This window comes from Streptococcus mitis SK564 (genome assembly GCF_000148525.1).
GTDB classification, from domain to species: Bacteria; Bacillota; Bacilli; order Lactobacillales; family Streptococcaceae; genus Streptococcus; species Streptococcus mitis_H.
In genome coordinates, this window is sequence record NZ_AEDU01000012.1 from 1 (window position 1) to 50,391 (window position 50,391).

Below are 50,391 nucleotides of genomic sequence, written 5' to 3' on the forward strand. Positions count from 1 at the left end.
CCGCTTTTGGTGTTGTGCCTGCTACTGGTTCTTCTGCTTTTGGTGTTGTGCCTGCTGCTGGCTCTTCTGCTTTTGGTGTTGTTCCCGCTGCTGGTGCTGGTGCTTCTGCTTTTGGCGTTGTGCCTGCTGCTGGTTCTTCTGCTTTCGGCGTTGTGCCTGCTGCTGGTTCTTCCGCTTTCGGTGTTGTTCTCGCTGCTGGTTCCACAACTACTGGTGTCGTTTGTTTAACAGTAGTAGTTTGCTCTCCAGTTACAGTATCTGTCTTTGTTTCAACTTCATAACTTTGACGGCTACCAGAATTATCAATCGACACTCGCTGTCTTTTTACTTCTGTATTTCCATCTTTAAGAAAAGCTTCCTCGCTAAAATACAATTTATTATTGGTAAAAATCAAATCTCTATTTGCAATACGATTTATCTCAACCAAACTATCAACAGATAGCCCTGTTGCTCCACTAATAGCACTCAGTGTATCTCCCCACTTAATTGTGTAGTGTGATAAATTGTCTATATGTTGAATATCCGCTTTTACTTCTGCAACTGTTCTGGCTACCCAAACACCATCTTGTTCGTTAGCTGAAACAGTTGGAGCTAAAAAGCCCAGACCCAATAAAATCACACCTGTCGCAACAATTGCACCAGTTCTCAATTTTCTAAAGCCACGGAGGGATAAGTTCCCTCTAACATTTGTTTGTCTCATAATGTTTATTTTTCCTCACTAATCTATATTTTCAAAGGTAGACCCTGCCTAGGTCTACTAGCCTGTGTTTGCTATATGGGCAGGCTTCTACAGATTTATCCATCTATTTTCAAGATAAGATTTCTATAGATTTTTATGCACAATTCCATATATAAATTGTGAAATTCCTTTCTAATAAATTCCATAGCTTTAGTATATCATATTTAAACACTAAAGTACAAAGAAAGAAACTGAAAGCAATGATTTTCACCACTGCTTTCGGCTCTATTTTGAATTGTTAAATAGCCATTCTCTATCCACCATTCTTGAATAGAAAAATAAGATGTAGTCTCTATTTTAGACTAATTTTTTCAAATTTATTCACTATCCAGCAAGAGCTCTTTTGGTTGTTTTCTTAGGAGATTGCTTGAAGCCAGCGCCATAACGAGAACCACTAGAACCAAGGCAAGGACAAAGACGATGATAAAGTCTGATGTCTGAATGGAAATATCTAGGCTCGACAAGGTCTTGCTAAAGCCATCTACCTCTGCACCACCACCAAGGTTAGAGGCTTGAGCAGCCTTGCTAGCTTGCTTGGCAACACCTGAAGTGACATTGGCAAGAACAGTATTTCCGATTGCACGCGCTGTGTAAGTAGCTAAGAAGTAAGCAGAAACAAGAGCAGGGATGGCAATCAAGATGGATTCAGTGATGAATTGACCCAAGATACTTGCCTGCTTGAGACCGATAGAGAGGAGAATACCCACTTCCTTGCGACGGGCATTGATCCAAAGGCTGAGCAAGAGGGCAAGGAGAAGGACCGAGAAGCTCAAGCTGCCCCAGAAGAGGAGGTTAGCCATCTTGTACATACCAGAGATGGATTGCTCAAGAGCTGGGTAGTTAGAGGAGCTCTTAACGAGTGTATAGCTCTTCCAGTTGATGCCACTGATACCATTCAACTCTTTCATAACATCATCCAAGTTCTTGTCCGCTGTTACAAAGAAGGTTGCGTCCCCATAAATAGCTGTGTCTTCTGTGTAGCCATAAAGCTTTGCAGCAGTGTGAATGTCTGTGATAGCTGTATTTTCATAGAGTTCTTGTGAGTAGGTTACTGCTGACTTATTATGACCATCAAAGAGTCCCTTGATTGTCACTTCGACTGTTTCCTTGGCTCCTTTTTCATTGTCTGCATCGTAGATATTAGAGTCTAGTTTGACCTTGTCCCCTACTTTCCAGCCGTGTTTGGCTGCCAAGTCCTTGTGCATGAGGATCTTGTCCTTGTCGTCGTTTGTTAGGTGCTCACCTTCGACCAGCTTATAAGAACCAGAGACAAACTTGTCTTCTTTAGAAGAGTCATTGACACCTGTAATCATCAAGCTACTTCCAAAATGTTTGGCACGGTCAGGTGTCAGATTTTTCTTGGTTTCTGGCGTTTCGATAAGTTCATATCCAGTCAAATCTCCGATAGCGTTGATACGTTTCACATAAGACTCAATGGCCTTGTTTTCGGTGATTTTTTTGATGTCCTCACCCTTAATATTCCCAGCACCACGTGGCGTCCCTTGATTGACGCGACGATTGATTTGCATGGAGAAACTGTTGGTGATATTTTTAAAAGTCTCCTGAGAAGCTCTGGTAGTTGCACCCTTGATTGACAAGCCGACTAAACTCAAGCTCGCCATGAGGAGAATAATCAGGAAGATGACAATCGATTTGAAAAACTTCCTTGTAACATAGGCAAATGCGTTGTGTAACATAGGTTCCCTTTCTAGATTTTGTTTTATAATTCTATCAAAACAAGCTCATCTTATTTTGTAGTATTGCGAGTTTCAGTCAGTTTCTTATCCTTCAATTCAAGTGTAATATCTGACGCTTGTGCCACTTCTTTGCTGTGGGTGACGACGATCACACATTTACCTGTTTTCTGGGCAAGTGATTTGAGCAGTTCAACAATATCTCCAGCAGTTTTAGGGTCCAGATTTCCCGTTGGCTCATCTGCAAGAATAACTGGAGCTTCTGATACCAAACTACGAGCAATGGCAACACGTTGCTGTTGACCACCTGATAACTGGAGAACATTCCGCTTGATCTGACTTTCATCCAAACCAAGCTCAAGAAGTGTATCCTTGCTTGCCTTTTTGTTGACCAAGCGGATATTTTCCAGTGGAGAAAGATAATCTATCAAGTTATAATTTTGAAAGACCAGGGAAATATGGTGCATACGATGGTAGGAATACCCCTTCTTACGAATGTCCTCTCCTTGGAAAAGAATAGAACCTTCAACAGGACTATCTAGACCAGCCAGTAGAGACAAGAGAGTGGATTTCCCTGCTCCTGACTCACCAATAATACTGTAAAATTTCCCGGGTTCAAAATTATAATTGATCTGATATAGGACTGCTTCAGCAGTATTCTTATAACGGTAGGTAACATCTTGTAATTGTAATAAAGTCATGATTTCTCCTTCTTAACTAATAGATGATAAAATTTCTTTCGGTGATTTTCTAAATAAGAATAGGAAACAAAGGGCTACAGATAAGCAACTAAGCAGAACTAGAAAAACATAGGATTCTGCAAAAGATAGGATGCTGGTTGATAAACTGCTTGCTTTGGCTAGTGTATCTTGTAAGCTTACCTGATCTCCACTTGCTAGTAGTGTTTGGAGTAGGTAAGATGTGATTGCATTTCCTGCAACAAATGCTGGAAGCAAAGCTCCGAGAGATACCAAAACTACCTCTAAACAGAATTGTAGGAAGATTGAGCTCTTGCCTTTTCCAAGTGCCAGTAAAATTCCCACTTCGTAGACCCTTTCCCTCAACCAGAGAGACAAGACCAAAATCAAAGCCCCTGCTCCAGCTATCAACATCCCATAAAGGAAGATGGTCAGAAAGGTTTGGAAGGTAGCAACTGAGTCTTTGATTTGTTCAAAAGCCTTGTTTTCCTTTTCGACTTGATAGCCTTGATTCTCCAAAGACAAGTTTTCTACCTGCTTCATGAGTTCGTCCATTTCCTTAGGATTTTCTACATAGAAGCGCGCTGCACTAACTTGAGGTTCAGTATTGCCCAAAAGGGTTTGGCTACTTTCATAGTCTGTAAAGACCTGGTTTTCACTGAAGTCGGAAGACAAGCCTGTAAATTTCTCTTGTTTTTTACCAGAGAAGATTCCGACGATTTCAAACTCGACAGTTTGTCCTTTCCCAGCTTCTGACTGACCAGCATCTAAGGCAATCTTATCATGAAGGGAAAGACCGTTCTTCTTAGCCAACTCTTCGTGGATGATGATTTTCTTTGAATCCCCTTTTTGAAGGTGTCGCCCTTCTTTTAGATTGAAAGCTGAACTGGTAAAGGTGACATCCTTGGATGAATCCTCAAGAGCTGTTAAGCTAACCAAGTTTTTGTCTGCAGCTGACAAATCATCACGCTCCACGCTCTGCTCGCCACTCACCGCTTCCTTGTCTTTTAATTTTGCGACCGTCTCGAGTTCAGGAGAAACATTTTCCAGTCCCTTAATCTTGCTCACGGATGCTAGGTCTGACAACTTGAAGGTCTGCTCATTTTCTATCTTTTTGATAGAAAAAGAAGTATTGAGTGATTTGTAAAGATTGGTTTCAACTGTTTTGTTGGACTTCATCAGAGTCAAACAGGCTGAAATTCCAGCCAATAGGACAAACAAAATCAGAAATAAAATAAAACTTCTCAGTCGTTTTCTGCTGACATAAGCCCAAGCTCTTTGGATTGGATTCATTTGTCACCTCCATATTTGTAAGACTATTATAAAATCCAAATATGAAATGTTTATGAAATACAAAAAAAGAGCAAAAATTTTTTTGCTCTACTTTAACTAGATGAAAAAAAGAGCTAGCCTCAGCTAACTCTTATCCTATGCGGAGAGAGGGACTTGAACCCTCACGACCTAAAGCGGTCACAGGATCCTTAGTCCTGCGCGTCTGCCAATTCCGCCATCCCCGCGTCGATTACTTTACTAGTATATCAACTTTTGGGATCCTTGTCAACACTTTTTTTCAAAAATTTTTCATTTCATCAACCAAATTACTCTGAAATTTCATTTAGTTTTTCATCTACCAACTTAGCTCCGAGTGTATTTTTGAAATGACCTAGGGCAAATTGATGATTTTCAGGCCAGATGGAAGCAACAGCTGGTTTAACAATCTCGATATCATATCCTAGATTATAGGCATCTATAGCTGTATGCAGGACACAAATATCCGTCAAGACTCCTGTTAAGATAACTGTAGAAATTCGACGCTCTCTCAAGCGGATATCCAGGTCAGTCCCTGAAAAAGCTGAGTAATGGCGTTTATCCATCCAAAAGACACGACTGTCTGAACCATGTTCTTGATAAAAGGTCCCCAAATCTCCGTATAAATTCCGCCCACTAGTCCCAATCAAATTGTGAGGAGGAAACAGCTTGCTTTCTGGATGAAAACAATCGTTTTCTTCGTGAGCATCAATGGTAAAAAAGATGTAATCTCCGCGTTCAAAAGCTAACCGAGTCACCTTGCTGATGGCATCCGAAATCGCCTGAGCTGGAGCACCAGCTGTCAGCTTCCCACTATCAGCAACAAAATCTTCTGTATAATCAATCGAAATCAAAGCCTTAGTCATTAGTAATCTCTTTTCTTCACTTCTTCAAAAATATCTGAAATCAATACCTTAAGATAGGTTCCCTTCATTCCAAGTGAGCGACTTTCAATAATCCCAGCAGATTCAAGTTTGCGAAGGGCATTGACAATCACAGAGCGAGTGATTCCGATACGGTCTGCAATCACAGACGCAGTCAACTGCCCTTCATTTCCATTTAATTCCCCTAAAATTGCTGAAACAGCACGGAGTTCGGAGTAAGAAAGGGTATTAACCGCCATGGTAACAGCAGTACGGCGGCGGATATTTTTCTCATCTTCTTCACGCTGGAAGTTAAGGAGTTGAATCCCAACAACGGTACTCGCAATCTCAACAAGAATCAAGTCCTCGTCTTCGAATTTTTTATCATTGCGCCAAATAATCAAAGAACCAAGGCGAATCCCTGATACATGAATCGGTGCAATGGTCGTCAAACCATCTGGAAAATCAGAACGACTTTCCACAGGGAAAATACTCAAATCATGATCAACTGTCAGATTAGCTTCTGTATCGTAGATCATGTTCGCACCTTGAATGTAGTCATCCGGGAAAATTTTAGTTTGGAAGAATTGCTCTACACGATCTGTATTGGTTTTGTAACGCATAAAATAGCCAAGGAGACGTCCCTTGCTATTAACGATACAGGCGTTACAGTCAATAATATCTGCCAATTGACGGGTAATCGCATTGTAGGGAAGTTCTTCCTGCAACTGCTCCTCTGAGCGCTTCAGGATAGAAGTAATTTTTCTAGTTTTTTCTAATAAATGTGCCATTTTTCACCTCGAATTTAATCGCTATCATTATAACATAAACAGCTTGAATTTTCAATTATTATCTGAAAATTGCTTATTTAATTGCAATTTGAAAAAACAAGAATATTTTTAATTAAATTGCTTCTTTTCTATTGACAAGCTCCCTATTTTTGTGTATTATAATATTACAATAAGATAATATATCTATTTTATTTATCTTTCTTTTTCCATTCGGTCTCCTTATATAAAAAAGCGATTCATTTTGAACCGCTTTTTCTTATTTATCGCCCTTGTTACGAATAACAAAGCCTGTTTGCTTTTCGCTTGAAGTATTGCGTGGTTTTTTATTCTCCTTACGATAGCGTTTTTCCTTATCAAAACGATCATTGCCACGACTTCCTTTTTTGAAATCATCACGACGACCACGACGGTTGTCTCCACGGCGATTATCACGACGGTCATCTCCACGACGACCTCCCTTAGCTTTACCACCGAAGCCATTACCTGATGGTTTAAATGGCAGTGGTTTTTCACGTGCAATCTCCACTTCAGGAAGACTATCTGGGTCTTGAACAGTCAGACTCAAGATATACATTGCCAATTCTTCTGGAGTAAATTCGGCAGCTAGCTTACGAGCATCCTTACCAAATTTCTCAAAGTTGGCACGGATAGTCTCATCTGCAAAATCACGTTCAATTTTCTTGAGAGCTACCTGTTTTTTAGCTTGGAAGGCTTCTTCTGCACTTGCAGGTTTGAGGCCTTTCATACGTTTCTTAGTCAAGTTTTCAATAATTTGGAGGTAGCCCATTTCATTTGGTGATACGAAAGTAATCGACTGACCTGACTTACCAGCACGACCTGTACGACCGATACGGTGAACATAACTTTCAGGATCTTGTGGAATATCGTAGTTATAGACATGGGTAACACCTGAAATATCCAAGCCACGCGCTGCAACGTCTGTCGCAACCAAAACATCAAGATTGCCATTTTTAAAGTCACGAAGGACACGAAGACGTTTGTTTTGGTCTAGGTCTCCATGAATTCCTTCTGCACGGAAGCCACGGATTTTCAAACCACGAGTCAATTCATCTACACGGCGTTTTGTACGACCAAATACGATAGCAAGCTCAGGCTGTTCCACATCCATAAGACGTGTCATGGTATCAAATTTTTCTTGTTCTTTAACTCGGATATAGTATTGGTCAACCAATTCTGTTGTCAATTCCTTAGCCGCAATCTTCACATGCTCAGGTTCTTTCATAAACTGAACACCGATACGTTTGATGGCATCTGGCATAGTTGCTGAGAAAAGCAAAGTTTGACGGTTTTCAGGGACACGAGAAATGATAGCTTCGATATCTTCAAGGAAGCCCATGTTGAGCATTTCATCCGCTTCGTCAAGGATAAGAGTTTCAATATCTTGTAATTTCAAGGCCTTGCGTTTAATCAAGTCCAAGAGGCGACCTGGAGTTCCCACCACGATATGGGCACCAGATTTAAGAGCCTTAATTTGTTTTTCAATGCTTGAACCGCCATATACTGAGCGGACTTTGACTCCCTTACTACGACCAAAGCGGAAGAGTTCTTCTTGACTTTGGACAGCGAGTTCACGAGTTGGAGCGATGACCAAGGCTTGGATGGTCGCCTCTTCTGTACGGATTTTTTCAAGGGTAGGCAAGCCAAAGGCTGCAGTTTTTCCTGTACCAGTCTGAGCTTGACCGATAACGTCCTTGCCTTCAAGGGCCAAGGGAATGGTTTGTTCTTGGATCGGACTGGCTTCTACAAAACCAGCTTTTTCAATCTCTGCTAGCAAATCAGCAGACAAGTTTAATTCATTAAATTTCACGTTATTCTTCTTTCTAAAGGTGGTGCGAAGCCACCCTATAGGGCTTAGTTTATACTTTTCTTTTTATGACGTATTTTCATATACTGGATATAAAATCGTGTTGCTTCTTTTCCACAAAAGAAAAGTACTGTTTTCTTTGCAACCTATCTAGTATAACACAAGAGAGAAGCAAAAGATAGCCTAATCCGTCGATAAAGTCATGTAAACGATTTTTTTGAGAAAGTAAGTCTATAATTTCCACTATTTCATAAACTTTTTTAAAGCGTAGCAGAATTGTGCAAAAGTTTTTTTCTTGTGCTAGAATGAAATTCGAATAGGAGGAACTCTAAATGTTAACTTATGATTTAATCGTTATCGGATTTGGTAAAGCTGGTAAAACACTAGCAGGTAAATTGGCTTCAGCTGGCAAAAAAGTTGCCCTCGTTGAACGTAGCAAAGATATGTACGGTGGAACTTGTATCAACATTGGTTGTATCCCAACTAAAACTTTGCTAGTTGCTGCTGAGAAAGACTTGTCTTTTGAAGAAGTGATTGCTACCAAAAACACTATCACTGGTCGCCTCAACGGTAAAAACTATGCTACTGTTGCTGGTACAGGCGTGGACATCTTTGATGCGGAAGCTCACTTCCTTTCAAATAAAGTCATCGAAATCCAAGCTGGTGATGAAAAGAAAGAACTGACTGCTGAAACAATCGTCATCAACACTGGTGCTGTTTCAAATGTTTTGCCAATCCCTGGACTTGCTACAAGCAAAAACGTCTTTGACTCAACAGGTATCCAAAACTTGGACAAATTGCCTGAAAACCTTGGAGTCCTTGGTGGTGGAAATATCGGTCTTGAATTTGCTGGCCTTTACAACAAACTTGGAAGCAAGGTTACAGTCCTAGATGCCTTGGATACTTTCCTTCCTCGTGCAGAACCTTCCATCGCAGCTCTTGCTAAACAATACATGGAAGAAGACGGTATTGAATTGCTTCAAAATATCCGTACTACTGAAATTAAAAATGACGGTGACCAAGTCCTTGTCGTAACTGAAAATGAAACTTACCGTTTCGACGCCCTTCTTTACGCAACTGGACGCAAACCAAATGTAGAACCACTTCAACTTGAAAATACAGATATTGAACTAACTGAACGTGGTGCTATTAAAGTAGATAAACATTGTCAAACAAACGTTCCTGGTGTCTTTGCAGTTGGAGATGTCAACGGTGGCCTTCAATTTACCTACATTTCACTTGATGACTTCCGTGTTGTTTACAGCTACCTTGCTGGAGATGGCAGCTACACACTTGAAGACCGTCTCAATGTACCAAACACCATGTTTATCACACCTGCACTTTCACAAGTTGGTTTGACTGAAAGCCAAGCAGCTGATTTGAAACTTCCATACGCAGTGAAAGAAATCCCTGTTGCAGCCATGCCTCGTGGTCACGTAAACGGAGACCTTCGCGGAGCTTTCAAAGCTGTTGTTAATACTGAAACAAAAGAAATTCTTGGAGCAAGCATCTTCTCAGAAGGTTCTCAAGAAATCATCAACATCATCACTGTTGCTATGGACAACAAGATTCCTTACACTTACTTCACAAAACAAATCTTCACTCACCCAACCTTGGCTGAAAACTTGAATGACTTGTTTGCAATTTAAGTTGAGATTTAATCGTATCAAACAGCCCTCTTCGGGCTGTTTTTGCTTCTGCGAAACACCAAATCTGTCTTTTCCCTCTTTTGTGATATAATAGAAACATGAACTTAAAAACTACTTTGGGCCTTCTTGCTGGGCGTTCTTCCCACTTCGTTTTAAGCCGTCTTGGACGTGGAAGTACGCTCCCAGGGAAAGTCGCCCTTCAATTTGATAAAGATATTTTACAAAACCTAGCTAAGAACTACGAGATTGTCGTGGTCACTGGAACTAACGGAAAAACCTTGACAACTGCTCTCACTGTCGGCATTTTAAAAGAGGTTTATGGTCAAGTTCTGACCAACCCAAGCGGTGCCAACATGATTACAGGGATTGCGACAACCTTCTTAACAGCCAAATCGTCTAAAACTGGGAAAAATATTGCCGTTCTAGAAATCGACGAGGCCAGTCTATCTCGTATCTGTGACTATATCCAACCAAGCTTATTTGTTATCACCAATATCTTCCGTGACCAGATGGACCGCTATGGTGAGATTTACACAACTTACAAGATGATTTTGGATGCTATTCGTAAGGTGCCTACGGCTACTGTTCTCCTAAATGGTGACAGTCCTCTTTTCTACAAGCCAGCTATTCCAAATCCTGTACAGTATTTTGGTTTTGACTTGGAGAAAGGTCCAGCCCAGCTGGCTCACTATAATACCGAAGGGATTCTCTGTCCTGACTGTCAAGGCATCCTCAAATACGAGCACAATACCTATGCAAATTTGGGTGCCTATATCTGTGAAGGCTGCGGATGTAAACGTCCTGATCTCGACTATCGCTTGACAGAACTAGTTGAGTTGACCAATAATCGCTCTCGCTTTATCATTGACGGACAAGAATACGGTATTCAAATCGGTGGTCTCTACAATATCTACAACGCCCTAGCTGCGGTTGCTATTGCTCGTTTCCTCGGTGCCGATTCCCAACTCATCAAGCAGGGATTTGATAAGAGCCGTGCTGTCTTTGGACGCCAAGAAACCTTCCATATCGGTGACAAGGAATGTACCCTTGTCTTAATTAAAAATCCAGTCGGTGCAACTCAAGCTATCGAAATGATTAAACTAGCACCTTATCCATTTAGCCTATCTGTCCTCCTTAACGCTAACTATGCAGACGGAATTGATACAAGCTGGATCTGGGATGCTGATTTTGAACAAATCACTGAGATGGACATCCCTGAAATCAACTCTGGCGGTGTTCGCCATTCTGAAATTGCACGTCGTCTACGAGTAACAGGCTATCCAGCTGAGAAAATCACTGAAACAAGTAGTCTGGAACAAGTTCTTAAGACCATTGAGAACCAAGACTGCAAGCATGCTTATATTCTGGCTACCTATACTGCTATGCTGGAGTTCCGCGAACTGCTGGCTAGTCGTCAGATTGTTAGAAAGGAGATGAACTAATGATTTATACCTCACTTTCCTCAAAAGCTGGCAATTACCCCTATCAGCTCAACATTGCCCACCTCTACGGAAATCTCATGAATACCTATGGGGACAATGGAAACATCCTCATGCTCAAGTATGTGGCTGAAAAACTGGGAGCCCATGTGACGGTTGACATCGTTTCTCTCCATGATAACTTTGATGAAAATCACTACGACATTGCCTTTTTCGGTGGCGGTCAAGACTTTGAACAAAGTATTATTGCAGACGACCTACCTGCTAAAAAAGAGAGCATTGACAACTACATCCAAAACGACGGTGTGGTTCTCGCTATCTGCGGTGGTTTCCAACTATTGGGGCAATATTATATTGAAGCTTCAGGCAAACGCATCGAAGGGCTAGGGGTTATGGGCCACTACACCCTCAACCAGACCAATAACCGTTTTATCGGTGACATCAAGATTCATAATGAAGATTTCGATGAAACCTACTATGGATTTGAAAACCATCAGGGCCGTACCTTCCTCTCAGATGACCAAAAACCACTGGGACAGGTTGTCTATGGAAATGGAAATAACGAAGAAAAAGTCGGCGAAGGGGTTCATTATAAGAATGTCTTTGGTTCCTACTTCCACGGACCTATCCTCTCTCGTAATGCCAATCTAGCTTATCGCCTGGTCACTACTGCCCTCAAGAAGAAATATGGTCAGGACATTCAACTCCCTGCTTATGAGGACATTCTCAGCCAAGAAATCGCTGAGGAATACAGCGACATCAAAAGCAAAGCTGACTTTTCTTAAACGAAGTGAAACTATATCAAAGAACTCCGTTATCTTGTCGGAGTTCTTTTTGTCTGTTCTTTTACCCTTCTCCCTTGCATTTTCTCTCATTTTTTGCCAAAATAGAGGAGTAGAAAGAAGGTAGCATATGTCTAAATTACAACAAATCGTAACATATCTTGAATCAGAAAAACTAGACGTCGCTGTCGTATCTGACCCCGTCACAATCAATTACCTCACTGGTTTTTACAGTGATCCCCATGAACGCCAGATGTTCCTTTTTATCCTAGCAGATCAGGAACCTCTCCTCTTTGTGCCAGCCCTTGAAGTTGAGCGTGCAAGCAGCACTGTTTCCTTCCCAGTTGTGGGCTATGTGGATTCTGAAAATCCATGGCAAAAAATGAAACATGCTCTTCCACAACTTGACTTCAAACGTGTCGCTGTTGAATTTGACAATCTTATCTTGACCAAATATCATGGCTTGAAAATAGTCTTTGAAACTGCTGAGTTTGAAAACCTCACTCCTCGTATCCAACGCATGCGCCTCATCAAATCAGCTGACGAAGTGCAAAAAATGATGGTTGCAGGTCTCTATGCGGACAAGGCTGTTAAGGTTGGTTTTGACAATATTTCTCTTGATAAGACTGAGACAGATATCATCGCCCAAATTGACTTTGCTATGAAGCGTGAAGGTTATGAAATGAGTTTTGATACCATGGTCTTGACTGGTAATAATGCTGCAAATCCACATGGTATTCCAGCAGCAAACAAAGTTGAAAATAACGCCCTTCTCCTCTTTGACCTTGGTGTTCTAGTCAACGGCTATGCGTCAGATATGACTCGTACAGTCGCAGTTGGCAAACCTGACCAATTCAAGAAAGACATTTACAACTTGACTCTTGAAGCCCAACAAGCTGCTCTTGACTTTATCAAACCAGGTGTGACTGCCCATGAAGTGGACCGTGCTGCCCGTGAGGTCATCGAAAAAGCTGGTTACGGCGAGTACTTCAACCACCGTCTTGGTCACGGTATCGGTATGGATGTCCACGAATTCCCATCTATCATGGAAGGAAACGACATGGTCATCGAAGAAGGCATGTGCTTCTCTGTTGAACCAGGTATCTATATCCCTGGTAAAGTCGGTGTCCGTATCGAAGACTGCGGTGTTGTTACCAAGGATGGCTTTGACCTCTTTACAAACACCAGCAAAGACTTGCTTTATTTTGATTAATATTCATCTAATACTCAATGAAAATCAAAGAGCAAACTAGGAAACTAGCCGCAGGTTGCTCAAAACAATGTTTTGAGGTTGCAGATAAGACTGATGAAGTCAGCTCAAAACACTGTTTTGAGGTTGTGGATAGAACTGACGAAGTCAGTAACCATATCTACGGCAAGGCGACGTTGACGCGGTTTGAAGAGATTTTCGAAGAGTATAAAATCTTACCACAATAAAACGCATAGTATCAAGTTTTCAACACCTGATACTATGCGTTTTTCTTATTTGAAAGACTTTTGACTCAGCCTCATTACTTAATCTTCTTGATACTTTGACTAAGGATAAATCCTACAATCATCCCTACCATATTTTGCATGAAATTTGGTAAAATTTCTGGTAGGGCTGCAGCCCAACCATTCATCAATGTAGAACCCAAGGCGTAACCCCCTACCATGGCAATCGTTGCTAAGATAAGGCCTAACCACTGAGTTTTTCCTTTAAATCCTGCGAAAAATCCCTGCAAGCCATGGTTGACCAAGCTAAATAACATCCACTGAGGGTAGCCTGATAAGAGGTCAATCAAGAAACCTGCTAGGCCTCCGACTACAGCTCCTTCACGACTACCAAAGTAAAAGGCCGCAAAGAAAACACCCGCATCTAAGAGAGTTAGAATTCCTGTCGGTGTTGGAATTTTTAAGAAATAGCCTAGAACCACAGAAAGGGCGGTTAATAGGGATACAAGGGTGATTTTAGTTGTTTTGGTTTGCTTCATATTGTCTTACTCCATACTGATCTGCTTGTGCAATAGAACGATAAACGAAAGCCTTAGAGCTTTCTACTGCTGGTAAAAGTTCATCACCTTTGACTAGGTGACTGGCAATGCTAGAGGCAAAGGTACAACCTGCACCAGCATTTTGGCCTTGGATGACAGGATTTTCTAGGACTGTAAATTTTTGTCCGTCATAAAAGACATCCATAGCCTTGTCTTGACTAAGGCGATTGCCTCCCTTGATAATGACTGCTGGCGCTCCTAAGTCATGCAATTTCTGTGCTGCAGTTTTCATATCTTCCAAGGTTTTGATTTCCTGACCAGCTAATAATTCTGCTTCTGGGAGGTTAGGCGTAATCACACTGACATGAGGGAAAAAGCGAATCAACTCTTGGCAGAGTTCACTAACTGCTACGTCGTGCGTTTCCTTGCAGACCAAGACAGGATCCAGAACCACAGGCACTCCTGGACGTTGTTTGATAAAGTTCAAGGCCTTCTCAGCCACACTGACAGTTGGTAAAAGACCAATCTTAATCCCTGCAAATTCCACATCACGCAAGCTATCTAATTCATGTTGAAAAATGGTATCGTCAGTTGGAAAGACTTCAAATCCTTTTTCTGTCAAGGCTGTCAAACAAGTCACTGCTACAAAGCCATGCAAGCCGTTTAAGGTATAGGTAGCCAAATCAGCGGACAAACCACCACCACTAAAAATATCATTTCCTGAAAGTGCTAAAATACGATTATTCTTCATAACGAATCTCCTTTAAATACAAACCATTAGGTGCTGCAGTGGGACCTGCAAGTTGCCTGTCCTTTTTCTCTAAGATCAGGTCAATCTGCTCTACTGGCATGCGGTTATTGCCGATTTTGAGAAGAGTCCCCACCATATTGCGAATCTGCTTATACAAGAAACCATTTCCTGAAAAGGTAAAAGTCAAAAACTGGCCTGTCTCATCAACCCTGAGACTAGCTTCTGTAATGGTGCGAACCTTATCCTCTACACTAGTCCCAGAGGCTGTAAAGCCAGTGAAATCATGGGTTCCCTCTAGCTTTTTGATTGCAATCTGCATGCGTTCCACGTCAAGCGGATAAGGAAAGTGAGTAGCATAGTGACGGCGCATAGGATTTTTGGGACGGCCCCTGTCTACGATAAACTCATATGTCTTGCTATGTTTTGCATAACGGCAATGAAAATCATCAGCCACAAGCTCAATTGAAATCACATCAATATCTTCAGGAGACTGGGTGTCCAAAGCAAAACGGAGCTTTTCCTCATCCATCTGATAAGCTAGGTCAAAATGAATCACCTGTCCCAGAGCATGAACCCCACTATCTGTCCTACCAGCACCGTGAACAGTAATTGTTTGCCCCTTATTTAACCTGGTCAAGGTTTTTTCAATTTCTTCCTGAACGCTACGCGCATGAGGCTGGCGCTGAAAACCAGCAAAGGCGTAACCATCATAGGAAATAGTTGCTTTATATCTCGTCATAACTTCTATTTTATCAAGAAATTAGTCTCGTAACAAGCTAGAAAATTTATAATTGTATGGGTACAATATTTCCAAAAAGAAAAACTTAGGAAAACAATCCTAAGCTCTCTTTTGAAGTAGGTACATGACAAAGATAGAGGTTACAATTAACCAAGATCCTAAGATAGCAAAGACCAACATCCCATTGTGAGTTAGTAAGCCAATCGCACCTAGAACGAATGGAGTCGTAAAGGCTCCGAAACTACAGCCTAATACAGCAAATGAGGTCGCTTGATTGAGTAGTTTAGCTGGAATTCTTTCAGAGACAAGTTGAAAGACCGTCGTCAAGGCTACACTGTAGGCAAAACCAGCAAGAATACTTCCTGCCACAACCACCCATAAGGATGGAGACAAGGCAATCACGATTTGCCCTAAGCCGAAGGTAATACCAGACCAGAGGAGCAGTTTCTCTTTAAAGATAGAAATCAAGAAAGAAAAACTCACACCAGCCACAATCCCGATCAACTGCATGACACTAAGAACAAAACTAGATAACTGGGCATCTCCAAGTCCTCTTTCCACCATCAAACTTGGAATACGAATAGTAATAGCCGTATTGGTACAAACTACAACTGCCGCTTCGATAGCTAGGATAAAAATCAAGCCCTTCATTTCCCGAGTTAAGCGACTGGCTTCCTTCGTTTTTTTCTTGACTTCTTTCTTTTCTTTTCCATAAGGGACAAAGAGCAGATAGAGGGTCAGCACCAAAAATCCAGCACTATAAGCTAAGAAAGTAGCTGTCCAACCAAAGGCCAACAACTGACCGACTGCCAAGGTAATGAGAGAAGCCCCAACAACCTCTGCAGAACCGCGTAACCCTAGCATCTGAATTCGCGTTTTTCCTTGATAACGTTCACTGATAATAGAAATGGCCTTGGCATTGATCATCCCAACACCCAAACCAAAAAGAATCCTTGTTCCAAAGACAAAGGGGTAGGCTTGATACCAAAATGGAGCCGTTCCACTCAGTGATAAAATCAGCAATCCCAAACTAATCTGTAATCGCTCAGGAAATATTTTTTCTAAGAAACCATTTAGTAGTAACATAATCATGATTCCAAAGGATGGCAAGCTAGCCAAGAGCTCAATTTGTTCCTTAGGATATCCTTGATAATAGTCAAACATGGCTGGCAGGGCACTCGAGATGGAAAAGGATGTAATCAAAACGAGGGAGAGAGCCAAAATACTGGCCCGTTCTAAAAATTGTTTCATGAAATCTCTTTCTATATTTCTCTTAATCTTCTACTTCTTTGATAGTTATCAAACAAGCAAGAAAAGAAGAAGCCTCTTTAGTGTATAGACTCCTTCTTAAACTCGAAAATGAATCCCTTGTGTCTTAGGATAATTTTCTCTTGATTTGCTTGATAAAGTAGAAGATAAATCCTGCCACCATATAGGCAACAAAGATAATCAGACACCACTTGAACACGACATCCCAACCCTTGTTCACATTCAAAAAGAAGTAAGGGAAGGGACTGACCTTAGAATTAGGAACATCAAGTTTCAATACCAAGCCATTAAAAAGAGCAAAAATCATATACAGCAAGGGTAAAATCGTCCACACAACTGGATCCCAGATTTTGTATTGACCCTGTTTGTCAAAAAAGAGGGTATCTGCTAAAAACCAGAGGGGAACGATATAGTGGCAAAGGAAATTTTCCAGAGTATAGAAATTAGTCGCAATGGGCGCCAAGAGGAAATGGTAAATCACACAGGTAATCATGATACTCATGGTGAGCCCACCTTTTAAGCGCAAGAGACTTGGCCTTTGCCAATTTTCACCTAAACGGCTCATAACCTTTAGGAGATAGAGCGTAAAAATCGCTACTAACAGATTTGACAGAACCGTATAATAGAGTAACATCCCAAATCCACCATGCTTGGCGATTTCAAGATAAACTCCCGTAAAAGCCGCTAGAAACAAGAAGATACGGCTATAAAATACAAGTTTATAGTGTTTTGACATGCTTAAATTTTCTTCACAAACTCTGATTTAAGTTTCATGGCACCAAAGCCATCAATTTTACAGTCGATATTGTGGTCGCCTTCTACGATGCGGATATTCTTCACGCGCGTCCCTTGTTTCAAATCTTTTGGCGCACCTTTTACTTTCAAGTCCTTGATGAGGGTAACAGTATCACCGTCAGCCAATTTATTTCCGTTGGCATCGACAGCAACAAGGCCCTCTTCTACATCTGCAACTTCAGCAGGATTCCACTCATAAGCACACTCTGGGCAAACCAGTAGGGCACCGTCTTCGTAGACATACTCTGAGTTACATTTTGGGCAATTTGGTAGGTTGTTCATGTTTTCTCCTTATCATCATTCACTATTCTTTGAAAATCAAAATTTCTCGAACAGCAACTATTATACCTTAAAATCAGTATTTTGACAAATTTAGAAAAAACCGATATCAATCTATCGGCTTTCCAACATCTACATTCTTTTTTCAGCTTCTGCTTTGATTTTTTCAACTACTTCTTGAATGTTCAAACCAGTTGTATCAAGGTAGACAGCATCCTCTGCTTGTTTAAGAGGTGAAGTCTCACGATGACTATCCTTGTAATCACGCGCAGCAATTTCCTCTTTTAGAGTTTCAAGGTCTGTTTCAATTCCCTTGGAAATATTTTCCTTGTAACGGCGCTCTGCTCTCTCATCAACAGAAGCTACTAGGAAAATTTTCAATTCTGCTTGGGGCAATACAACAGTCCCAATATCGCGACCGTCCATGACAATACCGCCTTGTTGGGCAATTTCTTGTTGGAGGGAAACTAGTTTCTCACGCACTTGAGGAATTGCCGCAATGGCTGAAACATGATTGGTCACTTCATTTTCACGGATAGGATGGGTAATATCCACATCTCCTACAAAGACAAGTTGTTCTCCAGTTTCTGAACGTCCAAAACTGATTGGATGCTGGTCCAATAAGGCTAGAAGTGCTTCAACTTCTTCTACTCCTAACTGGTTCTTGAGAGCCATATAGGTCGCCGCACGATACATAGCACCTGTATCTAGGTAGGTGTATCCAAAGTCTTTAGCAATAATCTTTGCGACCGTACTCTTACCACTTGAAGCAGGGCCGTCAATAGCAATTTGAATTGTTTTCATATCAACTCCTATTTGATTTTGACAACATCACCTGGATTAGCAAACCAAGACCCTGTAGCCATATGACTAGGATTTAAGGCTTCTAACTGAGCAATCGAAATCCCAGCGCGAGCGGCAATGGCTGCTTCTCCTTCTCCAGCTAAGACTTTTGTCGTCCCTTCTGGATCTGTAGCTTCCTCCGAGTGTTCAGAAGAAGATTCTGAACTCTGTTCAGGCTGGGAACTACTAGAAGATGAAATCTGTACTACATTTGCATCTGAATCATGAAAATCTTTCAAGGCTGCTGTGCGATTACTCCCCCCCGTTGATAGATAGATAAGAACAATAATCATCACGACTACAATCACGAAGAAAATACTAGCTAAAATCGTCAAGACACGATTGGCCACTACATCTCTGCCTTGAGTTCTCTTACGACGCTCTGCTCTTGATTCTTCTTGATCATAAATATCTTCTTGCCACGGTTCTTTTTCCATACCCTACTCCTTGTTTTTTTTTACTTTTCTTATTACAATATAAATATGAAAATCACACTTATACCTAAACGATGTATCGCCTGTGGGCTTTGCCAAACTTATTCTGATTTATTTGATTACCACGATAATGGAATCGTGCGTTTTTACGATGACCCTGACCAACTGGAAAAAGAAATTTCTCCTAGTCAGGACGTCTTAGAGGCTGTTAAAAATTGCCCAACTCGCGCCCTGATTGGAAACCAGGAAGCCTAAATCAATGGCGATAATCCACTCCCTCTAGTTTAGCACATTTCCATGTAAAATTATAGTCTTTTCACTTTATTTTTTTCTGTAAAATCAGGAAGGTCGCTTTTTTCTTTGATAAGATAAAGTGGTCTTTTTTTAGTCTCTAGATAAATCTTACTGATGTACTTGCCGAGAATCCCAATGGTCAAGAGTTGAATGCCTCCAAGAAAGAGAATAACAGCCATCAGAGAGGTCCAACCTGATGTCGGATTGCCCAAAATGAGAGTCCGAACCACAACAAAAAAGGTCATCAGTAGAGAAATGAAACAAGATAGGAGACCAGCCACAAAGGCGATAATCAAGGGAAAATCTGAAAAATTCACGATTCCTTCCATGGAGTAGAAAAAGAGTTGCCTAAAACCCCAACTGGTCTTACCAGCCTGCCTTTCGACATTTGGATAGTCCAAATAGTAGGTTTTGAAACCCACCCAGGCAAAGAGCCCCTTTGAAAAACGATTGGACTCGGTCAAGCTTAAAATAGCATCGACTACAGACCGTCTCATCATGCGAAAATCACGGACACCTGAGGGCAAGGCTACTGGGCTAATTTTTTGCATAAGACGATAAAAGAGATTAGCACAGAAACTGCGAAAGAAGGGTTCTCCCCCTCGACTGGTTCTGCGTGTTCCAACACAGTCCAAGTCTGCATTTTTGTCTAGTAGAGCTTTCATCTCAAGCAACATACTAGGAGGATCTTGGAGGTCTGCATCCATCACCACCACCAAATCTCCTGTCGCATATTGTAAGCCTGCATAGAGAGCTGCTTCTTTGCCAAAATTTCGTGAGAAAGAAATATAATGCACTGCCGGATTTTGTTCTCGATAGGCCTTTAAGAGTTCCAAGGTCCCATCACTCGATCCATCATCGACAAAGACATACTCGATTTCTGTTTCCAAATCTGGAAGTAAAGCTTCCAAAGCCTGATAAAAAAGAGGAAGTACTTCCTCTTCGTTTAAACAGGGGACAATGATTGACATCACCATCTTAGTCTTCAAATCCATTTGGATGCTTGCTTTGCCAACGCCATGCGTCTTCACACATTTGGGTGATGTCGAGTTCTGCTTCCCAGCCCAGTTCTGCTTTGGCTTTTGCAGGATCTGAATAGCAGGCTGCGATATCCCCTGGGCGACGGTCTACGATGCGGTAAGGAATTGGGCGTCCCACTGCTTTTTCCATATTTTGGATAATTTCAAGAACTGAGTAGCCTTTACCTGTTCCAAGGTTATAAACGTTTAGACCTGAACCTTTTTGAATTTTTTTCAGAGCTGCAACGTGACCTTTAGCCAAATCGACAACGTGGATATAGTCACGAACACCAGTTCCGTCTTCCGTATCGTAATCGTCTCCAAACACTTGCACTTGCTCTAATTTTCCAACAGCTACTTGAGTTACATATGGCAAAAGATTGTTTGGAATACCATTTGGATTTTCTCCTAAATCACCACTCTCATGCGCTCCGATTGGGTTAAAGTAACGAAGCAAAACCACATTCCATTCTGAGTCTGCTTTGTAAATATCCGTCAAAATTTCCTCTAGCATAAGCTTGGTGCGGCCATATGGGTTGGTCACTGAAAGTGGGAAATCTTCCAAGATGGGTACTGTGTGCGGATCCCCGTAAACTGTCGCAGAAGAACTGAAAATGATGTTTTTACAGTTGTTTTCTTCCATGACCTTCAAAAGACTAACAGTTCCAGCGATATTATTATCATAGTAGGCAAGAGGGATACGTGTTGATTCGCCAACAGCCTTCAAACCAGCAAAGTGAATGACCCCTGTTGGTTCTTCTTGCTTGAAAATATCTCTGAGGGTATCTGTGTCACGGATATCTGCCTCATAGAAAGGAACTTCAACTCCTGTGATTCTTTCAACAACTTCTAAACTTTTTCTGTTACTATTAACAAGGTTATCCACCACAACAACCTGATGACCTGCTTGGATTAACTCAATAACTGTGTGGGTTCCGATAAAACCAGCTCCACCTGTTACCAAAATCTTTTCTTGCATCTTTGTTCCTCGATTCTCGGATTTTTTCTTATTTTACCATTTTTGATAGGGAATGTCATTTACAATCCTAGAAGCTAAGCTAAAATTTCAGTAAAATTCTTATTCGCTTTTTACTCGTTTGACATAGTTTTCAATTGGATAGTTTGCTGGGTCCAAGGTCAATTCCTTACCTTGAACCAGTTGGGCTAGGTGGTAACCAATGATAGGACCCGTTGTGAGGCCTGATGAACCTAGTCCACTAGCAGCATAGACACCTGCTAAGCCAGGTACTTGCCCAAAGAAAGGTGAGAAATCACTGGTATAGGCACGGATTCCCACACGCTCAGTCCTTGAAGTCGCTTTAGATAAAACTGGATAATGGGGCAAGGCTGCTTCCTCCATTTGTTGGAGTAAGGTTTCATCTACCGTCAAATCAAATCCCATGTCATTTTCATGAGTAGCGCCTAAGGACAATTTCCCACCTGCAAAAGGAATCAAATCCCACTCCCCTTCGGGCATAACAACAGGGTAAGCTTCCATGTCTTGGGCAAGCTGATAATCTCGGAGTTGCCCCTTTTGGGGACGAACATCTACTTCATAACCTAAAGGCTCTAACAGGTGTCCCAACCAAGCTCCCGTCGCCAAAATAACCTGATCAAACACCTCTTCGCCAATCTGGTAGCCTGATGCTAAAGGTGTCAGAGTCACTTTTTCTTTGACCAGCTTGACATGGCTGGCTTCCAGCAAACGAGTCACTAAGAGTTGACCATCTACTCTCGCTCCACCAGAAGCATAGAGCAAGTGATCAAATCCCTGCAAGCCAGGGAATAATTCATTAGCTGATGCTGGGTCCAGAATGGCTAATTGCCCTATCAAGGGAGATTCTTCTCTGCGCTGGAGGGCTAGTTCATAGAGTTCTTCCAACTTAGTTTCATCCTTTTTCAGGAGAAAGACTCCCGAACGCTGGTAAAAGTCAATTTCTTGCCCTGACTTCTCTAAATCAGCTAATAAATCCACATAAAAGTCAGCTCCCAAGCGCGCCATCTTGTACCAGGCTTTATTACGGCGTTTGGACAACCACGGACTGATAATTCCTGCTGCGGCCTTGGTAGCCTGACCTTGTCCATGGTCAAAGACAGTTACTTCTAGATCACTTTCTTTCGAGAGGTAGTAGGCAGCTGTTGCCCCCACAATTCCTGCTCCAATAATGGCAACTTTTTTCATTGTCTTCACCTTCTAACTAGATATGGTGGAAAGGATTGGTCGATGCTTGACTAGGCAAAATATCAATAGACCAGCCCTTCTCTGCCTTCCATTGAGTAAGGAGTGCTGCGATTTTTTCCACAAAAAGCACTTCGATATAGTGGCCTGGATCCAATGCCAACAAACCATCAGACAGCATATCCTGGGCAGTATGGTAATAAATATCACCAGTGATATAAACATCTGCCCCTTTTGCCAAAGCGTCCTTATAGAATGACTGCCCACTTCCACCACAGATGGCCACTCTTGAAATAGGCTTCTGCAAATCACTCTCTTGATAATGCACCAATCGCAGGCTATCTAAGCCAAAGACTTGCTTGACATGCTGGGCCAATTCCCCAAATGTCTGAGGCTGAACATTTCCAATACGTCCAATTCCACGTTCAGGACCTGTCTCCTGTAGATAAGTCGTCTCCTCGATGCCTAGCATCTGACAGAACCAGTCATTGAGGCCATTTTCAACGATGTCAATATTGGTATGGCTGACATAAACTGCGATATCATGCTTTATCAGATCAATGTAAATCTGATTTTGTGGACGGCTAACTACCAAATCCTTGATCGGACGGAAAATCGGCGCGTGCTTGACAATAATCAAGTCTACACCCTTTTCAATGGCTTCAGCCACCGTTTCTTCACGAATATCGAGAGCCACCATGACACTTTGGATATCCTTGTCCAAAGTGCCAATTTGCAGGCCACGACTGTCTCCCTCCATGGAAAATTCCTGAGGGCAAAAGGCTTCATATGCGTTAATTACTTCACTTGCTAGCATGGAGTACCTCCTTGATGGCTTGAATTTTATCTACTAGAACTTGACGTTCCTCCAGATTTTTTTCTGGAATTTGCCCGAGAGCAAATTCTAGCTTAGCAGCTTCTTTTTGCCATTTTTGAACAAAGACTGGGCTGACTTCTTTGGACAAAAAAGGACCAAAGCGAACATCACTGGCTGATAGCTTCATTTGTCCTACTTCCACCACCAAAATCTCGTAAAACTTGCCAGCTTCTTCTAGAATGCTTTCTGCCACAATCTGAAAATCGTTATCTTGCAACCAGATACGCAAATCGTCCTCACGATTATTGGGCTGGAGAATCAAACGCTCTACATTAGCTAACTTGTCCAAGCCTTCTTCTAAAATCCTAGCAATCAAACGACCTCCCATGCCAGCAATGGTGATGACCGATACCTGATCTGCCTCTTCAAAGGCTGCCAAGCCATTGGCTAAACGAACTTGGATTTTCTCCTTTAAGCCGTGGGCCTCAACATTTTTGACAGCAGACTGATAAGGTCCTTCCACAACTTCACCTGCAATGGCGCTTTCGATTTTTCCTCTTTCGACTAACTCGATAGGCAAATAAGCATGGTCACTCCCCACATCTAGTAAAATGGCTCCCTGCGGCACAAAAGACGCCACTAATTCTAATCTCTTTGAAATCATCTTCTCTCACTTTCCAAAACTCTATTACCTCTTATTATACCACATTTCAGCTAGCAAACTTGCACCTAAAAAGACCACAATCCACAGATTGCAGCCTTTCTTTATTTTCTGGCTTGATGGCGACTAGTCAGGATGAAAATCACGGTAAAGACCAACATCATGACACCATAAACAGGTAATGTTTGTCCTGTTAAGGTCGAAATTTCAAGCAATTTTTGAATTCTTGGGAAGAGAGCTGTGGCTAGGAAGCCTCCTACTGACCAAACAATCAAGAGGACACGCCAGAGAGTGAATGGCATGCAGGCTCTAAATACAGATAAGAAACCAATTGACCCCAAGAGATAATAGAGTAGGGTTGAGATTTCTAACTCAGACCAACCTTGGCTACTTCCAAATATTTTCACAAAGAGTACGCTGAAGACGACCATGAGAGCACTTGGTAGGGCACGAAGCATGGATCTTCTGAGGAAGTTTGGCTCGACAGGTTTGATATTTCGCTCAAAAGTCAAAACGAATGGTGGGAAACCTTCCACGAACTGGTCAATCATGGTAATCTGGATTGGAATAAATGGGAAAATCAAGATCCACTCAGACTGACCTAGTAAAGCACTGGCGATACAGATAACTGCGAGCAAGAAAGAATAGATGGTCTTTATCAAGAAAATCGGGGCGATGTGGGCAATGTTATTGACCACCCGACGACCTTCAAAGAGAATCTCAGGAACATCATTAAAGTCAGAGTTCAAGAGAACCAGATTTGCAATCTGACGAGTCGCAGGATCTCCCTCAGCCATCACGATAGAACAATCCGCCTCACGAAGGGCCAGAATATCATTGACTCCGTCTCCCGTCATAGCCGTTGTATGACCCGCTTTTTTCAGCGTTTGGATGATGAGTTTCTTTTGATGAGGGGAAACACGTCCGAAAATAGCTGTCTCCTCAGCCATAGCAACCAATTCCTCATCCGTAATTTTCGAGCAATCTACATAACTGTCATAGTCCGCAAAACCAGCCTTCTGGGCAATACTGGATACCGTAACTGGATTGTCACCAGAGATAATCTTGAGTCCTACTTCCTGAGAACGGAGATAGTCCAGCGTCTCTGCTGCTCCCTCCCGAATGGGGTCCAAGATTTCCAGCAAGGCTAGAGCCTGAATATCAGATGGTTTCTGTGGCTTGTAATGGTCTAGTTTCTCCTGACTGAGCGCTAAGACCAAGACACGTGAACCTCTCTCCAAGGCCTCTCTGGCTTCAGGGACTTCTGAGTCCAGCAACATCTCAGGTGCCCCTAAGAAAACTGTTCCCAAACCTTCTAATTCCATTGCTCCCCACTTGCGGTCGCTAGAGAAGGGAAGATTCGAAAGCATAGGATAAGTAACTTCTCCCACAAAACGCTTTCGAATAGCTTGAGCTGTTGGATTTTTATCCTCACTATGGGCCATATAGCTGGCCAAGATGCTAGCAAGCGCTGACTCTCCATGCTCTTCGGTCAAAGGAAGAACAGCCTCCACCTGCATCTTTCCTTGGGTGATGGTGCCTGTCTTGTCCAGACAGAGCATATCCACGCGCGCCAAGGTCTCAACAGAGTACATCTCCTGCACCAAGACCTTTTTCAAGCCCAACTTAATCACCGCTGTCAAGAGCGAAGTAATGGTCAAAAGGGCAATTCCCTTAGGCAACATTCCCAGCAGGGCTGTCGACGAATTTACAACGGATGACTTGAGAGGCAGACCTTTCAACATCAAGGCTTCTAGCAAGAGAGCCAGACCAAAAGGAATGATAATCTTCCCAGTAAAACCAGCTAGCTTGTCCAGCGATTTCATGATACGAGAGTTGATGGGTTTAACGGTCTTGGCTTCCAGCATGAGTTTGGCAGCATAGTTGTCTGCACCGACATGGTGAACTTGAGCTAAAACTGCCCCACTAGCCAAGAAACTTCCAGACAAAAGCAAGGCGTCAACTTCCTTTTGCACCAAATCACTTTCCCCCGTCAACATGGCTTCATTGACTTCCGCAAAGCCTTCCAAAACTAAGGCATCACTAGGAATCTGCTCTCCTGCAGACAAACGAATGACATCTCCTAACACCAATTCTTCAGGATTCAGAGCCACTTCTTGACCATCACGAATAGTTTTGACCTTTTCCTTGGTCATGAGATTGAGCTTGTCCACCATGTGTTTAGCCCGCAACTCGGTGACAATTCCAGAAAAAGCGTTAAAGCAGATAACGGCAAAGAAGACCAGATTGCTCCAAGCCTGCACAAAGGCAAGGGCCAAAGCAATGGCAAAGTTCAAAGCGTTAAAAAGGGTAAAGACATTTCGTTTAACGATTTGCCAAGTGCTGGTACTGGCCGAAGCAGTAAAATCATTGACCAAGCCCTTAGCCTGTCTTTTCTTGACTTCTCTTTGGGTTAATCCCATAATCTTATTTTTATCCATAAATTCTATCATATCATTTTTTATGATAGAATACTAATCTCATCCTAAATATACTTATTACAAATAGAAAAAGTTTGCCAGCCCTCCTTTGATAAGGTATAATAATAACAAGAAAATAATCGAAGGAGATAGCATGTTTTATACTTATTTACGTGGATTAGTTGTATTGCTCCTATGGTCCATCAATGGCAATGCCCACTATCATAATACTGATAAAATTCCTAATCAAGATGAAAATTATATTCTGGTTGCCCCTCACCGTACCTGGTGGGATCCTGTTTACATGGCCTTTGCGACCAAGCCAAAACAGTTTATCTTTATGGCAAAAAAAGAACTCTTTACCAACCGTATCTTTGGCTGGTGGATTCGTATGTGTGGCGCTTTTCCTATCGACCGTGAAAATCCTAGCGCTTCTGCCATCAAATACCCTATCAATGTCCTCAAAAAAAGTAATCGCTCTCTCATCATGTTTCCAAGTGGGAGCCGTCACTCAAACGATGTCAAAGGGGGCGTAGCTCTGATTGCCAAAATGGCCAAGGTCCGTATCATGCCAGTTACCTACACAGGTCCCATGACTTTGAAGGGCTTAGTTAGCCGCGAGCGTGTCGATATGAACTTTGGAAATCCAATAGATATCTCAGATATCAAGAAAATGAATGATGAAGGCATTGAAACAGTCGCCAATCGAATCCAAACAGAATTCCAACGTCTGGACCAAGAAACGAAACAATGGCACAATGATAAAAAACCAAACCCACTATGGTGGTTTATCCGCATCCCTGCCCTCATCCTTGCCATTATCCTCGCTATCCTAACCATCATCTTTAGCTTCATCGCAAGCTTCATCTGGAATCCAGATAAGAAAAGAGAAAAACTTAGTTAAATAAATACAACAATCCCTTGGCAAAAGCCAAGGGATAAATCTTTTATTCGATTTTCCATTTTTGAGCCAACCAGCTGGAAAAGGCTAAAAATCGCTCAGCTACTTGTTCATGGTGTCCATAAGGGTCAAAGACAAACTGACCGTTCGGATAGCGTTCTTGAAGACTGGTATGGATCTGCTCAGCATAGACTGGTGCTTGAGCCAAGCGATTAGTATGATGGGCTCCTTCTGTTTGACCGTTCTGTAAATACAGCAAACAGTCCAAATTTTTCACATTTTCTTCCTTGCAGTAAGTCACAAAATCAGGATACCAAAAGGAACCGCAGATCGAAAAGACACAGGAAACCTTGACAAAGCTGAAAAGACTGTAGACTGCCGCCAAACCACCTAGTGAGTAGCCTCCATAAGCAAGGCGAGTTTCGTCCAGGCGATAAAGTGACTGCAACTTGTCTAAAAGACCTCCAAATAAATGATCATGATAGACGTTGGCCTGACCTCCAAAATCTGGAGCTCCATCTCTAAGAGCAGCTGCCTTCCAGGGAGTGTAGTCATCTAGGCGATTTTTAGAGGTCAAGCCCACTAAAATCACAGATTCGGAAAGGGACGATAGGAAGGCCAAGTTTCCATCATTCAATAAAATGGCCGGATAGGTTTGATTGGGGTCGTAGTTAGAAGGAAGGCTGATTTTGACTTGGATTCCTTCCCAATCAAACTCATTATTTATTGATAAAGTCATTGATTTTCTCAAGAGAATCAATCACTGCTGGACCATAATCCATCAACTCGTCGTAAGAGATGGTCATGATTTTTTGATTTTTAATAGCAGGAACGCTTTCCAAAACAGCATTTGCCTTCATCAACTCTACTGCTTTTTCATCCAATTTTTTATTGCGATCGCTGGTTACATAGATAATCAATTCAGGATCCATTGACACGAGATTTTCCAAGGTCAAGCCTGATGTACCCGTAGCAACGTTTGTATAACCAAGTTGGTTCAGCAAACTTTCTTGCAAGGCAGACTTGTAGGCACCGAAGGTTTCATCATTATAAGCAACCATAATCAAAGCCTTTTTCTTTTCACCTTGACTTGCTGGGTTTGCTTTCTTAACAGCGTCAATTTTAGTTTGTAATTGGGCTGCGTATTCATTAGCCTTGTCCTGGACATTAAAAATCATTCCAAGATTTTTGACATCTTCTACGATATTCCCCAAATCTTGCTGAATTGTTGAGAGAGAAGCTTTTTGCGTATAAACTGGGATTTTGTTTTCATTCCAAGTACTAACTGTCCCCAAGGATTTTTCAGAAAACATCATGTTTCGACCCATCACAGCGTCTGGCTCATAAGAAAGGACTGTCTCTTGTGAGACTGTTTTTTTATCCCCAATTTGAGGAATAGTCGCAATCGCGTCCTTGTATTTGTCCGTCACAGCATTGTCTGGATTGAGCATGCCAACAATTTTATCCTTCAATCCCAACTCCAATAAGATTTCAGTGGTTGAAAGATTGTTGGTGATAACTTTTTCAGGTGTCTTTTCAAAAACTTGTTCTACTTCATTTCCTTTCGCGTCATAGGTTTTGACCGTTAGTGGATAAGTCGTCTCTGTGCTCGCCTTTTGACTTGTTTCTGTGCTAGATTGTGTGGTAGCTTTTTCTGTAGTAGTATTGCCACAAGCTGCAATGGTTAGGGTAGCTACTGTTACGAGTAAAATGCTTAGTGTTTTTTTCATCTTGTTTTCCTTTTCATTCTTATAAATAGTGAATCATGGCTTGCTGATCCTTGGTCCAAGTAACCTGACTTTGAACTCCGTATACAGTTTGCAATGACTCAGGGGTGATGGTCTCCTTTGGAGTCCCTTGGTAAAGGATTTCTCCCTCTTTCATCAGATAGAGATAATCCGAATAGCGACAAGCAAGTTGAATATCATGTAGGACAGCTAGAACATTGACCTTGAGATTCTTCACAATGGCCAACAAGTCTAGCTGATACTTGATATCCAGGTGATTGGTTGGTTCGTCCAGGAGCAAGAGAGTCGGTTCTTGCACCAAGGCGCGGGCTAGTAAGACTCGCTGTTTCTCTCCCCCTGACAGAGACGAATAGAGACGAGTTTTCTTTTCAAGCATATCCACCTTAACGAGGGCATCTTGAACGAGGGTAAAATCTCTTTCCCTTTCCTTCTGTAAAAAAGAGAGGTGGGGAGTTCTTCCCAGCAAGACGATTTCTTCAACTGTACAATCAAACTGCAGCTGGTTAAACTGGGTCACAACTGCCATTTGCTTGGCTGTTTCTTTGAGTGACCAATGCTCTAGCGGCTTTCCATCTAGGCTTATCAAGCCTTTGTTCGCCTTTTCCTGACGATAGAGGAGTTTAAGTAGACTGGTTTTCCCGCTTCCATTTGGTCCTAGTATCGTGTGAAATTGATGCCCTTCAACCTTAAGAGAGACTCCTTTGAGGATTTTTTTCTCTCCTAATCCAAAATGGATATCCTGACAAATCAAGTCCATATCAGACCCTCACCTCCCTTCGCCTACCTCCAACAATGTAGATAAAGAAGGGAGCACCTACTAAGGCTGTGAAAATACCAATAGGAAGCTCTGCGTTTGGAATGATGATTCGAGAGAGTACATCTGCCCAAATGACAAAGAGGGCACCCAGCAAGGTTGCAACAGGAAAAAGCCTCTTGTAATTCGTTCCTACTAACCCTCGAGCTAAATGTGGAGTAATCAGACCAACAAATCCAATAATCCCACAGGTTGCTACTAAGACTGCTGTTAGCACAGCCACCATGGTCACATAAAGATACCAATAAAAGCGTAAGGGAATCCCCAAAGTTAAAGCAGCCTCATCTCCCATCATCATCGCATTGAAAACACGATACTGAGTAGAGAAAAATAGAAAGGCCATTCCTACCACTATAGTTGGCAGGACCAAGTCTGCCCAGGAAGTCCCAGCGAGCGAACCCATTGTCCAAAACTTAATGGTCATCACACTATCCGCATTAGCGCCAACTGAGATAATAAAGTTGGAAAAAGCCAGAAAGAGAGCGTTGACCACCGTTCCTGATAAGATCAGACTGGAAGTCGTCATCCTTCCCTGCATAGAGGCAATGATGAGGACAGCAATTGTTGCTAAAATAGCGCCAAGAAAAGCTCCAAGGCTAATCATCACTTTTAAACCAAGAATGATGCTCAAGGTTGCACCTAGAGTTGCACCAGCAGAGATGCCTAAGACATAGGGCTCTGCGATGGGATTGTTCACTGTAGACTGCATCACGCTACCACACATAGAAAGGCCTGCTCCTACTATCAGACCTAACAATACTCGAGGGAATCTCATGTTCCATACAATGGCAAGAGTGGACTTGGAAACCTCTCCTACCTCAAGAGGAAATCCCAACCTGCTCAAAATAATCCGATAGGTATCTCCTAAATCAATCGCAACAGATCCCATTGAAACTGCTAGAAAGAGAGAAATCCCTAAAATAGCTAGCAAAATAACTAAAAGTAACACAAATTGCTGGTCTTGTCGGCTTCCAGAAAATTTGGAAAGCATGCAAACCTCCTTTGATAGAATCTTAAAAATTTAGAAAATTCTCATGAAAAAGTATACCATATTTTCAACTGCGTAACAAGATGAGAACAAATGAATATAGTTGGTTTTATTGTGCTAGGAACCGTAACCGAAGATTATACTTGAGTATGTCGAGGTAAGGTGACAACATAAAAAGCCCTCTGAAGTCAGAGAGCTGATTTGAGCTCGGGCTAAAATCCTAGTGAAACAAAAAAATCTACACGGTCAGAAAAGTCTCTATCGTGCCATTTTCATACATGATGTATAGTCCAAGTAGAATGAATACTAAGGGCACAATGATTCGCTCGTATTTTTCAATTGTCTCGAATATTAACGGAATAGAGGATAACACCCGACTAATCTCGCATAAGATAATTATGCCGATTACAAACACAAGCAAGGCCACGAGGGTCTGTGACCAATCTAACGAAGCAAAATAAGGTATATAGATACCTAAATTATCTCCGCCAGACGCAATTGTCAGCAATGTAACTGTCCAAAACAGTTGATTTGCCTTGCTTTGTTCTAATCTTTCAATAATTTCTTCCTCTTCTTCCTCTTCTTCCTCACCTTCTCCAACAATTGCAAAACGAATCCCTAAATAGATAGGGATTAAACCAAGCAATCCAACCATCCATTCTTCAGGCACGAAATTAACGACATAAGCAGCAACTAAACTCGCCCCTACAAGTAAGCCTGTGCCTAGATATTGCCCCGCATAAATATGCCATTTTTGTTTATTCTGTGATAGCTGTGCAAATAAAATAAATAAAATAATTAAATAATCGATACTGGTGGAAATATAAACACCAATAGCAGATATGATTGTCTGTCCCATAAAAAACCTCCTGTATTGGTCAGTAATAAATCAGCAGATTTTAGGAGAGCACAGACACATTAATTTAGCTATCGCTAGTGGGTAATGTCGAACATAGGAAAGCATTTTACTCCTCCTCAAAACGTAGTTACAAAGTAATTTCTAACTGGAATTCGGTGACTACTTCCATGTAAAGTATAACATACTATACTTTACTTCGTAAAGTGTGGGCTCTCCGAAGGGGCTTGCAGACAGCCTCAACAAGCCTTGGACAGAAGAGTTTTTGTAGTCTCCAAAATTGTGACCGATAAAACCTCAATAAAAAAGCCCTCTGAAGTCCGAGAGCTGATTTGAGCCCGGGCTGAAATCCTAGTGAAAAAGATGAAACTCCTTGTGTTCATCGAACACGGTGTCATTTCCCTATTTTCATACGGATTTTTGACGCCCTTAGCATCATAATTCTTGCTGGATAAACCGTTTATAGACTAGGCGACGAGGCGAAGGTTGTACAAAATTTTTAGTGAAACAAAAAATCTCCCCGAAGGGAGAATATCTGGTTTATTTTACCTTACAGTGCTAGGAACCGTAACCTAAGATTATACTTGAGCATACTAAGGTAAGATGACAAAAGTAAAAAAGCTACCCATTTTAGAGTAGCTTCATTATCAAGATATGCTCAATTGAACACGGCCTAAGCACTTGGCAAAAAAGATAAAATCTCCTAGAAACTGAAGTTTCTTCGTCAATTTTCCTATTTTTGCTTTGTGCTTTTGACGGCCTTTGTATCTTGAATTAGCGACGAAGTCCTAGAGAGTTGATTAACTCACGGTAACGGTTAACGTCGTTTTTACGCAAGTATGCAAGCAAGTTACGACGGCGACCGATTTTCTTCATCAATCCACGGTAAGTAGCGTGGTCTTTTTTGTGTTGTTTGATGTGTTCGTTAAGGTGGTTGATTTCCCAAGTAAGGACAGCAACTTGAACCTCTACTGAACCTGTATCACCTTCGTGACGTGCATATTGTGCGATGATTTCATTTTTTTTCTCTTTTGAGATTGCCATGATGTTTCTCCTTTTTATTTGGCTTCATCCGAGTGACAGGTTGGCATGCCTGTAACCAAGAAGAAGTTATTTGTCTTTACGACAATCCCTATTCTACCAATAACTAACTTCTTTGTCAACAGATTTACTTTCTTGTTTTAAACATGCTATAATAATCATAGCAAGAAATCTAAGTTATCTGTTTTTAAACGAGGTGATTATCATGCCTAGATTCTATTCCCATCTCCCCTACTATCTGGTCATATTTTTCTTTTATTGGCCGCTTTATGAGTTGTTCTTGCTAGTTGTTTCTGACCCTCTTACACTCAAGGGACTCTATATAAACAATCTTCTCTTCTTTACACCTCTGGTAATCTTGATTATATCGCTACTCTATAGCTACCGTTTCCGTTTCTCACTTTGGTGGTTAATTGGTAACGGACTGCTCTTTTGCTTTACTAGCATAACCTTTGGTGAATTTATCTGGTTCTACTTTTTAGCCTATGAAACCTTTGCTCTGGTGGGCATGGCTTCCGGTATTGGTATCAAGCATATTCTACAAAAATGAAAAACAAAAAACTTTCACAAAATCCTTGAAAAATCTCACAATCATGCTATAATAATCCATAGAGACAAGTCACTTAGTCCCTTTCTACTAGAGAGTGCGTGGTTGCTGGAAACGCATAGGAAGCCTAAACTGATACTACTCTTGAGTTTTTTATGAAAACATAAAACGGTGGCCACGTTAGAGCCAATCAGAGGTGTCCCTCTCTTTTGAGGTACATAAATGAAGGTGGAACCACGTTGCGACGTCCTTTCTAGGATGTCGCTTTTTGTTTTTCTAGCTTTCACAGTCCTCTGTCCCTGTTTTCAGAATAGGGTTAACACATTCGTCAATAATATAAGTAAGGAGAACATCATGATTAACATTACTTTCCCAGATGGCGCTGTTCGTGAATTCGAATCTGGCGTTACAACTTTTGAAATTGCCCAATCTATCAGCAATTCCCTAGCTAAAAAAGCCTTGGCTGGTAAATTTAACGGCAAACTTATCGATACTACTCGTGCTATTACTAAAGATGGAAGCATCGAAATTGTGACACCTGATCACGAAGATGCCCTTCCAATCTTGCGTCACTCAGCTGCTCACTTGTTCGCCCAAGCAGCTCGTCGTCTGTTCCCAGACATTCACTTGGGAGTTGGTCCAGCCATCGAAGATGGTTTCTACTACGATACTGACAACACAGCTGGTCAAATCTCTAACGAAGACCTTCCTCGTATCGAAGAAGAAATGCAAAAAATTGTCAAAGAAAACTTCCCATCAATCCGTGAAGAAGTTACTAAAGACGAGGCACGTGAAATCTTCAAGAACGACCCTTACAAATTAGAATTGATTGAAGAACACTCAGAAGACGAAGGCGGTTTGACTATCTATCGTCAGGGTGAATATGTAGACCTTTGCCGTGGCCCACACGTCCCTTCAACAGGCCGTATCCAAATCTTCCACCTTCTCCATGTAGCAGGTGCTTACTGGCGTGGAAATAGCGACAACGCTATGATGCAACGTATCTACGGTACAGCTTGGTTTGACAAAAAAGACTTGAAAAACTACCTTCAAATGCGTGAAGAAGCTAAGGAACGTGACCACCGTAAACTTGGTAAAGAGCTTGATCTCTTCATGATTTCTCAAGAGGTTGGTCAAGGACTTCCATTCTGGTTGCCAAATGGTGCGACTATCCGTCGTGAATTGGAACGCTACATCGTAGACAAAGAGTTGGCTTCTGGCTACCAACACGTATACACTCCACCACTTGCTTCTGTTGAACTTTACAAGACTTCTGGTCACTGGGATCATTACCAAGAAGACATGTTCCCAACTATGGACATGGGTGACGGGGAAGAATTTGTCCTTCGTCCAATGAACTGTCCGCACCACATCCAAGTCTTCAAACACCATGTTCATTCTTACCGTGAGTTGCCAATCCGTATTGCTGAAATCGGTATGATGCACCGTTATGAAAAATCTGGTGCCCTCACTGGTCTTCAACGTGTACGTGAAATGTCACTCAACGACGGTCACCTCTTTGTGACTCCAGAACAAATCCAAGAAGAATTCCAGCGTGCCCTTCAGTTGATTATCGATGTTTATGAAGATTTCAACTTGACTGAATACCGCTTCCGCCTCTCTCTTCGTGACCCTCAAGATACTCACAAGTACTTTGACAACGATGAGATGTGGGAAAATGCTCAAACCATGCTTCGTGCAGCCCTTGATGAAATGGGCGTGGACTACTTTGAAGCCGAAGGTGAAGCAGCCTTCTACGGACCAAAATTGGATATTCAAGTTAAGACCGCTCTTGGAAAAGAAGAAACTCTTTCTACTATCCAACTTGACTTCTTGCTTCCAGAACGCTTCGACCTTAAATATATCGGAGCTGATGGTGAAGAGCACCGTCCAGTTATGATCCACCGTGGAGTTATCTCAACTATGGAACGCTTCACAGCTATCTTGATTGAGAACTACAAGGGTGCCTTCCCAACATGGCTAGCACCTCACCAAGTAACTCTCATCCCAGTATCTAACGAAAAACACGTGGACTACGCATGGGAAGTAGCTAAAAAACTCCGTGACCGTGGTGTCCGTGCAGATGTAGATGAGCGCAATGAAAAAATGCAGTTCAAGATCCGTGCGTCACAAACAAGCAAGATTCCTTACCAATTGATCGTTGGGGACAAGGAAATGGAAGACGGAACTGTTAACGTTCGTCGCTATGGCCAAAAAGAAACACAAACTGTCTCAGTTGATGACTTTGTTCAAGCTATCCTAGCTGATATCGCCAACAAATCACGCGTTGAGAAATAAGAGATAAAATCCTAGCTACCTAAAAAGCAACAACTATTTCAGCTGTTGCTTTTTATATTTTTACTCAATGAAAATCAAAAAGCAAACTAGGAAGCTAGCCGCAAGCTGTACTTGAGTACGGTAAGGCGACGCTGACGTGGTTTGAATTTGATTTTCGAAGAGTATTATTTAATCCGAGCTAGTAGTGATTGACCAAACCACCACACAAGATTTACTTTCATGAGTTAGATAAAGTCAGTATCCTCAATCCTTGTCTGCTTCATTTTCTTTTACGAGATCGTTTTGTGAATCTTTTTCAGAGAGTTTTTGATCAATATACTTGTCAATGTTTTCATAAAATTCCTTGGTCGCTTCACTATCTAATGTTGGCGAGTTCTGAACTTGATTCACTTTCAATTGAACAGATTGAATACCGTAAGAGGCTTGTTTTTGGTGGAGTGTTTCTAATTCTTCTTCTGAAATCGGATCTCCAACAACCGTCAAGACCAATTCATTGTTACTTGACTTGTAGACTTGATTAATAACCGTATAATTGGCGAACTCTTTTCCTACAAACTGTTTGATCCCTTCTTTGCGCGCTTGTTCTATTGTCAGAGTAACTGCCGAATAGCTAGCTGGAAGAATCAACAATACAATCAAAGAAATCAAGCCAATTCTCATTTTAATGCTCAGCTCTTTAAATGAAGTTAAAGGAGATTTTCTCATCAAAATTCTTGTTCCAACAATGTTGGCTAGCATGATAAAGACACAGTTGATCAAGAAAAGATAGAGAGCCCCCAATAAAAATCGTACATTCCCATTAGCTAAACCATAGCCAGCAGTACAGATAGGCGGCATCAAAGCTGTAGCAATGGCTACTCCTGGCACGATATTGTTTGCTTCTTTTTTCCTTGAACCGATCACACCAGCAATCCCACCAGCAATAGCAATGAGAACATCCCAAATGGTTGGAGAGGTTCGTGCGATCAACTCGCTACTTGCATAAGACAAGGGAGAAATCCAGAAATACAGAGTCGAGACAAGCAAACTGACCAACACTTGAGTCAATAAAACCTCTAGAGATTGCTTGATTAAACGCGTATCAAAAATAGCTAAACCGAATCCCAGTCCAACAATCGGTGTCATGAGAGGTGAAATTAACATGGCTCCAATAATAACAGCTGTTGAATTCATATTTAGACCGATAGAGGCAATAAAAATTGCACACATCAAAATCGCTGTATCTCTCAATCGAACATGAAGGTCATCGTATAATTTCTCACGGTATTCCCGTGTTGAATAATTGGCAGTCATTTGTCCTCTCCTCTTTCCTTATTTAAATCGGTATAATAATTAATAATAACAGCTGATAAACAGCCAAAAAATATGAGCCCATAAATCGTCAAGAAGACACTGGTAATCCTTCCAATCAAGGTCACAGCTAGGAGATCCCCGTAGCCGACAGTCGTCGAAGTCACAAAAGCATACCAAAGACCGTCTCCGTAATTTGTGATAGCAGGTTCAACTAGGAAAAGCACGCCTCCTGACCCAAAAACAAAGGTCACAAAACTCAGAGCAAACCGAGTAAAACCCGTAACCTGTATAATATGCCATAACATTTTTAAACGTCTCATTTGTTCTCCTTATTCATACTAGCTCCTGACCGAGCCGTTTTTTCCAATAATCAAAGTGAAGATAGGACATGATCTCCATCAGAGAAAGATAGACAAACTGATAGATCTGATTTAAGCTGATTATCAACTGATATTGTTTGAAAAATGACTGGAAGAAAGACCAGATATGACTGTCTTGAATCAGTCCCTTCTTAACATCAGACAGGATATTAGCTAAAGCTCCCAAGGACTGAAACGGTAAATCCTTGACATTTATATAGATCCGGTCCACCACATCATTCAGACTGGTATCTTGGATGGCATGAAATTCTCCAAAGAGAACTCCTGCCGCTCCAAGAGTAGAAACAAATTCCACCAAATAATTTCTGAGGAAATTTTCTCAACCTTTTCCCATAATGTGTTTAGTGCCATCCATAACGATCCCAACCAGAAAAAGGAAAGAAAACAAGCAAAGAAATTTTGCCGTAAATCCCAAAAAGCTTCAAGACTTGGTGTTGTTGGTTTTTCTAACTCTAAAATCAAGATGGTCATAATAATTGCTAGAACAGCATCTGTCAATACAATTAATCTGTCTTTCTTCATCGGATTGCATCCCCTTTCTTTTTTGTAACATTCTATCTTATCGCATAATATTGGATATTCTTTCATAATCCGACTACAAACAAAAATAAACCAAAAAGTCTGTCCCTATTATGCTATATTTAACTCTAGAAGTATTCATCCATCTAATTAATAAATATATCATATTTCACAATAAATGAATACTATCAAAGATTCATCCCCTTTCACTTCATCATTTAGTGTTGCTTAGATTTATCAAAAACAACCTGCTATAAGTAAGAAAGAGGAAGATACAAGAAAAACACGGCGTAAAAACCGATTCAGTTCATTGTCCTCAATCCTTGTCTGCTTCATTTTCTTTTACGAGATCTTTTTGTGAATCCTTTTCAGAGAGTTTTTGATCGATATACTTGTTAATGGTTTCATAAAATTCCTTGGTCGAATCACTGTCTAATTTTGTCGAATTATGAACTTGATTGACTTTCAATTGAACAGATTGAATACCGTAAGAGGCTTGTTTTTGGTGGAGCGTTTCTAATTCTTCTTCTGAAATCGGATCTCCAACAACCGTCAAGACCAACTCATTGTTTCTTGATTTGTAGACTTGATTAATGACCGTGTGATTGGCGAACTCTTTTCCTACAAACTGTTTGATTCCTTCTTTTCGCGCTTGATCTATCGTCAAAGTAATTGCTGAATAACTAGCCGGAAGAATCAATAATACAATCAAGGATATCAACCCAATTCTCATTTTAATGTTTAGCTCTTTAAATGAACTTAAGGGAGATTTTCTCATCATAATTCTTGTTCCAACAATGTTGATTAGCATGATAAAGACACAGTTGATCAAGAAAAGATAAAGAGCTCCAAATAAAAATCGTACATTTCCATTAGCTAAACCGTAACCTGCAGTGCAGATAGGTGGCATCAGAGCTGTTGCAATGGCTACTCCTGGTACGATATTGTTTGCTTCTTTTTTCCTTGAACCAATGAAACCTGCTATCCCACCAGCAATAGCAATGAGCACATCCCAAATTGTTGGAGAGGTTCGTGCAATCAATTCGCTACTTTCATAAGATAAGGGAGAAATCCAGAAATACAGAGCCGAGACAAGCAAGCTAACCAATACTTGGGTAAATAAAACCTCTAGAGATTGCTTGATTAAACGCGTATCAAAAATAGCTAAACCAAACCCCAGTCCAACAATCGGTGTCATAAGAGGGGAAATCAGCATGGCTCCAATAATGACAGCCGTTGAATTCATATTTAGGCCGATAGAGGCAATAAAAATCGCACACATCAAAATCACTGTATCTCTTAATCGAACATGAAGATCATCATATAATTTCTCACGGTATTCACGTGTTGAATAGTTTCCGGTCATTAGTTACTCCTTTTATTTCATATAATCTTGTTTCTGCATGGATGATGGTAGAGATACTTCTGTCCAATCTTACATATTTTTCTTCTCACCTGTTATTCTTTTGAACATTATCTTTTAAATATCCGTCAGTCCATCCTTAACATTATATCAAAAATTTTACAGTCTTTCTCTGAGGAAATCTCTCAATTTAACAGATAGATGAAGCAAGAAATTTTTGTTTCCTTATCCGAAGAAGGAAAAACGATATCTCCTGAACCTTGATACTATGCGTTTTATTCTTTATAATTTAGCTATTTCAAAATTACAAGTTCTCCATTCTTAATTTCCCAAACTTGGTCAAACTTACTTAATAATTCGTTTTGGCGATGTAAAGTAACAATGACGGCACTTGGTAGTTCCAGAACTCTTTCCAATTCCATTTTAAACTGATTAGTATCCAAGGCAGAGAAAGGTTCGTCTAGGATAAGCAATGGATTTTTACGATTTTTCTCACGATTTAAATACATTCGTTGTTGCTGACCACCTGACAGGGATTGTGGTGGAATTTTTTCAAAATCTTCTTCTCTGAATTTTTCATTGAAACTATTGAATAGCGTTACATTATTTTCATAACTTGAAATAAATGTATGTTCTTGTTGCAGAATCATACCGAATCTTCCCCAAAGATGGTCCAAAACAAGCCCATCTAGCACAATTTGTCCTTCAAAATCTTCATCTGTTCCATTTAAAATGTTGAGAAGACTACTTTTTCCAGACCCATTCTTACCAATAAGCGCAATTTTATCCCCTTTTTGAATCGTAGCGGAAGTAATTATCAATTTTGATTCTCCCATTTGTTTGGAAATGTTTTTCAAAGTAATCGTATCAAAAGAATGTTGAGGTGCTTGAACTGAAACGGGTCTCCCAACAATGTTTTGAAAACTCTTGATTACAGGCTTTACGGACTCTAACATTTGTAAATCATAAAGGATTTCCTGTATTGGTTCAGAAAAAGCATTAATATATCCGAAACTCGCCACCACCTCAGGAATACCGAGTTGCTGGTGAGATAGAGAGTAGGCTAAATAAATAAACAGAACAAGACTAATGAATTCAAAAGAAACACCTGTCAATAAGATGCCAGTAATTTTTGTCAAACCATACTTAAAATACTTATCCTGCAAATTCTTTAGAGAACTCTTTTGTTGATTCAAAAAATGCGACATAGTTAGTTTATTTACCAAATGATGTCCCATGAGCAAATCCTCCAAAGTTCGATAGTAATCTCCTTGTTTTTTCAAGTAAACCTGTCTGCGATTAGCGGTCAACTTCCCAACGATTTTAGGAATTTGAATACTAATTCCAGTGGAAAAGATTAAAATCAATGATACAATAGGATTAATTGTTCTGCTAATAATGAAAGCGTAAATGATGATACGTAAAATTTGTTTGATAAAACTCATCAATGGAGGAAGGTAATCCTTTTCCAACGAATCTAGGTCATTAGATTGATAGGAAATATACTCTGCTACTGTTTTCTGCTTGAAATCGTGGTGACTGAGTCCCAGAAGTGAACGAAACCACTCATTTTTCAAAGTAGTCGAAAAGATAATCCCCTGCTTCCAATCAAGTATCATTTGGATATAGTTACAACTCAAATAGCCTGCCACTGACATAGAGTAACCATATAGAGCTACTTGATAATCCCCTTTGATTAATGCCTGCGTGAAATACGGTAACAAAGCTGTGCAGATATTCGATACTACACCAAAAAGAAAATTAAAGAAGAGATACCATCTAATAGTTTTAAGATATGATAGCATATACGATACTCCTTGCTAATGCGTTTTTTTACATATCGCAGAACAATCTCTACTATTCCCTATTTCAGATAGTGCGATACTCGGACATTGAGTGCAATAATTGTAAATCACACAAGTACTGCAGTTTTTACTATCATTCAAAATATAATTTGCTATTTTGTAAAATATAGGTCTATCCCATGTTTCTTTGATAGATGTAAAATGAATATTTCCAATACTTCTATTGAAAGTAAGCTTTTTCAGTTTTTCTAACGATTTAGGCTATTTCGTGACACACCCACAATCCGTGAAAATTCTGGTTATATCAGATTATGTGATTTTCGTAAGAATTTTATATTGTCTCCAATCATGGCAGTCTCCTTTTACTTGATAAAACTATTATAACATTTAGAAATTAAAAACTGGTTCAAAATCAATAGAATGTGTGTATTCGATACATTCAATAAATTCTTGGAAACAGTTCTACACCAGTTACACAAATCTATATACACCTATCTCATTCAAAATAAAAAGAAAGTTGCAGTTCTTTTAATCCTGTATCAACGATTCATTCTGAAATCGAATAGGAGACATTTCCCAAGTCTACAATTCACTTCATCTCAAATTAATTTTTGTAATTCACCCTTAGTTTATAGATTTTATACTCAACAAAAGTATAAAGCATACAAAACTTCACTTTGAACCAGTATTTATACTATATTCCGTATTAAAAATTCTATTATTGGTTTTGTAAAAAACAGTCTTCAAATATCCTGAAATATAGCAAAAAGAGATTGGGTAAAAACTAATTGTCTCTGCTCACTCAAGGACTAGGTTCACTTGAGCAAACTGAATCCGCACTATCGTTCCTTTTCCGACCTCAGACTCGATGCGAATCTGGTGACCTAGTTCTTCAGAAATTTTCTTAGATAGATAGAGGCCAAGTCCAGATGACTGCTGAGTTAGGCGTCCATTATATCCTGAAAAGCCACGTTCAAAGACTCGGAGGACATCACTGTTTTTTATCCCGATTCCCGTATCCTTGATACAAAGCTCTTGCCCGTCCATATAAATCTCCAGACCACCTTCCTTGGTGTACTTGAGACTGTTTGAGATAATTTGTTCAATGACCACTAGCAGCCACTTTTTATCCGTCACGATTTCTTTATCAAGGTCATGTAGATTGACATTTAAGCCTTTTTGAATAAAGAAAAGAGCGTATTTACGAATTATTTCCTTGACCAAGTCCTCAATTTGAACCTGCTTTAAGACCAAATCATCATGAAAACTTTCTAAACGCAGGTACTGTAAAACTAGATTGGTATAGGAATCGATTTTAAAAATTTCCTGTTCTAACTGCTGCTTTAATTGGCGATCATCTACTTCTGCAACTAAGAGTTGACTGGCTGCAATGGGGGTCTTAATCTGATGAACCCACAAGGTATAGTAATCCAGCAAATCCGTCAGTTTTCTTTCTGAATCTGACCTCTGCTGATAGAGTTCCATCTCACGCGCTTCTAATTTTTCAGCCAAGGCTCTTTCCAAAGGAGACTGAGCTTCCCTCTCCCCATAGAGAAGTTCCTGACGATATACCTGCATTTCTACCAATATGTCCCAAGCAAAAAATAAAATGGTTACAAAGCAACACAAGAGGAAAAAATAGAGAAAGTAAATTCCTAAACTGGCAAATAAAAACTGAAAGAGTAAGACCAGAAACGTCAAAGAAAGTAGATAGACAAACAGACGACTACGGGAGCGCAGATAGGCTAGAAAAAATTGTTTCCAATCAAGCATGCTTCAGTCCGTACCCTATCCCTTTCTTGGTCTCGATAAATCCTACCAAACCCTGCTCTTCCAATTTTTTACGCAAACGAGCTACATTAACAGATAGGGTATTGTCATCAATGAAAAAGTCACTATTCCAAAGTTCCCGCATGAGGTCGTCACGCGCTACAATATTGCCCGCATGCTCAAACAAAACTCGTAAAATCTGGAATTCGTTCTTGGTCAAATTCAAGACTTGGCCTTGATAATGTAAATCCATGGATTTGGTATTGAGGATCACACCGGCGTATTCCAGTAAACTCTCGTCACGCCCAAACTCATAGGAACGGCGTAGCAAGCCCTGAATCTTGGCTAAAAGAACCTGCTGGTCAAAAGGCTTGGTCACAAAGTCATCCGCGCCCATGTTAATCGCCATGACGATATCCATAGCCTGGTCTCTCGAAGACAGAAACATGATGGGTACCTTGGAAATCTTGCGAATCTCCTGACACCAGTGATAGCCATTAAACAAAGGCAGTCCAATATCCATGAGGACCAGATGAGGTTCCGACTGAACAAATAGACTCAAAACTTCCATAAAGTCTTCTACCAGGACCACTTCAAATCCCCATTCAGAGAGCATTTTCCCGACCTGTTGACGAATGACCTGATCATCTTCTACTAATAAAATCTTGTGCATCTGATTCTCCTTTGCTAATTTTAGGAGTCTTAAATCCTTTAGTATAAATAGAGGGCTTAGTATCTAATACTTTTTTGACATTTCCTTGTCACAACAGCTCAAAAACAGATAGTGAATAACCCCATTGATATCATACCTTATTTTCAGACATAGTGCCAGCACTACCCATTTATTTTTAATTTTTTCAACCCTCATTTCAGTTCTTTTATCCATCCCCTTAACCAAAATTTATATCTATTCTTCCAAACCTTGAGTGTAGTTAAAACGACACTCTATACTCTTCTAACATTGAAAAGCTCCTTATCAAGTGGTATCCGTAAAAAGTTCTAGCTTTCAGATTGACAATCTGAAAAAGATTTGTTAAGATATGAATGAACAATATTTAATATTCATTCAGAAAAGAGGTGAATCAAATTGGACAAAAAACAGGCTTTGAAATCCGCAGCTTATGAAGTTTTTTCAAAAAAAGGATACAAGGCGACAGGAATTTCAGAAATTGCTAGACAAGCTCATATGGCAGTCGGATCTTTTTATAACTATTACGAAAGTAAAGAGGCTATTTTTTTAGATATCTATATTGATGAAAACAACCGTGTTCGCCAAACTATGATCGAAGAACTGGATTGGGAAATTGATATGATTGATCTTATTAGTCAACTCTTTGCTCAATCCAGAGCACTCGTTTCTTCCAATAAAATCCTTGCAGAATGGTACAATCCTGCCATAGCAGATGAGTTGCATAGCTACTATTCCTCAGAAGAAGGGAAAGTCACGAATCCATTTCATCAATTTCTCGTGAAAACCTTTACTCATCGTTTGCAGGCTGAAGGCCATTCTCCAGAAAAAATTCAAGATATTTTACAAGTTTACAACCTATTTTACTACATGGATATGCATATCACAGAAAATGATTTTCCAGATATTAGCAAAACTGTAGAAATACTAGCAACCAACTTCATTAAAGGAATACTGAAATAAAGAAATCTTTTCTTTATTTTTTGGAAATTATTGAATGAAAAAAAATATTATTCATTCATAGAAAATTACTACACTATAGGAGTTAAAAATGAAACGAGGGAAAAAAATGTTCATAATTATTCTAACTACACTTGGAGTGCTCGGCTTTATATCTTGGGGAATCATTACCTATCTTGGACGAAGTCAAACTTTATCGATAAAATCCATTGAAAATCCCAGCGGAGATTTGTATTTAGTTCACATCACAAAACCAAAAAATCAAATAGGGAAAGCTGGCTCCTATGCTCAGTTTAAGCTTCCTGACAGCTCGTTTGGTCCAGACAAAAGTCCAGTAAAGGAGGATCAGGCTAGCCGATGGCTAACCCTTGCTTCCACTCCTGATGAGGATGAAATTCTTATTGTAACCCATAATAGTGGTAGCGTATTTAAGGAAACCTTAACACATTTACCAGCTGGTAGTAAAATTGAGATGAGTTGGCTGGAGTCATCTTTATCTGTTAAAGACAATGACCAAGCACTGGTTTGTTTTGCCTCTGATGTCGGTATTTCTACTCTACGTCCAGTTGTGAAAGAGTGGACTGGTAAGCGCTCCATCATTCTTAATCATTTAGACAAAGGAGTAAACATTTTTGATAATGAGTTAAGAGAGCTTAGTAAGAATAATCCGAATCTAACTTATAAAACTAGCGAAACCTTTTCTCAAAGCCAAGCATTTTTAAAAAATGCGGTTGTGAAATACGGTAACCAAGCTATTTATCTCTTAACCGGCCAACCTGATGATATAAATGAGATGAAGAATTTCTTAAAAGAGAATGGGATTGACGCCAAACAGATACAAACAAGTATGTTTAGAGGTTTGAAATAAAAGCAAACTGTCTTCTATGTATCTAAATCATACCATTATAGGTCGGTATGTAGAGAGATCGTACAAACCAACTAGTAAATTCTATGTGTTTGTGATAAGATAAATAAAAAGAAAGGAGCTCTTATGACCAATATTTTTGATTATCTGAAAGATGTCGCACACGATTCTTATTACGACCTTCCTTTGAATGAATTAGATGTTTTAGCCTTAACAGAAATCACCTATCTCTCATTTGATAATCTGGTCTCCACAGCTCCTCAGCGACTTTTAGACCTAGCACCTCAGGTTCCAAGAGAACCCACCATGCTTACTAGTAAAAATCGCCTCCAGCTATTAGATGAACTAGCTCAACACAAACGCTTCAAAAATTGCAAACTCTCCCATTTTGTCAATGACATTGATCCTGAATTGCAAAAACAGTTTGCGGCTATGACCTACCGCCTCACTCTCGATACCTATCTGATTGTCTTTCGTGGGACAGATGACAGTATCATTGGCTGGAAGGAAGATTTCCACCTAACCTATATGAAGGAAATTCCTGCTCAAAAGCACGCTCTCCGCTATTTAAAGAACTTTTTTGCCCACCATCCTAATCAAAAGGTCATTCTGGCTGGGCATTCCAAGGGAGGAAATTTAGCCATCTATGCTGCTAGCCAAATTGAGCAAAGCTTGCAAAATCAAATCACAGCAGTTTATACCTTTGATGCGCCTGGTCTCCACAAAGAACTAACACAAACTGCAGGTTATCAAAGGATAATGGATAGAACCAAGGTCTTCATCCCACAAGGTTCCATTATCGGTATGATGCTGGAAATCCCTAACCAGCAAATCATCGTGCACAGTACTGCCTTGGGTGGTATCGCCCAGCACGATACCTTTAGTTGGCAGATTGAGGACAAGCACTTCGTCCAACTGGATAAGACCAACAGTGATAGCCAACAAGTTGACACAACCTTCAAGGAATGGGTGGCAACAGTCCCTGACGAGGAACTCCAACTTTACTTCGACCTCTTCTTTGGCACCATTCTTGATTCTGGTATTACTTCTATCAATGACTTGTCTTCCTTAAAGGCGCTTGAACACATTCATCATCTCTTTGTCCAAGCTCAATCCCTCACTCCAGAAGAAAGGGAAACTATGGGACGCCTTACCCAATTATTGATTGATACCCGTTACCAAGCCTGGAAGAATAGATAAAAAGCTTATGAAAAGGTAATACTCTTCGAAAATCTCTTCAAACCACGTCAGCGTCGCCTTACCGTACTCAAGTACAGCTTGCGGCTAGCTTCCTAGTTTGCTTTTTGATTTTCATTGAGTATAAAAACCTTCTCATAAGCTTTTTTGTTTTAAAGAAGAATTCAATCCTTCATCTGACTCTCTGCATCGGCCACGACTTGCTCTAGACTGGTCTGACCAAGTTCAGTCTCCATGGCCAGCTGAATTCTCTCCAATTTTTGATCCAAAACCTCATGAATATGAGCTCCAACTGGACAATTTGGATTTGGATTGTCATGGAAACTGAAGAGCTGACCAGTCTTACCAAGACACTCAACCGCCTGATAAACATCTAAAAGACTAATATCCTTGAGATCCTTAACAATCTCTGTCCCACCTGTTCCTCGTGCAACTGAAATCAGCTCTGCCTTCTTCAACTGGGACAAGGTTTTTCTGATAATGACAGGATTAACCCCGACACTAGCAGCCAGAAAATCACTGGTCACCTTGCTTTCCTTCCCCTCGAGGGCAATAATTATCAGCATATGAGTCGCAATGGTAAATCTACTTGGAATTTGCATCCTCTTCTCCTTTTTACGAGGCTACCCTGCCTCTACTCTTCTTTTTCTTTTATTATACCCTTTTTAGTTGTAATGTCAATCGTTACCACTTTTCAACCAAGCATCTAATTCCCTATCATATCCCTCTTTCTGGGCCAATTCTCTAAGAAATTCCTGATGATGAGTGTGGTGGATACCATTGACCAGACTTTCATAGTAAACCTCAAAATAGGGGAGCTTGAGGTCTCTAGCTAGCTGCAATTCAGCTGCCACATCGTAGTCTACCCGTCGGAAGTCCATATCTACCAAGCCCTTGTCATCAAACTCTAAAATCATATACTGGGCCCGCAAGTCCTTCCGCAACTGGGCATCTAGAAAGAAAGGTTGCCCAATCGAACCTGGATTGACAATCAATTGTCCACCAGTCCCGTAACGAAGTAACTGCTGGTGAATATGACCATAAACAGCAATATCACAGGACGGATTGGTCACCAAGCGGTCAAAATCCTCTTGCGACCCAGTATGAATCAACTCACGCCCCCAGTTCTTATCAGGAAGATGGTGGCTAATTCCCACCGTCAAATCCCCAAACTGACGATGAATCTGGAGAGGTTGATTGTGGAGCAGTTCAATTTCTTCTAGGGAAATTTCCTCTAAAACATACTGGCACTGGCGCAAGAGATAGCGTTGACTAGGACGAGTACTATCTAGTTCCTTGCGGACACCATGCCACAAACTATCTTCCCAGTTTCCCAAAACTCTAGCTGTAATCGGTAGTTGAGCCAACAAGTCCAAAATCCTTCTACGCCCTGTCCCTGGCATGAGAATATCTCCCAAAAGCCAGTATTCATCCACTCCTAGCTGCCGAGCATCTGCCAAAACAGCCTCCAAGGCGGTGGTATTTCCATGAATATCTGAAAGAAGAGCTATTTTCGTCATATCCATCTCCTCGTTTTTTCTCTTGCAATAAGTATAACATAAAAAGTCACAGCTAGAGAAATCTAGCTTTTTTTGATATACTAGATAAAGATATTAGACAAGAGGAAGCGAATGACCCCGAATAAAGAAGATTATCTAAAATGTATTTATGAAATTGGCATAGACCTGCATAAAATCACCAACAAGGAAATTGCGGCTCGTATGCAAGTCTCTCCCCCTGCCGTAACTGAAATGATTAAACGGATGAAGAGTGAAAATCTCATCCTCAAGGACAAGGAATGTGGCTATCTACTGACTGACCTCGGCCTCAAACTGGTCTCTGAACTCTATCGTAAGCATCGCTTGATTGAAGTTTTTCTAGTCCATCATTTAGATTATACAAGTGATCAAATTCACGAGGAAGCTGAAGTCTTGGAACATACTGTCTCTGAGCTATTCGTGGAAAGACTGGATAAACTGCTAGGTTTCCCCAAGACCTGCCCTCACGGAGGAACTATTCCTGCCAAGGGAGAACTCCTAGTTGAAATCAATAACCTGCCACTAGCTGACATCAAGGAAGCTGGCGCCTACCGCCTGACTCGGGTTCACGATAGTTTTGACATTCTCCATTATCTGGACAAGCACTCACTTCACATCGGTGATCCGCTCCAAGTCAAGCAGTTTGATGGCTTCAGCAACACCTTCACTATCCTTAGTAAAGACGAGGAATTACAAGTGAATATGGACATTGCAAAACAACTCTATGTCGAGAAAATCGACTAACTTCTCAAGTACCACTACCAACCCTGAAAGTTTGATTTTCAGGGTTTTATTTCTATCATTTGATTTTGCTTTCATTTAGTTGTAGAATGTTTGTAAAAAACAAGAAAGATAGTTTAACCTATGAAAAAATCACTAAAAATTTTTGCGACATCCAAATGGTTTGACCTCTTCGGAGTTGCTTTGGTCGTTGGGATTGCGATTGCATCTGGTTACCTCAACTCTCGTCTCGACAAATTCGTAGACTGGGGACCATGGACTGCTCTTGTTCCTTTTGGATTGATTTCCGTAACCAACGTTGGGATTTCCATGCTGTCCACTCGTTTCACGGGAAAATTAAGCAAATGGGGAAATTACTTCGGTATTATTAATACCATTTTGTCTGGCACCATTGATTATATCCTTGGAAATAAGGCGGCTATTATCACCTATCCCGTCACCTTCCTCATTTATACCTTTGCTATTAAGAAATGGGAAGCTTCGCAAGAAGGCAGACCCAACCAAATGAGCCAAAAACAGCTAAAATTGGCGGCCATCATCATTTCCATCATCGCCTTCCTCTTTGCCTTTGCGACCAACTATATCGGCTATGGAGGAAAGATGAATCTCCTTGCCTACGTGACAACTATTGCCTTTGCACTATCCCTCATTGCCAATGCTTTGAACGCATTGAAACTAACAACTCAGTGGGGTTTTTGGTTGATTTACAATTTCGTTCAGCTGACAAAGGCTGGCATTCAAGGAAACTTTGCCAATATCGGAAAATACATCTTTTATATCCTCAATGCAATCGGAGCTTTATTTGTCTGGAATGATGAAGAGGTGGAACAATAAGAGGAAAATCAAATAAAGAAATCTAATAGAATCTCCTTACTAAAATTTTTTATCATTTTACTTGTAACTCCCATTCTTTTGGAGTAGAATGAAGCTAGATAAAAGAGGGAGGTCTTGTCATGAAAAACTCTATAGAATCCATTTTACAGCAATTGCAGTTATCGATTTGCTACTATTCGCATTTTTCAGCAAAAGACCCGATACATCTTGGGGTGGCTCTTGCTATCTGGTTTTATTTTCCTCCTTACTCAAGGACTCCTGTTATTTCGCTTGGTTGTCCGACTCAAACATCAATTCGCTGAGATTTATCCTCAAATCAATAAAAAGATTCGCTTCTACTATTTAGGGGTTTTATCCATTGATTTTCTATTTTTTGTGCTCTTAGCCTTCGTTAGTTCTCAGCGATTTTCCGCTCTTATGCCATTCATCACTGCTTGTCATTCTACTTTATATTATAGGACGGCGGACTACCTAAGAGAAAACTATCCAGACTTTTACAACAAACACATCTCTTTATGGGAGTGCCTCTAAGGAAAAGGAGGTTTTATCATGAAAAACATCATCTATATCAAAACCACTCAAGTCCTTGTCATTGATGGAATCATGCTGGCATTTTTGACATTTAAAGAAGGGCTTACTTGGGATTGGATTTTGATTTATAGCGGTTGGCTCATTTTCTTTCATCCTGTGCTATTGACCTATCTGTCCAATCAGCTTTGTGACCACTTTAGCCACCTCTATTCCCAGATTAGACCGAGATTCTGGCGTTTTGCCTTACAAATTCTCCTATGGGATAGCCTGATGATTCTCTCCTTGATATGTTTAAGTAGTATGCCACTTCTCCTTCAGGGAACTCTCCTAATTCTAGGCCATCTCATCCCTTCCTACCGCATAAGCCAAAACTTAAAAAGAGATTTTCCTAAGGCCTATCAGAAACAGATTTCATTTTGGAGTATTTTATAATAGATAAGAAAACACACGCGC

The 50,391-nt window shown here is 40.7% G+C and carries 51 protein-coding genes, 1 tRNA gene and 3 pseudogenes; 17 read left to right on the forward strand and 38 right to left on the reverse strand.

Features of this window, described 5'->3' with window-relative positions; genetic code table 11:
* From SMSK564_RS0102310 to cshA, 8 genes are all read right to left on the reverse strand, one after another.
* Positions 1 to 700, reverse strand: a 700-nt coding sequence (locus SMSK564_RS0102310) for a LysM peptidoglycan-binding domain-containing protein (RefSeq protein WP_001250144.1), incomplete at its 3' end; no start/stop codon positions are given.
* Between the two features lie 356 nt (positions 701 to 1,056).
* A complete protein-coding gene (gene vex3 / locus SMSK564_RS07010; RefSeq protein ID WP_000903008.1) occupies positions 1,057 to 2,436 on the reverse strand; it encodes an ABC transporter permease subunit Vex3 in 1,380 nt (459 codons plus the stop codon).
* A gap of 50 nt (positions 2,437 to 2,486) precedes the next feature.
* Positions 2,487 to 3,134: an ABC transporter ATP-binding subunit Vex2 gene (vex2, locus tag SMSK564_RS07015; RefSeq protein ID WP_000173751.1), complete on the reverse strand. Its 648-nt coding sequence runs from the start codon at positions 3,132 to 3,134 to the stop codon at positions 2,487 to 2,489.
* Between the two features lie 12 nt (positions 3,135 to 3,146).
* Positions 3,147 to 4,424, reverse strand: coding sequence for an ABC transporter permease (locus SMSK564_RS07020; protein WP_001068261.1), 1,278 nt, complete (start codon positions 4,422 to 4,424; stop codon positions 3,147 to 3,149).
* A gap of 138 nt (positions 4,425 to 4,562) precedes the next feature.
* A tRNA-Leu gene (locus tag SMSK564_RS0102315) sits at positions 4,563 to 4,648 on the reverse strand.
* A gap of 81 nt (positions 4,649 to 4,729) precedes the next feature.
* Positions 4,730 to 5,305 (reverse strand): cysteine hydrolase family protein, encoded by a 576-nt coding sequence (locus SMSK564_RS0102320; protein WP_000158727.1) that lies wholly within the window; start codon positions 5,303 to 5,305, stop codon positions 4,730 to 4,732.
* Entirely contained in the window at positions 5,305 to 6,093 is a 789-nt protein-coding gene (gene codY, locus SMSK564_RS07025) for a GTP-sensing pleiotropic transcriptional regulator CodY (RefSeq protein ID WP_000940740.1), read from the reverse strand. The genes SMSK564_RS0102320 and codY overlap by 1 nt, the downstream gene beginning before the upstream one ends.
* 256 nt (positions 6,094 to 6,349) lie before the next feature.
* Complete coding sequence (cshA, locus tag SMSK564_RS07030; protein ID WP_000671121.1) at positions 6,350 to 7,921, reverse strand: degradosome RNA helicase CshA; 1,572 nt, start codon at positions 7,919 to 7,921, stop codon at positions 6,350 to 6,352.
* 329 nt (positions 7,922 to 8,250) lie between these two features.
* On the opposite strand from cshA, the gene SMSK564_RS07035 reads away from it, so the two are divergent.
* The 5 genes from SMSK564_RS07035 (at position 8,251) to SMSK564_RS13660 (ending at position 13,225) form a co-directional block, all read left to right on the forward strand.
* Entirely contained in the window at positions 8,251 to 9,567 is a 1,317-nt protein-coding gene (locus SMSK564_RS07035) for an FAD-containing oxidoreductase (RefSeq protein ID WP_000958963.1), read from the forward strand.
* A gap of 98 nt (positions 9,568 to 9,665) precedes the next feature.
* Positions 9,666 to 11,009: a lipid II isoglutaminyl synthase subunit MurT gene (gene murT / locus SMSK564_RS07040; protein WP_001050249.1), complete on the forward strand. Its 1,344-nt coding sequence runs from the start codon at positions 9,666 to 9,668 to the stop codon at positions 11,007 to 11,009.
* Positions 11,009 to 11,791, forward strand: coding sequence for a lipid II isoglutaminyl synthase subunit GatD (gene gatD / locus SMSK564_RS07045; protein ID WP_000640710.1), 783 nt, complete (start codon positions 11,009 to 11,011; stop codon positions 11,789 to 11,791). The genes murT and gatD overlap by 1 nt, the downstream gene beginning before the upstream one ends.
* A 127-nt stretch (positions 11,792 to 11,918) precedes the next feature.
* On the forward strand, positions 11,919 to 13,001 hold the full coding sequence (locus tag SMSK564_RS07050; protein WP_000040921.1) for a M24 family metallopeptidase: 1,083 nt from the start codon (positions 11,919 to 11,921) through the stop codon (positions 12,999 to 13,001).
* Between the two features lie 17 nt (positions 13,002 to 13,018).
* Positions 13,019 to 13,225, forward strand: a complete 207-nt coding sequence (locus tag SMSK564_RS13660) for a hypothetical protein (protein WP_004269540.1) — start codon at positions 13,019 to 13,021, stop codon at positions 13,223 to 13,225.
* Between the two features lie 74 nt (positions 13,226 to 13,299).
* Here SMSK564_RS13660 and SMSK564_RS07055 read toward each other — a convergent pair whose 3' ends face one another.
* The 8 genes from SMSK564_RS07055 to SMSK564_RS07085 all read right to left on the reverse strand — a co-directional run bounded on the left by SMSK564_RS07055 (position 13,300) and on the right by SMSK564_RS07085 (position 18,874).
* The gene (locus SMSK564_RS07055; RefSeq protein WP_000815000.1) at positions 13,300 to 13,761 is read right to left on the reverse strand and encodes an ECF transporter S component; all 462 of its coding nucleotides are present in this window, start codon (positions 13,759 to 13,761) and stop codon (positions 13,300 to 13,302) included.
* Positions 13,739 to 14,512, reverse strand: coding sequence for a bifunctional hydroxymethylpyrimidine kinase/phosphomethylpyrimidine kinase (locus SMSK564_RS0102325; protein ID WP_000794763.1), 774 nt, complete (start codon positions 14,510 to 14,512; stop codon positions 13,739 to 13,741). The genes SMSK564_RS07055 and SMSK564_RS0102325 overlap by 23 nt, the downstream gene beginning before the upstream one ends.
* A complete protein-coding gene (gene truA, locus SMSK564_RS07060; protein WP_000199194.1) occupies positions 14,502 to 15,251 on the reverse strand; it encodes a tRNA pseudouridine(38-40) synthase TruA in 750 nt (249 codons plus the stop codon). The genes SMSK564_RS0102325 and truA overlap by 11 nt, the downstream gene beginning before the upstream one ends.
* A gap of 99 nt (positions 15,252 to 15,350) precedes the next feature.
* Positions 15,351 to 16,502, reverse strand: coding sequence for an MFS transporter (locus SMSK564_RS07065; protein WP_000808692.1), 1,152 nt, complete (start codon positions 16,500 to 16,502; stop codon positions 15,351 to 15,353).
* Positions 16,503 to 16,626: 124 nt separating this feature from the next.
* On the reverse strand, positions 16,627 to 17,256 hold the full coding sequence (locus SMSK564_RS07070) for a Pr6Pr family membrane protein (protein ID WP_000033941.1): 630 nt from the start codon (positions 17,254 to 17,256) through the stop codon (positions 16,627 to 16,629).
* Positions 17,257 to 17,258: 2 nt separating this feature from the next.
* A complete protein-coding gene (locus SMSK564_RS07075) occupies positions 17,259 to 17,597 on the reverse strand; it encodes a zinc ribbon domain-containing protein YjdM (protein WP_001061597.1) in 339 nt (112 codons plus the stop codon).
* A 129-nt stretch (positions 17,598 to 17,726) separates the two neighbouring features.
* The gene (gene cmk / locus SMSK564_RS07080; protein WP_000849399.1) at positions 17,727 to 18,398 is read right to left on the reverse strand and encodes a (d)CMP kinase; all 672 of its coding nucleotides are present in this window, start codon (positions 18,396 to 18,398) and stop codon (positions 17,727 to 17,729) included.
* An 8-nt stretch (positions 18,399 to 18,406) separates the two neighbouring features.
* Positions 18,407 to 18,874: an SAG1386/EF1546 family surface-associated protein gene (locus SMSK564_RS07085; RefSeq protein WP_000410181.1), complete on the reverse strand. Its 468-nt coding sequence runs from the start codon at positions 18,872 to 18,874 to the stop codon at positions 18,407 to 18,409.
* A 45-nt stretch (positions 18,875 to 18,919) separates the two neighbouring features.
* On the opposite strand from SMSK564_RS07085, the gene SMSK564_RS12675 reads away from it, so the two are divergent.
* Positions 18,920 to 19,126, forward strand: a complete 207-nt coding sequence (locus SMSK564_RS12675) for a ferredoxin (RefSeq protein ID WP_176602631.1) — start codon at positions 18,920 to 18,922, stop codon at positions 19,124 to 19,126.
* Positions 19,127 to 19,176: 50 nt separating this feature from the next.
* On the opposite strand, the gene SMSK564_RS07095 is transcribed toward SMSK564_RS12675, so the two are convergent.
* The 6 genes from SMSK564_RS07095 to SMSK564_RS07120 all read right to left on the reverse strand — a co-directional run bounded on the left by SMSK564_RS07095 (position 19,177) and on the right by SMSK564_RS07120 (position 26,282).
* Positions 19,177 to 20,142 carry a glycosyltransferase family 2 protein gene (locus tag SMSK564_RS07095; RefSeq protein ID WP_004269541.1) on the reverse strand — a complete coding sequence of 322 codons (966 nt, stop codon included), beginning with the start codon at positions 20,140 to 20,142 and terminating at the stop codon, positions 19,177 to 19,179.
* Between the two features lies 1 nt (position 20,143).
* Positions 20,144 to 21,163 (reverse strand): UDP-glucose 4-epimerase GalE, encoded by a 1,020-nt coding sequence (galE, locus tag SMSK564_RS07100; protein ID WP_001156556.1) that lies wholly within the window; start codon positions 21,161 to 21,163, stop codon positions 20,144 to 20,146.
* Positions 21,164 to 21,262: 99 nt separating this feature from the next.
* Positions 21,263 to 22,366, reverse strand: coding sequence for an NAD(P)/FAD-dependent oxidoreductase (locus SMSK564_RS07105; RefSeq protein ID WP_000754642.1), 1,104 nt, complete (start codon positions 22,364 to 22,366; stop codon positions 21,263 to 21,265).
* 16 nt (positions 22,367 to 22,382) lie between these two features.
* Positions 22,383 to 23,180, reverse strand: coding sequence for a Nif3-like dinuclear metal center hexameric protein (locus tag SMSK564_RS07110; RefSeq protein ID WP_000881153.1), 798 nt, complete (start codon positions 23,178 to 23,180; stop codon positions 22,383 to 22,385).
* The gene (locus SMSK564_RS07115) at positions 23,167 to 23,844 is read right to left on the reverse strand and encodes a tRNA (adenine(22)-N(1))-methyltransferase (protein WP_000624062.1); all 678 of its coding nucleotides are present in this window, start codon (positions 23,842 to 23,844) and stop codon (positions 23,167 to 23,169) included. Before SMSK564_RS07115 ends, SMSK564_RS07110 begins: the two co-directional genes overlap by 14 nt.
* A 101-nt stretch (positions 23,845 to 23,945) precedes the next feature.
* On the reverse strand, positions 23,946 to 26,282 hold the full coding sequence (locus SMSK564_RS07120; RefSeq protein WP_004269542.1) for a cation-translocating P-type ATPase: 2,337 nt from the start codon (positions 26,280 to 26,282) through the stop codon (positions 23,946 to 23,948).
* Positions 26,283 to 26,415: 133 nt separating this feature from the next.
* Here SMSK564_RS07120 and SMSK564_RS07125 point away from each other — a divergent pair, with 133 nt between their 5' ends.
* The gene (locus tag SMSK564_RS07125) at positions 26,416 to 27,165 is read left to right on the forward strand and encodes a lysophospholipid acyltransferase family protein (RefSeq protein WP_000500206.1); all 750 of its coding nucleotides are present in this window, start codon (positions 26,416 to 26,418) and stop codon (positions 27,163 to 27,165) included.
* Positions 27,166 to 27,208: 43 nt separating this feature from the next.
* Here SMSK564_RS07125 and SMSK564_RS0102330 read toward each other — a convergent pair whose 3' ends face one another.
* The 6 genes from SMSK564_RS0102330 to rpsO form a co-directional block, all read right to left on the reverse strand.
* On the reverse strand, positions 27,209 to 27,901 hold the full coding sequence (locus SMSK564_RS0102330) for an alpha/beta hydrolase-fold protein (RefSeq protein ID WP_000175760.1): 693 nt from the start codon (positions 27,899 to 27,901) through the stop codon (positions 27,209 to 27,211).
* A complete protein-coding gene (locus tag SMSK564_RS07130; protein ID WP_000753242.1) occupies positions 27,882 to 28,892 on the reverse strand; it encodes an ABC transporter substrate-binding protein in 1,011 nt (336 codons plus the stop codon). Before SMSK564_RS07130 ends, SMSK564_RS0102330 begins: the two co-directional genes overlap by 20 nt.
* A 19-nt stretch (positions 28,893 to 28,911) precedes the next feature.
* Positions 28,912 to 29,667 carry an ABC transporter ATP-binding protein gene (locus SMSK564_RS07135; RefSeq protein ID WP_000363110.1) on the reverse strand — a complete coding sequence of 252 codons (756 nt, stop codon included), beginning with the start codon at positions 29,665 to 29,667 and terminating at the stop codon, positions 28,912 to 28,914.
* 1 nt (position 29,668) lies between these two features.
* Positions 29,669 to 30,715 carry a FecCD family ABC transporter permease gene (locus SMSK564_RS07140; RefSeq protein WP_000949308.1) on the reverse strand — a complete coding sequence of 349 codons (1,047 nt, stop codon included), beginning with the start codon at positions 30,713 to 30,715 and terminating at the stop codon, positions 29,669 to 29,671.
* Between the two features lie 235 nt (positions 30,716 to 30,950).
* Entirely contained in the window at positions 30,951 to 31,571 is a 621-nt protein-coding gene (locus SMSK564_RS07145; protein ID WP_000531713.1) for a CadD family cadmium resistance transporter, read from the reverse strand.
* A gap of 771 nt (positions 31,572 to 32,342) precedes the next feature.
* The gene (rpsO, locus tag SMSK564_RS07150) at positions 32,343 to 32,612 is read right to left on the reverse strand and encodes a 30S ribosomal protein S15 (protein ID WP_001018251.1); all 270 of its coding nucleotides are present in this window, start codon (positions 32,610 to 32,612) and stop codon (positions 32,343 to 32,345) included.
* Between the two features lie 202 nt (positions 32,613 to 32,814).
* Between rpsO and SMSK564_RS13450 the strand changes: the two are divergent.
* Both SMSK564_RS13450 and thrS read left to right on the forward strand, forming a co-directional pair.
* Positions 32,815 to 33,188 (forward strand): annotated as a pseudogene (locus SMSK564_RS13450) (hypothetical protein).
* Between the two features lie 322 nt (positions 33,189 to 33,510).
* Entirely contained in the window at positions 33,511 to 35,454 is a 1,944-nt protein-coding gene (thrS, locus tag SMSK564_RS07160) for a threonine--tRNA ligase (protein ID WP_000608367.1), read from the forward strand.
* A 243-nt stretch (positions 35,455 to 35,697) separates the two neighbouring features.
* Here the strand turns inward: thrS and SMSK564_RS07165 are convergent, their stop codons facing one another.
* From SMSK564_RS07165 to SMSK564_RS07190, 8 genes are all read right to left on the reverse strand, one after another.
* Entirely contained in the window at positions 35,698 to 36,747 is a 1,050-nt protein-coding gene (locus tag SMSK564_RS07165) for a DUF389 domain-containing protein (protein ID WP_000126416.1), read from the reverse strand.
* Positions 36,744 to 37,067 (reverse strand): potassium channel family protein, encoded by a 324-nt coding sequence (locus SMSK564_RS07170; RefSeq protein WP_001253404.1) that lies wholly within the window; start codon positions 37,065 to 37,067, stop codon positions 36,744 to 36,746. Before SMSK564_RS07170 ends, SMSK564_RS07165 begins: the two co-directional genes overlap by 4 nt.
* A gap of 13 nt (positions 37,068 to 37,080) precedes the next feature.
* A complete protein-coding gene (locus tag SMSK564_RS0102335) occupies positions 37,081 to 37,422 on the reverse strand; it encodes a hypothetical protein (protein ID WP_000397556.1) in 342 nt (113 codons plus the stop codon).
* Positions 37,347 to 37,649, reverse strand: a complete 303-nt coding sequence (locus SMSK564_RS12690) for a TMEM175 family protein (RefSeq protein ID WP_004240734.1) — start codon at positions 37,647 to 37,649, stop codon at positions 37,347 to 37,349. Before SMSK564_RS12690 ends, SMSK564_RS0102335 begins: the two co-directional genes overlap by 76 nt.
* Positions 37,650 to 37,962: 313 nt before the next feature.
* Complete coding sequence (locus SMSK564_RS07175) at positions 37,963 to 39,012, reverse strand: DUF389 domain-containing protein (RefSeq protein ID WP_000147503.1); 1,050 nt, start codon at positions 39,010 to 39,012, stop codon at positions 37,963 to 37,965.
* Positions 39,013 to 39,302: 290 nt separating this feature from the next.
* Positions 39,303 to 40,814, reverse strand: coding sequence for an ATP-binding cassette domain-containing protein (locus SMSK564_RS07180; RefSeq protein WP_000954194.1), 1,512 nt, complete (start codon positions 40,812 to 40,814; stop codon positions 39,303 to 39,305).
* A gap of 798 nt (positions 40,815 to 41,612) precedes the next feature.
* On the reverse strand, positions 41,613 to 42,587 hold the full coding sequence (locus tag SMSK564_RS07185; protein WP_000887973.1) for a sensor histidine kinase: 975 nt from the start codon (positions 42,585 to 42,587) through the stop codon (positions 41,613 to 41,615).
* Complete coding sequence (locus tag SMSK564_RS07190) at positions 42,580 to 43,257, reverse strand: response regulator transcription factor (RefSeq protein WP_000548988.1); 678 nt, start codon at positions 43,255 to 43,257, stop codon at positions 42,580 to 42,582. Before SMSK564_RS07190 ends, SMSK564_RS07185 begins: the two co-directional genes overlap by 8 nt.
* A 408-nt stretch (positions 43,258 to 43,665) precedes the next feature.
* Between SMSK564_RS07190 and SMSK564_RS07195 the strand changes: the two genes are divergently transcribed.
* The 3 genes from SMSK564_RS07195 (at position 43,666) to SMSK564_RS07205 (ending at position 46,297) form a co-directional block, all read left to right on the forward strand.
* Complete coding sequence (locus SMSK564_RS07195) at positions 43,666 to 44,235, forward strand: TetR/AcrR family transcriptional regulator (protein WP_101776789.1); 570 nt, start codon at positions 43,666 to 43,668, stop codon at positions 44,233 to 44,235.
* 88 nt (positions 44,236 to 44,323) lie between these two features.
* Positions 44,324 to 45,100, forward strand: coding sequence for a ferredoxin reductase domain-containing protein (locus SMSK564_RS07200; protein WP_000820267.1), 777 nt, complete (start codon positions 44,324 to 44,326; stop codon positions 45,098 to 45,100).
* A gap of 123 nt (positions 45,101 to 45,223) precedes the next feature.
* Complete coding sequence (locus SMSK564_RS07205) at positions 45,224 to 46,297, forward strand: DUF2974 domain-containing protein (RefSeq protein ID WP_000181732.1); 1,074 nt, start codon at positions 45,224 to 45,226, stop codon at positions 46,295 to 46,297.
* A gap of 161 nt (positions 46,298 to 46,458) precedes the next feature.
* Here SMSK564_RS07205 and SMSK564_RS07210 read toward each other — a convergent pair whose 3' ends face one another.
* Together SMSK564_RS07210 and SMSK564_RS07215 are read right to left on the reverse strand one after the other, a co-directional pair.
* Positions 46,459 to 46,896 carry an Rrf2 family transcriptional regulator gene (locus tag SMSK564_RS07210; protein ID WP_001166790.1) on the reverse strand — a complete coding sequence of 146 codons (438 nt, stop codon included), beginning with the start codon at positions 46,894 to 46,896 and terminating at the stop codon, positions 46,459 to 46,461.
* A 75-nt stretch (positions 46,897 to 46,971) separates the two neighbouring features.
* Positions 46,972 to 47,814: a metallophosphoesterase family protein gene (locus tag SMSK564_RS07215; RefSeq protein WP_000160950.1), complete on the reverse strand. Its 843-nt coding sequence runs from the start codon at positions 47,812 to 47,814 to the stop codon at positions 46,972 to 46,974.
* Positions 47,815 to 47,925: 111 nt separating this feature from the next.
* Here SMSK564_RS07215 and SMSK564_RS07220 point away from each other — a divergent pair, with 111 nt between their 5' ends.
* From SMSK564_RS07220 to SMSK564_RS12695, 5 genes and pseudogenes are all read left to right on the forward strand, one after another.
* On the forward strand, positions 47,926 to 48,576 hold the full coding sequence (locus tag SMSK564_RS07220; protein ID WP_000188517.1) for a metal-dependent transcriptional regulator: 651 nt from the start codon (positions 47,926 to 47,928) through the stop codon (positions 48,574 to 48,576).
* Positions 48,557 to 48,740 (forward strand): annotated as a pseudogene (locus tag SMSK564_RS07225) (hypothetical protein). The gene SMSK564_RS07220 and the pseudogene SMSK564_RS07225 overlap by 20 nt, the downstream one beginning before the upstream one ends.
* Complete coding sequence (locus SMSK564_RS07230; protein ID WP_000749108.1) at positions 48,697 to 49,407, forward strand: nicotinamide mononucleotide transporter; 711 nt, start codon at positions 48,697 to 48,699, stop codon at positions 49,405 to 49,407. The pseudogene SMSK564_RS07225 and the gene SMSK564_RS07230 overlap by 44 nt, the downstream one beginning before the upstream one ends.
* Positions 49,408 to 49,495: 88 nt before the next feature.
* Positions 49,496 to 49,938, forward strand: a pseudogene (locus SMSK564_RS07235) (hypothetical protein).
* An 18-nt stretch (positions 49,939 to 49,956) separates the two neighbouring features.
* Complete coding sequence (locus SMSK564_RS12695) at positions 49,957 to 50,370, forward strand: hypothetical protein (protein WP_000789566.1); 414 nt, start codon at positions 49,957 to 49,959, stop codon at positions 50,368 to 50,370.
* Positions 50,371 to 50,391 lie beyond the last annotated feature (21 nt).

Coding starts and splice junctions, on each gene's coding strand:
- vex3 (WP_000903008.1), bottom strand. CDS start 2,436: ATGTTACACAACGCATTTGCCTATGTTACAAGGAAGTTTTTCAAATCG.
- vex2 (WP_000173751.1), bottom strand. CDS start 3,134: ATGACTTTATTACAATTACAAGATGTTACCTACCGTTATAAGAATACT.
- SMSK564_RS07020 (WP_001068261.1), bottom strand. CDS start 4,424: ATGAATCCAATCCAAAGAGCTTGGGCTTATGTCAGCAGAAAACGACTG.
- SMSK564_RS0102320 (WP_000158727.1), bottom strand. CDS start 5,305: ATGACTAAGGCTTTGATTTCGATTGATTATACAGAAGATTTTGTTGCT.
- codY (WP_000940740.1), bottom strand. CDS start 6,093: ATGGCACATTTATTAGAAAAAACTAGAAAAATTACTTCTATCCTGAAG.
- SMSK564_RS07035 (WP_000958963.1), top strand. CDS start 8,251: ATGTTAACTTATGATTTAATCGTTATCGGATTTGGTAAAGCTGGTAAA.
- murT (WP_001050249.1), top strand. CDS start 9,666: ATGAACTTAAAAACTACTTTGGGCCTTCTTGCTGGGCGTTCTTCCCAC.
- gatD (WP_000640710.1), top strand. CDS start 11,009: ATGATTTATACCTCACTTTCCTCAAAAGCTGGCAATTACCCCTATCAG.
- SMSK564_RS07050 (WP_000040921.1), top strand. CDS start 11,919: ATGTCTAAATTACAACAAATCGTAACATATCTTGAATCAGAAAAACTA.
- SMSK564_RS13660 (WP_004269540.1), top strand. CDS start 13,019: ATGAAAATCAAAGAGCAAACTAGGAAACTAGCCGCAGGTTGCTCAAAA.
- SMSK564_RS07055 (WP_000815000.1), bottom strand. CDS start 13,761: ATGAAGCAAACCAAAACAACTAAAATCACCCTTGTATCCCTATTAACC.
- SMSK564_RS0102325 (WP_000794763.1), bottom strand. CDS start 14,512: ATGAAGAATAATCGTATTTTAGCACTTTCAGGAAATGATATTTTTAGT.
- truA (WP_000199194.1), bottom strand. CDS start 15,251: ATGACGAGATATAAAGCAACTATTTCCTATGATGGTTACGCCTTTGCT.
- SMSK564_RS07065 (WP_000808692.1), bottom strand. CDS start 16,502: ATGAAACAATTTTTAGAACGGGCCAGTATTTTGGCTCTCTCCCTCGTT.
- SMSK564_RS07070 (WP_000033941.1), bottom strand. CDS start 17,256: ATGTCAAAACACTATAAACTTGTATTTTATAGCCGTATCTTCTTGTTT.
- SMSK564_RS07075 (WP_001061597.1), bottom strand. CDS start 17,597: ATGAACAACCTACCAAATTGCCCAAAATGTAACTCAGAGTATGTCTAC.
- cmk (WP_000849399.1), bottom strand. CDS start 18,398: ATGAAAACAATTCAAATTGCTATTGACGGCCCTGCTTCAAGTGGTAAG.
- SMSK564_RS07085 (WP_000410181.1), bottom strand. CDS start 18,874: ATGGAAAAAGAACCGTGGCAAGAAGATATTTATGATCAAGAAGAATCA.
- SMSK564_RS12675 (WP_176602631.1), top strand. CDS start 18,920: ATGAAAATCACACTTATACCTAAACGATGTATCGCCTGTGGGCTTTGC.
- SMSK564_RS07095 (WP_004269541.1), bottom strand. CDS start 20,142: ATGGTGATGTCAATCATTGTCCCCTGTTTAAACGAAGAGGAAGTACTT.
- galE (WP_001156556.1), bottom strand. CDS start 21,163: ATGCAAGAAAAGATTTTGGTAACAGGTGGAGCTGGTTTTATCGGAACC.
- SMSK564_RS07105 (WP_000754642.1), bottom strand. CDS start 22,366: ATGAAAAAAGTTGCCATTATTGGAGCAGGAATTGTGGGGGCAACAGCT.
- SMSK564_RS07110 (WP_000881153.1), bottom strand. CDS start 23,180: ATGCTAGCAAGTGAAGTAATTAACGCATATGAAGCCTTTTGCCCTCAG.
- SMSK564_RS07115 (WP_000624062.1), bottom strand. CDS start 23,844: ATGATTTCAAAGAGATTAGAATTAGTGGCGTCTTTTGTGCCGCAGGGA.
- SMSK564_RS07120 (WP_004269542.1), bottom strand. CDS start 26,282: ATGGATAAAAATAAGATTATGGGATTAACCCAAAGAGAAGTCAAGAAA.
- SMSK564_RS07125 (WP_000500206.1), top strand. CDS start 26,416: ATGTTTTATACTTATTTACGTGGATTAGTTGTATTGCTCCTATGGTCC.
- SMSK564_RS0102330 (WP_000175760.1), bottom strand. CDS start 27,901: ATGACTTTATCAATAAATAATGAGTTTGATTGGGAAGGAATCCAAGTC.
- SMSK564_RS07130 (WP_000753242.1), bottom strand. CDS start 28,892: ATGAAAAAAACACTAAGCATTTTACTCGTAACAGTAGCTACCCTAACC.
- SMSK564_RS07135 (WP_000363110.1), bottom strand. CDS start 29,667: ATGGACTTGATTTGTCAGGATATCCATTTTGGATTAGGAGAGAAAAAA.
- SMSK564_RS07140 (WP_000949308.1), bottom strand. CDS start 30,715: ATGCTTTCCAAATTTTCTGGAAGCCGACAAGACCAGCAATTTGTGTTA.
- SMSK564_RS07145 (WP_000531713.1), bottom strand. CDS start 31,571: ATGGGACAGACAATCATATCTGCTATTGGTGTTTATATTTCCACCAGT.
- rpsO (WP_001018251.1), bottom strand. CDS start 32,612: ATGGCAATCTCAAAAGAGAAAAAAAATGAAATCATCGCACAATATGCA.
- thrS (WP_000608367.1), top strand. CDS start 33,511: ATGATTAACATTACTTTCCCAGATGGCGCTGTTCGTGAATTCGAATCT.
- SMSK564_RS07165 (WP_000126416.1), bottom strand. CDS start 36,747: ATGACTGCCAATTATTCAACACGGGAATACCGTGAGAAATTATACGAT.
- SMSK564_RS07170 (WP_001253404.1), bottom strand. CDS start 37,067: ATGAGACGTTTAAAAATGTTATGGCATATTATACAGGTTACGGGTTTT.
- SMSK564_RS12690 (WP_004240734.1), bottom strand. CDS start 37,649: ATGAAGAAAGACAGATTAATTGTATTGACAGATGCTGTTCTAGCAATT.
- SMSK564_RS07175 (WP_000147503.1), bottom strand. CDS start 39,012: ATGACCGGAAACTATTCAACACGTGAATACCGTGAGAAATTATATGAT.
- SMSK564_RS07180 (WP_000954194.1), bottom strand. CDS start 40,814: ATGCTATCATATCTTAAAACTATTAGATGGTATCTCTTCTTTAATTTT.
- SMSK564_RS07185 (WP_000887973.1), bottom strand. CDS start 42,587: ATGCTTGATTGGAAACAATTTTTTCTAGCCTATCTGCGCTCCCGTAGT.
- SMSK564_RS07190 (WP_000548988.1), bottom strand. CDS start 43,257: ATGCACAAGATTTTATTAGTAGAAGATGATCAGGTCATTCGTCAACAG.
- SMSK564_RS07200 (WP_000820267.1), top strand. CDS start 44,324: ATGAAACGAGGGAAAAAAATGTTCATAATTATTCTAACTACACTTGGA.
- SMSK564_RS07205 (WP_000181732.1), top strand. CDS start 45,224: ATGACCAATATTTTTGATTATCTGAAAGATGTCGCACACGATTCTTAT.
- SMSK564_RS07210 (WP_001166790.1), bottom strand. CDS start 46,896: ATGCAAATTCCAAGTAGATTTACCATTGCGACTCATATGCTGATAATT.
- SMSK564_RS07215 (WP_000160950.1), bottom strand. CDS start 47,814: ATGACGAAAATAGCTCTTCTTTCAGATATTCATGGAAATACCACCGCC.
- SMSK564_RS07220 (WP_000188517.1), top strand. CDS start 47,926: ATGACCCCGAATAAAGAAGATTATCTAAAATGTATTTATGAAATTGGC.
- SMSK564_RS07230 (WP_000749108.1), top strand. CDS start 48,697: ATGAAAAAATCACTAAAAATTTTTGCGACATCCAAATGGTTTGACCTC.
- SMSK564_RS12695 (WP_000789566.1), top strand. CDS start 49,957: ATGAAAAACATCATCTATATCAAAACCACTCAAGTCCTTGTCATTGAT.